The organism is Sphingosinicella terrae (assembly GCF_003347635.1).
GTDB lineage: Bacteria > Pseudomonadota > Alphaproteobacteria > Sphingomonadales > Sphingomonadaceae > Allosphingosinicella > Allosphingosinicella terrae.
The window spans coordinates 1-40,859 of sequence record NZ_QDFY01000023.1; the positions used below are offsets into that span (position 1 = coordinate 1).

38 protein-coding genes are annotated in these 40,859 nt (G+C 67.7%); 20 read left to right on the top strand and 18 right to left on the bottom strand.

Going from position 1 to position 40,859, the window contains the following annotated elements:
* Positions 1-286: 286 nt before the first annotated feature.
* From DDE10_RS22435 to DDE10_RS22445, 3 genes are all read right to left on the bottom strand, one after another.
* Positions 287-1,348 (bottom strand): SDR family oxidoreductase, encoded by a 1,062-nt coding sequence (locus DDE10_RS22435; protein WP_114955045.1) that lies wholly within the window; start codon positions 1,346-1,348, stop codon positions 287-289.
* 609 nt (positions 1,349-1,957) lie between these two features.
* Positions 1,958-2,275, bottom strand: a complete 318-nt coding sequence (locus tag DDE10_RS22440) for a 2Fe-2S iron-sulfur cluster-binding protein (protein ID WP_114955046.1) — start codon at positions 2,273-2,275, stop codon at positions 1,958-1,960.
* Positions 2,276-2,286: 11 nt separating this feature from the next.
* The gene (locus DDE10_RS22445; RefSeq protein WP_114955047.1) at positions 2,287-3,399 is read right to left on the bottom strand and encodes an S-(hydroxymethyl)glutathione dehydrogenase/class III alcohol dehydrogenase; all 1,113 of its coding nucleotides are present in this window, start codon (positions 3,397-3,399) and stop codon (positions 2,287-2,289) included.
* A gap of 237 nt (positions 3,400-3,636) precedes the next feature.
* On the opposite strand from DDE10_RS22445, the gene DDE10_RS22450 reads away from it, so the two are divergent.
* The 6 genes from DDE10_RS22450 to DDE10_RS22475 all read left to right on the top strand — a co-directional run bounded on the left by DDE10_RS22450 (position 3,637) and on the right by DDE10_RS22475 (position 9,808).
* The gene (locus DDE10_RS22450) at positions 3,637-4,329 is read left to right on the top strand and encodes a glutathione S-transferase family protein (RefSeq protein ID WP_114955048.1); all 693 of its coding nucleotides are present in this window, start codon (positions 3,637-3,639) and stop codon (positions 4,327-4,329) included.
* Complete coding sequence (gene pobA, locus DDE10_RS22455) at positions 4,326-5,495, top strand: 4-hydroxybenzoate 3-monooxygenase (RefSeq protein ID WP_114955049.1); 1,170 nt, start codon at positions 4,326-4,328, stop codon at positions 5,493-5,495. Before DDE10_RS22450 ends, pobA begins: the two co-directional genes overlap by 4 nt.
* Before the next feature lie 109 nt (positions 5,496-5,604).
* A complete protein-coding gene (locus DDE10_RS22460) occupies positions 5,605-6,831 on the top strand; it encodes a cytochrome P450 (protein WP_114955050.1) in 1,227 nt (408 codons plus the stop codon).
* Between the two features lie 11 nt (positions 6,832-6,842).
* Positions 6,843-7,622, top strand: coding sequence for a cyclase family protein (locus DDE10_RS22465; RefSeq protein ID WP_114955051.1), 780 nt, complete (start codon positions 6,843-6,845; stop codon positions 7,620-7,622).
* A 3-nt stretch (positions 7,623-7,625) separates the two neighbouring features.
* Complete coding sequence (locus tag DDE10_RS22470; protein WP_114955052.1) at positions 7,626-8,753, top strand: FAD-dependent monooxygenase; 1,128 nt, start codon at positions 7,626-7,628, stop codon at positions 8,751-8,753.
* A complete protein-coding gene (locus tag DDE10_RS22475; RefSeq protein WP_114955053.1) occupies positions 8,753-9,808 on the top strand; it encodes an amidohydrolase family protein in 1,056 nt (351 codons plus the stop codon). The genes DDE10_RS22470 and DDE10_RS22475 overlap by 1 nt, the downstream gene beginning before the upstream one ends.
* A 4-nt stretch (positions 9,809-9,812) precedes the next feature.
* Here DDE10_RS22475 and DDE10_RS22480 read toward each other — a convergent pair whose 3' ends face one another.
* From DDE10_RS22480 to DDE10_RS22490, 3 genes are read right to left on the bottom strand one after another with little or no spacing between them, the layout of a single operon-like run.
* Complete coding sequence (locus DDE10_RS22480) at positions 9,813-11,057, bottom strand: amidohydrolase family protein (RefSeq protein ID WP_114955054.1); 1,245 nt, start codon at positions 11,055-11,057, stop codon at positions 9,813-9,815.
* A gap of 10 nt (positions 11,058-11,067) precedes the next feature.
* A complete protein-coding gene (locus DDE10_RS22485; RefSeq protein WP_114955055.1) occupies positions 11,068-11,496 on the bottom strand; it encodes a GlcG/HbpS family heme-binding protein in 429 nt (142 codons plus the stop codon).
* Entirely contained in the window at positions 11,496-12,569 is a 1,074-nt protein-coding gene (locus DDE10_RS22490) for an aromatic ring-hydroxylating dioxygenase subunit alpha (protein WP_114955056.1), read from the bottom strand. The genes DDE10_RS22485 and DDE10_RS22490 overlap by 1 nt, the downstream gene beginning before the upstream one ends.
* 56 nt (positions 12,570-12,625) lie before the next feature.
* Between DDE10_RS22490 and DDE10_RS22495 the strand changes: the two genes are divergently transcribed.
* Positions 12,626-13,312, top strand: a complete 687-nt coding sequence (locus tag DDE10_RS22495; RefSeq protein WP_114955057.1) for a GntR family transcriptional regulator — start codon at positions 12,626-12,628, stop codon at positions 13,310-13,312.
* A gap of 1 nt (position 13,313) precedes the next feature.
* On the opposite strand, the gene DDE10_RS22500 is transcribed toward DDE10_RS22495, so the two are convergent.
* The 7 genes from DDE10_RS22500 to DDE10_RS22530 form a co-directional block, all read right to left on the bottom strand.
* On the bottom strand, positions 13,314-14,303 hold the full coding sequence (locus DDE10_RS22500) for a phosphotransferase (RefSeq protein WP_114955058.1): 990 nt from the start codon (positions 14,301-14,303) through the stop codon (positions 13,314-13,316).
* Positions 14,300-15,580, bottom strand: coding sequence for a phosphopyruvate hydratase (gene eno / locus DDE10_RS22505; protein WP_114955059.1), 1,281 nt, complete (start codon positions 15,578-15,580; stop codon positions 14,300-14,302). Before eno ends, DDE10_RS22500 begins: the two co-directional genes overlap by 4 nt.
* Complete coding sequence (locus DDE10_RS22510; RefSeq protein ID WP_284734838.1) at positions 15,577-16,566, bottom strand: C-terminal binding protein; 990 nt, start codon at positions 16,564-16,566, stop codon at positions 15,577-15,579. The genes eno and DDE10_RS22510 overlap by 4 nt, the downstream gene beginning before the upstream one ends.
* On the bottom strand, positions 16,539-17,174 hold the full coding sequence (locus DDE10_RS22515; protein WP_162806794.1) for an O-methyltransferase: 636 nt from the start codon (positions 17,172-17,174) through the stop codon (positions 16,539-16,541). The genes DDE10_RS22510 and DDE10_RS22515 overlap by 28 nt, the downstream gene beginning before the upstream one ends.
* Positions 17,175-17,224: 50 nt before the next feature.
* Positions 17,225-18,277, bottom strand: a complete 1,053-nt coding sequence (locus tag DDE10_RS22520; protein WP_284734839.1) for an aromatic ring-hydroxylating oxygenase subunit alpha — start codon at positions 18,275-18,277, stop codon at positions 17,225-17,227.
* Between the two features lie 10 nt (positions 18,278-18,287).
* A complete protein-coding gene (locus DDE10_RS22525; protein WP_114955062.1) occupies positions 18,288-19,394 on the bottom strand; it encodes a VOC family protein in 1,107 nt (368 codons plus the stop codon).
* A 99-nt stretch (positions 19,395-19,493) separates the two neighbouring features.
* Complete coding sequence (locus DDE10_RS22530; RefSeq protein ID WP_114955063.1) at positions 19,494-20,414, bottom strand: LysR family transcriptional regulator; 921 nt, start codon at positions 20,412-20,414, stop codon at positions 19,494-19,496.
* Positions 20,415-20,637: 223 nt separating this feature from the next.
* Between DDE10_RS22530 and DDE10_RS22535 the strand changes: the two genes are divergently transcribed.
* The 7 genes from DDE10_RS22535 (at position 20,638) to DDE10_RS22565 (ending at position 26,830) form a co-directional block, all read left to right on the top strand.
* Complete coding sequence (locus tag DDE10_RS22535) at positions 20,638-21,105, top strand: nuclear transport factor 2 family protein (RefSeq protein WP_162806795.1); 468 nt, start codon at positions 20,638-20,640, stop codon at positions 21,103-21,105.
* On the top strand, positions 21,105-22,103 hold the full coding sequence (locus tag DDE10_RS22540) for a fumarylacetoacetate hydrolase family protein (protein WP_114955082.1): 999 nt from the start codon (positions 21,105-21,107) through the stop codon (positions 22,101-22,103). The genes DDE10_RS22535 and DDE10_RS22540 overlap by 1 nt, the downstream gene beginning before the upstream one ends.
* Before the next feature lie 4 nt (positions 22,104-22,107).
* Positions 22,108-23,037, top strand: coding sequence for an NAD-dependent epimerase/dehydratase family protein (locus DDE10_RS22545; protein ID WP_114955065.1), 930 nt, complete (start codon positions 22,108-22,110; stop codon positions 23,035-23,037).
* Positions 23,034-23,537 carry a cupin domain-containing protein gene (locus DDE10_RS22550; RefSeq protein ID WP_114955066.1) on the top strand — a complete coding sequence of 168 codons (504 nt, stop codon included), beginning with the start codon at positions 23,034-23,036 and terminating at the stop codon, positions 23,535-23,537. The genes DDE10_RS22545 and DDE10_RS22550 overlap by 4 nt, the downstream gene beginning before the upstream one ends.
* A 118-nt stretch (positions 23,538-23,655) precedes the next feature.
* Positions 23,656-24,366 carry a dienelactone hydrolase family protein gene (locus DDE10_RS22555; RefSeq protein WP_162806796.1) on the top strand — a complete coding sequence of 237 codons (711 nt, stop codon included), beginning with the start codon at positions 23,656-23,658 and terminating at the stop codon, positions 24,364-24,366.
* Positions 24,363-25,481, top strand: coding sequence for an FAD-dependent monooxygenase (locus DDE10_RS22560; protein WP_162806797.1), 1,119 nt, complete (start codon positions 24,363-24,365; stop codon positions 25,479-25,481). Before DDE10_RS22555 ends, DDE10_RS22560 begins: the two co-directional genes overlap by 4 nt.
* Before the next feature lie 119 nt (positions 25,482-25,600).
* Positions 25,601-26,830 carry an NAD(P)/FAD-dependent oxidoreductase gene (locus tag DDE10_RS22565; RefSeq protein WP_114955069.1) on the top strand — a complete coding sequence of 410 codons (1,230 nt, stop codon included), beginning with the start codon at positions 25,601-25,603 and terminating at the stop codon, positions 26,828-26,830.
* A gap of 127 nt (positions 26,831-26,957) precedes the next feature.
* Here DDE10_RS22565 and DDE10_RS22570 read toward each other — a convergent pair whose 3' ends face one another.
* Genes DDE10_RS22570 through DDE10_RS22580 form a run of 3 tightly spaced genes read right to left on the bottom strand, consistent with a single transcriptional unit; the run spans position 26,958 to position 29,790 of the window.
* On the bottom strand, positions 26,958-27,929 hold the full coding sequence (locus DDE10_RS22570) for a fumarylacetoacetate hydrolase family protein (protein WP_114955070.1): 972 nt from the start codon (positions 27,927-27,929) through the stop codon (positions 26,958-26,960).
* A 13-nt stretch (positions 27,930-27,942) separates the two neighbouring features.
* Positions 27,943-28,716, bottom strand: coding sequence for an SDR family NAD(P)-dependent oxidoreductase (locus DDE10_RS22575; RefSeq protein ID WP_114955071.1), 774 nt, complete (start codon positions 28,714-28,716; stop codon positions 27,943-27,945).
* 9 nt (positions 28,717-28,725) lie between these two features.
* Positions 28,726-29,790: an amidohydrolase family protein gene (locus DDE10_RS22580; protein ID WP_162806798.1), complete on the bottom strand. Its 1,065-nt coding sequence runs from the start codon at positions 29,788-29,790 to the stop codon at positions 28,726-28,728.
* 393 nt (positions 29,791-30,183) lie between these two features.
* Between DDE10_RS22580 and DDE10_RS22585 the strand changes: the two genes are divergently transcribed.
* From DDE10_RS22585 to DDE10_RS22610, 6 genes are all read left to right on the top strand, one after another.
* On the top strand, positions 30,184-32,658 hold the full coding sequence (locus tag DDE10_RS22585) for a TonB-dependent receptor (RefSeq protein WP_114955073.1): 2,475 nt from the start codon (positions 30,184-30,186) through the stop codon (positions 32,656-32,658).
* 4 nt (positions 32,659-32,662) lie between these two features.
* A complete protein-coding gene (locus DDE10_RS22590) occupies positions 32,663-33,631 on the top strand; it encodes an MBL fold metallo-hydrolase (RefSeq protein ID WP_114955074.1) in 969 nt (322 codons plus the stop codon).
* Positions 33,632-33,733: 102 nt separating this feature from the next.
* Positions 33,734-34,849: an amidohydrolase family protein gene (locus tag DDE10_RS22595; RefSeq protein WP_162806799.1), complete on the top strand. Its 1,116-nt coding sequence runs from the start codon at positions 33,734-33,736 to the stop codon at positions 34,847-34,849.
* 40 nt (positions 34,850-34,889) lie between these two features.
* Positions 34,890-35,318, top strand: a complete 429-nt coding sequence (locus DDE10_RS22600) for a DoxX family protein (protein ID WP_114955076.1) — start codon at positions 34,890-34,892, stop codon at positions 35,316-35,318.
* A gap of 420 nt (positions 35,319-35,738) precedes the next feature.
* The gene (locus DDE10_RS22605) at positions 35,739-36,785 is read left to right on the top strand and encodes an aromatic ring-hydroxylating oxygenase subunit alpha (RefSeq protein WP_114955077.1); all 1,047 of its coding nucleotides are present in this window, start codon (positions 35,739-35,741) and stop codon (positions 36,783-36,785) included.
* Positions 36,782-37,270, top strand: a complete 489-nt coding sequence (locus tag DDE10_RS22610) for a hypothetical protein (RefSeq protein WP_114955078.1) — start codon at positions 36,782-36,784, stop codon at positions 37,268-37,270. The genes DDE10_RS22605 and DDE10_RS22610 overlap by 4 nt, the downstream gene beginning before the upstream one ends.
* 210 nt (positions 37,271-37,480) lie before the next feature.
* Here DDE10_RS22610 and DDE10_RS22615 read toward each other — a convergent pair whose 3' ends face one another.
* Positions 37,481-38,632 carry an MFS transporter gene (locus tag DDE10_RS22615; protein WP_162806800.1) on the bottom strand — a complete coding sequence of 384 codons (1,152 nt, stop codon included), beginning with the start codon at positions 38,630-38,632 and terminating at the stop codon, positions 37,481-37,483.
* Positions 38,633-38,721: 89 nt separating this feature from the next.
* Positions 38,722-39,753, bottom strand: a complete 1,032-nt coding sequence (locus DDE10_RS22620) for a hypothetical protein (protein WP_114955080.1) — start codon at positions 39,751-39,753, stop codon at positions 38,722-38,724.
* Between the last annotated feature and the right edge of the window lie 1,106 nt (positions 39,754-40,859).

The following is a 40,859-nucleotide window of genomic DNA, read 5'->3' on the forward strand; positions in this document are numbered from 1 at the left end:
CTGATGACAAGCAGCGCCCAGCGATCTCCAATCAGTTCGAGCGCCCCTGCAATCGAGCAGCGCATACCGGCGAAGGATTTCGGCTTCATTCTCTCCCAACCCTAGCGACTTCAATCATTGAAGTATGAGCTCGGAGCGCAATGTGCAAGAGGCTTCATTTCTCATCGAGCTGGCGCCGGCGTGGGTGCTAAGCGGGATCGACCTCGGGTCCGGACTTCCGCCTTTACCTTCATGGCGAGGACGACAGCCAGTATGGGATCGGCCAATCCGGCGATTCTGCTGAAGTCTACGGGATGAGGCGCTCTGCCCGCAGCCGCGCAAACAGGTCGAAGAATGCATCGTCCGTGGATCGGTAAACGGTGAAGCCAAGCTTACGGCTCTTGCTCATGTCGGTGACCACTTCGATTGGACGACCAAGGTCGGCGTCCGTGTGCCACGGAGAAGAAAGCCGCTCCAGGTCCGGCTCGACCAACCCATCGCGCTCGGCGATGCTGCGCCACACCGGACTGTCATCTGCCATCTGCACTTCCAGCGGTAGGACCGAGCCGTCGAACTCGGCAGGCTCGAGGCCGAACCATTCCGCGAGGCGTCCCCACATCCAGCTCCAGCGGAAGACGTCGCCATTAACCACATTAAACGCCTCATTCTGCGCCTCGGGCGTAGTCGCAGCCCAGAGCAGATGACGGGAGAGCAGCCGGGCGTCGGTCATGTCGGTAAGCCCGTTCCACTGAGCGGCAGAGCCGGGGAAGCGGAACGGACGGCCCGTCTCGCGGCACAACGTGGCGTAGACGGCTAGGGTGGTGCCCATATTCATCGCATTGCCAACCGCTACGCCGATCACGGTGTGCGGCCGGTGGACGCTCCACGAGAAGTCATCGCGCTCGGCAGCGGCGAACACCTCGTCCTCCTGCGCATAATAGAAATTCTCGACGTCGAGACGCCCCTGATCCTCCCGGAAGGGCGTCTGCGGCAGCGCGCCGTTTCCATACGCCTCGAACGGCCCGAGATAATGTTTGAGGCCCGTCACCAGCGCGACGTGCCGGGTGCTGCCACCCGCGCGCAGCCCGCCCAGAAGGTTGCGCACCATCTCTGCGTTGACCCGGATATTCTCCGCTTCGCTGTCCTGCCGCAGCCAAGTCGTGATGAACACCGCGTCTGGGCGGAGATTGGCCAGCGCGGCGGCGGTTGCGGCCCCGTCCTGTAGGTCGGCTGCGACCGGCATAATGCCCGATTGCCGGCCCGGACGGCGGGAAAGGCCGTGCACCGTCCAGCCTTCGCTCAGGAGAAGATCCGCCGTCGCGCTGCCGATGATCCCGCTTGCGCCCACCACCAGTGCCGTACGTGCCATTATCGAGTCCCGTCTTCTGGAGGGCGCAACTCAACGGTCGCGCTAACAATCGCACACCAACGTCTCGGAGGCGGACCAGGGCGCAAGACCCCCCTAATTGGCTCCGCTGGCTCTGCGTTTGTCACGCGTAGCGCCGGAGCGTCCGAGTTCGCTAGGGAAGTGTCTCAAAGCAGACCGACCGCTCACGGCCAGGTCCAGCCGAAAAGCGCCTAGGCGGGAGCGCGCCCTTCCCAGCCGCCCAGGAGGCTTTACAACACTTCCGAATGCGGACGTTTGGAGAGATTCTCAGTACACGCTCCATCAATCGGACTCCAACCCGATCAGGCGAACGGCGGGCCGCGAGCGGCTCGAGCTTCCCAATTACCTCAAGGAGGTCTCAGCTCGTCCCATACCGCTCGCTACCTAGCCTGCTACCTTTTGAATTTCGGCAGGAGGAGGGGGCTGCTAAGTGCTTGAAAAGGTGGTGGACGCACTAGGGCTCGAACCTAGGACCCGCTGATTAAGAGTGAGGTGCTCCCACCGCTTTATGCGGGCTTTGCGCCCGTTGCGGAAACTGATGGAGAGGTCGTGGAAAGCGGCCTTCCGTCCTAGCCTTATCGGGCGTGACGATCAGTCTTCCGGCGCGATCTGCACGCATAGTCCGTCGGGAGCGTCTTCGACCCGGATCTGGCAGGAAAGCCGCGAGTAGCGCGTCCGGTGATCGGAGGAGTCCAGCAGGTCGTTCTCGTCCGCCGACATCTCCGGCAGGCTGTCGATGAATTCCGGATCCACATGAACGTGACAGGTCGCGCAGGAGCAGCATCCGCCGCAGAAGGCGAGCAGCTCGTCGAAGCCGTTCTCGCGTATGACCTCCATGACCGATAGGCCGGCCTCGGCCTCGACCTGCGCCTCGGTGCCGTCGCGGGTCCTGATCCTGATCGTCGGCATGCCTGTCCCCTTCAATAGACCACGACGCTGCGGATGCTCTCGCCGGCATGCATCAGGTCGAACGCCTTGTTGATGTCGTCGAGCTTCATGGTGTGGGTGATGAGCGGGTCGATCTCGATCTTGCCGTCCATGTACCAGTCGACGATGCGCGGCACGTCGGTGCGGCCGCGGGCGCCGCCGAAGGCCGAGCCCTTCCAGACGCGGCCGGTGACCAGCTGGAACGGCCGAGTCGAGATTTCGCGGCCGGCCTCGGCGACGCCGATGATCGTCGAGACGCCCCAGCCGCGGTGGCAGCATTCCAGCGCCGCGCGCATGACGTCGGTATTGCCGGTGCAGTCGAAGCTGTAATCGGCGCCGCCGTCGGTGACGTCGAGGATCGCCTGGACGAGCTTGTCCTGCCCGACTTCGTTGGGATTGATGAAGTGAGTCATGCCGAACTGCTCGGCCATCGCCCGCTTGGCCGGATTGACGTCGATGCCGACGATCCGGTCGGCCCCGACCAGCTTCGCGCCCTGGATGACGTTGAGGCCGATTCCGCCCAGGCCGAAGACGACCACGTTGGAACCGGGCTCGACCCCCGCGGTCCAGATCACCGCGCCGACCCCGGTGGTGACGCCGCAGCCGATATAGCAGATCTTGTCGAACGGGGCGTCGGAGCGGACCTTGGCGACCGCGATCTCCGGCATCACCGTGAAGTTGGAGAAGGTCGAACAGCCCATATAATGGTAGATGGTCTCCCCGCCGAGGCGGAAGCGGCTGGTGCCGTCCGGCATCACGCCCTTGCCCTGGGTGCCGCGGATGGCGGTGCACAGGTTGGTCTTGCGCGACAGGCAGCTTTTGCACTGCCGGCATTCGGGCGTGTAGAGCGGGATGACATGGTCGCCGACGGCCACGGACGTGACGCCGGGGCCGACCTCGCGGACGATGCCGGCGCCTTCATGGCCGAGGATCGAGGGGAAGATGCCCTCGCTGTCCTTGCCCTCGAGCGTGTAGGCGTCGGTGTGGCACACGCCCGTCGCCATGATCTCGACCAGCACCTCGCCGGCCTTTGGTCCTTCGAGATCGACCTCGTGAACCTCCAGCGGCTGGTTCGGCGCGACGGCGATGGCGGCTCTGGTCTTCATGGCATCTCCTGCGCGGCTGGCGCTTCCCGCATAAGCGCCGCTTTTGGAGCAGGTCCAATCGGATCGGCCGCTCCGATTCATAAGCAGGGCCGATAGCCACGGCGGCAGGAGAGCCACTTCGAGCCGCGGCGATCCGGCATCACCTCCATCTATGGCAGCTATCCGTGCGACCGTTTTCTCAGCTGGTCCGCTCGCGGCTAGGCATGGGCGAGTGCGCTGACCGGCGGGAGAATGAGAATGCACCTGAAGCTGTTCTTTGCCCCGGGCGCCTGCTCGCGCGTCTCCCTGATCGCGCTGGAGGAGCTCGGCGTCGATTACGAGACGCATCTGGTCGCCTTCATGAAGGGCGAGCACCGGTCGCCGGACTATCTGGCGATGAACCCCGCCGGAAAGGTGCCGCTGCTGGTCGCCGACGGGCGGCCGGTTGCGCAGAATGCAGCCATCCTCACCTTCCTGGCCCGCGCCTTTCCCGAGGCCGGCTTGCTGCCTTTCGGCGGCAATCCGTTCGAGGAGGCGCGGATATTGAGCCAGCTGGTCTGGTGCGCCTCGGACCTCCACCCGATCGTCACGCGGATCAGGCTGCCCTTCTTCTTCTGCGACCTGCCCGGCGGCCCTGAACAGGTGCGTGCCAAGGCGGAGGAGGCCATGCGCGCCCAGCTTGCGCCCGCCGAGGCGCTGCTCGGCCGGCAGCCCTGGCTGCTCGGCGAGAATTTCTCGGCCGTCGACGCCTATTTCTACTGGGTGTGGTTCCGCATCACCGGAGCGGGGTTCGATAGCGCGGCCTATCCGAATATCGGTGCCCATTATCGACGGATGGAGTCGCGGACCAGCGTCCAGCGGGTGATTGCCCGCGAGGCGGAGGCCGAGGCCGAGCTCGACTCCAGGGGGCTCGCCTTCAAGATCCCGGTTCCGCCCGCTCCCACCGCGTGAACACCGCGGTCGCGATCATCGGCGCCGGACCGGCCGGGCTGCTGCTCGGCCACGCCCTGCATGCGGCCGGCGTCGAAGCGGTCATCCTCGAGCGTCAGACCCGCGCCCATGTCGAAGGCCGCATCCGCGCCGGCGTGCTCGAGCGCACCACCACCGACCTGGTCGAAAGGCTCGGTCTCGGGGACCGGCTGCGCCGCGAGGGCATGATCGAGACCGGCTTCAGCCTGGCCGACGGGCAGCGGCTGATCCGCATCGACGTCGAGGCGCTGACGGGCAGGCAGCTGACCGTCTACGGCCAGACGGAGCTGACCAAGGACCTGATAGAGGCGGCGGGCGTCAGGGGCCTCGAGATCGTCTGGGAGGCCGCGGATGTCGCCCTCCACGGCCTCGATTCCGAGGCGCCGGAAGTCAGCTTCGCGCGCGACGGGCGCCCCGAGCGGCTGCGATGCGCGTTCGTCGCTGGCTGCGACGGCTATCACGGCGTCTCCCGGCGCGCCGTTCCCGCCGCCGCCGGCCGGGAATATGAACGCGCCTATCCGTTCGGATGGCTCGGCATCCTTGCCGACGTGCCGCCCTGCCATCACGAGCTCATCTATTCGAACCATGAGCGCGGCTTTGCTTTGGCCTCGATGCGCTCGCCGACGCGCAGCCGCTACTATGTCCAGGTTCCCCTCGACGAGAAGCTTGAGGACTGGCCCGACGAGCGTCTCTGGGACGAGCTCGCCGTCAGGCTCGGACCGGAGGCGGCGGCGGCGATGACGCGAGGCCCTGCGCTCGAGAAGTCGATCGCGCCCTTGAGATCGTTCGTGTTCGAGCCGATGCGCTTCGGCCGGCTGTGCCTTGCCGGCGATGCCGCCCACATCGTACCGCCGACCGGCGCCAAGGGGCTCAATCTCGCCGCGTCCGACGTGGCTTATCTGTCGGAGGCCCTGATCGCCTGGTTCCGTCGCGGGGAGGGCGCGCTGGTCGAGGGCTATTCCGAGCGGGCCCTCGCCCGGGTCTGGAAGGCGGCGCGGTTCAGCTGGTACCTGACCAACCTCATGCACCGCTTCCCCGGCGCGGGAGCCTTCGATCGGGCGATGCAGGTGGCGGAGCTCGATTATGTGGCGGGCTCGGCGGCGATGCGCACCGCGATCGCCGAGAATTATGTCGGCCTGCCGCTCTGAACGAGGGACCGGATAGTCCAGCCTTATAGCTGGCATCGGGCGAAGCGTTTTCCCTCTTCCGGGCACGCCCGCTATCAAGAATCCGGCCCATCGGCCGGGGAGGATCGAGATGGAGCGCGCATCGACGCAGGCCGAGCCGCAGGCGCTCGCGCGCGGCTGTCCCACGCTGCCCGTCGATCCGTTCGACGAGGCCTTTCTGGCCGACCCTTATGCGCATCATGAATCGATCCGCGATGCCGGACCGGTCGTCTGGCTCGAGCGGATCGGCGCCTTTGGCATGGCCCGCTACGCGCAGGTGCAGGCGGCCCTGCGCGATCATGAGACCTATTGCTCGGGCCGCGGCGTCGGGCTGGCCGACTTCGCCAAGGAGGAGCCGTGGCGGCCGCCGTCGCTGCTGCTGGAGGCCGATCCGCCGCTCCACGACCGCACGCGCGGCCTGATGAACCGGATCGTCTCGCTCAAGGCGCTGAAGGCGCTGCGCCCGACCTGGGCGGCGCACGCCGAGGCGCTGGCCGACGAGCTGCTGGAGAAGAGGCGTTTCGACGCGGTTGCCGATCTGGGGGAGGCCTATCCGATGCGGGTCTTTCCCGACGCGATCGGGGTTCCCGCGGAAGGGCGCGAGCAGCTGCTCGTCTATGCGGCCGCGACGTTCAACGCCTTCGGCCCTCGGAACGCCGTGTTCGAGCGCGGCAACGCAATTGCGGGCGACGCCGTCGCCTGGGTCGCGCAGGCCTGCAAGCGCGAGAATCTCGCGCCCGGAGGATGGGGGAGGGCGGTGTACGAGGCCGCCGACACGGGCGAATGCACGTCCGAGGAAGCGGAGCGCCTGGTCCGCTCCTTCCTTTCGGCCGGGGTCGACACGACGGTCAACGGCATCAGCCACATGATCCTCGCGCTCGCGACCCACCCCGACCAGTGGGAGCGGCTTCGCGCCGAGCCCGGGCTGGCGAAGAGGGCGTTCGAGGAGAGCCTGCGCTGGGACTCGACGGTGCAGACCTTCTTCCGCACGACGGCGCGGGACGTGACGGTGGAGGGAACCTCGATCCCTGAGGGATCCAAGGTCCTGCTCTTCCTCGCCGCGGCCAATCGCGACCCGCGCAGATGGGAGGCGCCGGACCGCTACGACCTCTCGCGCGCGACCAGCGGCCATGTCGGGTTCGGGTTCGGGATCCATCAATGCCTCGGGCAGATGGTGGCCCGGTTCGAGGGCGAGCTGGTGCTGGAGGCCTTGATCCCCCGGGTGCGCGAGATCAGGCTGGCGGGCGAGCCGGAGCGCCGGCTCAACAACACGCTCCACGCGATCGCCAGCCTGCCGGTCGAGATCGAGCCCGCCTGAGGGACAGGATCATGCAGCACCGCTTTGTCGATCTATCCATCTATCTGGAAAATGACGTCATCACCGATCCGCCTTTCATGCGTCCGAAGATCACCTACCAGACGCATGCCGAGACGGTCGCGGAGCTGCAGCATTTCTTCCCGGGCGTGACGGCGCAGGACACGCCCGATGCCGCGGGCTTCGCCGCCGCCGAGTGGGTTACGTTGACAACCCACAACGGGACGCATCTCGATGCCCCCTACCATTATCATCCGACGATGGACCGGGGCGAGCGGGCGATCACGATCGACGAGGTTCCGCTCGACTGGTGCTTCCGCCCGGGCGTGAAGCTGGACTTCCGTCATCTTGAGAACGGCTATGTCGTCACCGCCGCGGACGTGGAGGCGGAGCTCGAGCGCATCGGCCACGAGCTGCAGCCCTTCGACATCGTCCTCGTCAACACCGCCGCCGGGAAGGCGGTGGGCAACCCGAACTTCGTCAATATCGGCTGCGGCATGGGCTACGAGGCGACCATGTACCTGCTCGAGCGCGGCGTGCGGGTGACCGGGACCGACGCCTGGTCCTGGGACGCACCGTTCAGCTACACCGCGCAGCGGGTGGCCGAGACCGGCGACACGTCGCTGATCTGGGAGGGGCACAAGGCCGGCCGCGACATCGGCTATTGCCACCTCGAGAAGCTCCACAATCTCGAGGCGTTGCCGCCGTTCGGTTTCACCGTGTCCTGCTTCCCGCACAAGGTGAAGGGCGCCTCAGCGGGCTGGACGCGTGCCGTCGCGATTTTCGAGGAGTGAAGGATGAGCAAGGGGGCGACTCGCGCGCTGATCGTCGGTGGCGGCATCGGGGGAATGGCCGCCGCCATCGCGCTGCGCAGGCAGGGGGCGGAGGTCGAGCTCGTCGACATCGACCCCGAATGGAAGGTCTATGGGGCGGGCATCACGATCACCGGCCCGACGCTGAGGGCATTCCGCGACCTTGGCCTGTTCGAGGCGATCCAGCGCGAGGGCTTCTTCTCGGTCGGCGGGCACATGTTCCTCTACGACGGAACCCTGCTGTCGAAGACGGTGACGCCGCCGATCGAGCCGGGGCTCCCCGCGTCCGGCGGGATCATGCGGCCGAAACTGCATCAGATCATGTCGAGCGCCGTTCGGAATGCCGGGGCGAAGGTGAGGCTCGGCGTCACGGTCGGGCGGCTGGAGCAGGACGAGGACGGCGCCGAGGTCGAGCTCAGCGACGGCTCCGCCGGCCGCTTCGATCTGATCGTCGGGGCAGACGGGATCTATTCGGACCTGCGCGCGAAGCTGTTCGAAAGCCCGGTCGCCCCGGTCTATACCGGGCAGATGAGCTGGCGCGTCGTCGCGCCGCGGCCGCCGGAGATGGATGTCGCCCATTTCTTCTTCGGCCACAAATATGTCGGCGGCATCAATCCCTGCTCGCAAGGCGAGGTGTACGCGTTCATCCTCCATCGCGAACCCGAGCCCCGCCGGATTCCGGACGGGGAGAAGGCGGCGTTTCTGCGCGACCTCATGGCCGATTTCGGAGGCTCGATGGCGGTCGTTCGCGACGGGCTGGGGCCGCATTCGTCGATCGTCCAGCGCCCTTTCGAATATGCGATCCAGCCGCGGCCGTGGCACAAGGGCAGGGTCGTGCTGATCGGCGATGCCGCTCATGCGACCACGCCCCACCTCGCCAGTGGTGCCGGCATGGCGGTCGAGGACGCCCTGGTGCTTGCCGAGGAGCTGGACCGGGCCGGCGGCGACGTTCCGGCAGCGCTGGAGGCGTTCACCGGTCGCCGGTACGATCGATGCAAGTTCATCGTCGACAGCAGCGTCGGCATCGCCGCGCGCCAGCTCGAAGGCGCGCCGGCGGAGGAGATCGGCATGCGCATGGGGCAGGCGATGGGGAAGCTGGCGGAGCCGATCTGATGAACGACGTGATTGCGGCCTGCGGGCATGGACGACGACCGATCCCGGTCAGGCAACGCGGCACGCATCTGGTGGTCGACATGCATTGCCACCTGAACATCGGCGCGGCGGACGCGCTGATCCGCGCCGAGATTCCCGACCCGCCCAATCCGCTTCCCTTTTCCTCGTCCGCTTCCAATGCGGTGAACGCCAGACTGTTCGCCGCGATCGGCCCCAAGCTCAATGGAGTCGAACAGCGTATCGCCGACATGGATGCGCTCGGCGTGGACGTGCAGGCGATCAGCCCTTCGCCGGGGCAATATTACTATTTCGCGCCGCCCGAGCTCGGCCGCGACGCCGCCCGCATCGTCAATGACGGCATCGCCGCCGCCGTGGCGAAGCATCCGGGCCGGCTCGTCGGCATGGGGACGGTGCCGTTCCAGAATGTCGGGATGGCCGTGGAGGAGATGCGCCGCTGCGTGGGCGAGCTCGACCTGCGCGGCATCGAGATCAGCTCCAACGTGAACGGCAGGGAACTCGCCGACCCCGAGTTCAGGGCCTTCTTCGCCGAGGCCGAGGCGCTCGGGGTCCTCATCTTCATGCACCCGCTCGGCTTCACCCATGGGGAGCGGCTGTCGGAGCATTATCTCAACAACATCATCGGCAATCCGATCGAGTCGACGATCGCGCTCAGCCACCTGATCTTCGGCGGCGTGCTCGACGCGCATCCCGGGCTGAAGCTCTGCGTGGCCCATGGCGGCGGCTACCTTCCCGGTTATTGGGGGCGGATGGACCATGCCTATCGGGCGCGGGAGGATTGCCGTCAGCACATCCAGCGCGAGCCCTCCGCCTATCTGCGCCAGGTCTGGCTCGACACATTGGTGTTCGATCAGGACGAGCTCGACTGGCTGGTCGCGACCCATGGCGCCGACAGGCTCTGCCTGGGAACCGACTATCCGTTCGACATGGCCGAACCCGATCCGGTCGGCTTCCACGCGCGGCTCGACGACGGTGCCAAGGCCAGGATCCTTGGGCTCAACGCCGCCGGGCTGCTTGGCCTGGTGGTCGAGGACTAGGGCCTCAGGCGGCGAGGGGCAGCCCCCTGACCGGCGTCCGGTGGAACCTGCCATCCTTCATCACGGCGGGAATGCGTGCCTTGTCCTGGAGGATGGCGACATCCTTCGTGGGATCGCCGTCGACCAGCAGGAGGTCGGCGAACATCCCTTCCTTCACCTCGCCGACGGGCAGGTCCATCAGCGCGCCGCCGTGGCGGGTCGCCGCGACCAGCGCCTCGCTCGGCGAGAAGCCGAGCAGTTCGACGAACAGCTGCAGGTCGCGCGCATTGCGGCCGACCGGATTGTAGGGAAAGCCGTAATCGCCGCCGGGAAGGACCCGGATGCCGCGCTTCTTCATCTTCGGATAGACCTCGGCCATCAGCTCAAGGCCGGAGACGGCGCCCAGCCGCTCGGCTTCGGGCCGGCCGATGCCGAATTCCTGCGCCTCATGGACCCGGGCGTAGAGCAGGCCCGGGGCGGGCGCGGTGAACAGCGCGTCCTTGCGCGCCTCGAGCATGTCGAGCGCTTCCTCGTCGGCATAGGTGCAATGATAGATGGCGCGGAATCCGGCGCGACAGGCGCGCTTCACCGCCTCGGCCGCCTGGGCGTGGCAGGCGAGCCAGATCCCGGCCTCGCGCGCGGCCTCGCCGATCGCCTGCGCTTCCTCCTCCGAATACATCAGCAGCTGGGCCCCGCCGGGGGCGAAGCCCTCGTCGCTCGACATCAGGAACTTGATCGTGTCGCAGCCGAGCGCCTTCATCCGGAAGACATATTCGCGCAGGCCGGCAATGTCCCGGTCGTGGGTGGGATCATGGCCTTCCGGAACGCCCAACACGCCTTCCGCGCCCTTCTCGAGCGCGGAGGCGCGCAGGCGCGGCCCCGGCAGGCCGCCGCTGTCGATCATGTCGCGCAGCGCCACCTCGAACCGCTCGCCGAGCGATCCGGCGGAATAGGCGCTGGTGAAGCCGTGATCGAGCGTGATGCGTGCATTGCGGGCGGTGACCAGGAGATGCTCCTCGAGCGGGAGCTTCATCGTGTTGACCACGCGTTCCACCGATGAGGGCCAGGTGAGATGGGCGTGCCCCTCGACCAGGCCGGGCATCAGGGTCATTCCGCCGCCGTCGACGAGGGTGGCGCCCGTGCCGTCCAGCTGCGCCTCGCCCCGCGCCACCGCAGCGATGTAGTTGCCGCGCACGAGCACCTCGCCCGGGAAGAGGGGATCGCCTGATCCGTCGAAGATCATCACGTTGGTGAAGAGCGTGTCCGTCATTGCCCGTCCCTCAGGCGCCCGTGTCGGCGACGAGTCCGGCCGCCTCGATGCCGGCAACGGCGCAGATTTCATCATTGTGCGACGAGTCGCCGCTGATACCGACGGCGCCGACCAGCGCTCCATCGGAATTGCGGATCAGCACGCCGCCGGGCACCGGCAGAATGCCCTTCGGGAAGATCCCGTTCAGCGCCGCGATGAAGGCCGGCACGGCCTGCGCCCGCCTTGCAATCTCCCGCCCGCCAAATCCCATGCCGAGGCAACCGGCTGCCTTGGCCGTCGCGATTTCAGGGCGGGAGATCGAAGCCCGCTCGTCGCGCTTCAGCGCCAGCGCGTGGCCGCCGGCGTCGAGCACCACGATGCAGAGAGGATGAAACCCTCTGGCGCGGCCTGCATCCAAGGCCGCATCGATGATCCGGCTCGCTTGCTCGAGGCTCAGCATCAGGCGGTTTCCCGCGTCATCCAGCGCTGGACGATGCGGCGGGCCTGGATGCCGGCCGTATCCATCTTGACGCTGACCTCGGGCGCGGCGGCGCCGCGAGGATCCTTCCGGCGCAACGCCTCGATCGCCTCGATCATGGTCTCGTCCTCGGCGAAGCCGCGCTCGGTCAGCGCCTTGAGTGCCGCCAGCTCCGCCTCGGACGTGCCGTGATCCCGGCCCGCCACCCAGAAATAATACATGCTTCGCTCGTCGATGGGCGTCGTCGCATGGCTCACGCGGAAGCGGCCGGCCACCTCACCGGAGTCCGGGTCCTTGAGGTCGACCGCCGCGACCTGGAGCGCCGGCGAAACGAACGATCCGTAATTGTCACGATCGTAGAGCGTGCCCGGAGCAAGGCCGAGCGGCTCCGCGAAGACGGGCGGGAGCGGCGTGCGGGTGAAGGTCTGGTGGTAGGAGGTCGTCTCGCCTTTCGTGCTGAACGCGGGCGGGTCGACCCAATCGGTGATCTGGAAGGTGGAGGCGTGGACGTAGCCGAAATGGGTGAGGTCCAGCACATTCTCCTTGAGGAGCATGTAATTGGCTTCGACGTCGAGGCGACCGGATACGATCGCGAAACGGCCATCCTCCGCCCAATCCAGCTTCGGCGGCGCGGGAACGGAGTCGATCGCCGACGGATCGCCGAGATAGATCCAGATGAAGGGATGCTGCTCGACAACCGGGAAGGCGCGAATCTGCGCAGCGGGGAGGGGCGCCCGCATCGAGGGAACGTTGATGCACTTTCCCGCCTCGTCGAACGTGAAGCCATGATAGCCGCACTGGACGGTGTCGCCGTTGAGGCAGCCCAGCGACAGCGGGGCTCCCCGGTGTGGGCAGCGGTTCTCGATCGCCGCAATCTCTCCGTTCTCCTTTCGGAACAGCAGGACCGGCGTCTCCAGCAGCCAGCGTCCGAGTAGCGCGCGCCCGACCTCGTCCGAGAAAGCGGCGACCCACCAGCAATTGTAGGGGTAGTTGCGCTCTCCGGCCGCGCGCGGCGGCTGCCAGCGCGGCGCGACGCTTTGAATATTCGTCGCCATGATTCGATCTCCTCGTATCTGTCTTGCAATTTTATCGATAAAATGGCAAGTTGCCGATGATGGAGCTGCGAGAACCTGACGAGACCCTGGTCGACGCCGTGCAGGCGCGGCTTCGCTCGGACATCATCAACTCGGTGCTGCCAGCCGGGACGCGTCTGCGCATCGACCTGCTGCGCAAGCGCTATGCGACCGGCGCGACACCGTTACGCGAGGCGCTGTCGCGCCTCCTCGTGGAAGGGCTCGTCGAGCTCAGCAACGGCCGCGGCTTTCGCGTTCCGCCGCTGAGCTATGAGGACCTTTGGGACATCTCGCGCACTCGCGCCCTGGTCGAAGGCGCCGCGGCGCGCGAGGCGGCGGAGCGCGCCGACGAGGCGTGGGAGGCGAGCCTCGTCTCCGCCTTTCACCTGCTCAGGCGGCGTGCCGAGCGCAACCTCGCCGACAGGGCGCACCGCCAGGCTTATTATGATGCGCATCACCGCTTCCATGAGGCGCTGCTCGCCGGTTGCGAGTCGCCTCGGCTGATGGAGATGCAGGTGCGGCTCGAGCGCCAGCACAGCCGCTATTACCGGCAGCTGCCGTTCGAGCGGATCACCGGCGACGACCTGATCGGCGAGCACCAGCGCCTGCTCGACCTCGCCCTCGGCCATGACGGTGCCGCGCTCGAGCAGACCATCCGGAGCCACGTCATGCTGACGGTCGGTGCCCTCGGGCCGGAACGATTCAGCGCCGCCTTTGCCGCCTGAATCAGCCGAGCAGCTGCCGGGAAGCGTCGACGAGGCTGCGTGGATCTCGCAGAAGGGCAGCGCGGGCGGCGCTTCGCAACGCCCCTTGCTGGCCGGAGTCCAGATATTCGAGCGGGGACTTTCCGTCGACGCGGGCGAGGGCCAGCGCCGGCAGCAAGGCTGCCGCGCGCTGCTCGAGCGACTCGACCGGCTCCCAGTCGACCCGCGCCAGATAGGTGCGGCGAAGCGCATCGGCGCTCGCGATCAGGTCGCGCCGCGCACCAGCGACCTTGCGGGCCTTGATGACGAGGTGGTTCAGGCAAAAGGCGAGATCGAAGGCGGGATCGCCAAACCAGGCGACCTCCGCATCGAGCAGCACGGGACCCGTCGGCCCGATCATGATGTTCTTCGGGCTGACGTCGCCGTGGACCAGCGCCCGCCGCGTCGAGGCCGTCCTGTGCACGAGCGCCTCCATCCGCGGCGCCAGGTCCGGGTGCCGCCTTGCGGTCTCGAGCAGATAGGCGTCGAGCCGAAGGGCGTGAAAACTGGCGTCAGTCGCGAAGCGGGCCGGTATCGACGGATCGCGCGCGGTGGCCGCATGGATCCGGCCGACCAGGTCGCCGACCGCCGCGGCGAAGCCCGCGTCGGCGCGGCCGGCGAGCAGCTCGCCCTTCCAGAGTCGATGCCGGTCGGGGGCCAGCCAGGCCATGGCCAGCACGCCCCGCTTCGGATCGTGGGCGAGCGGCGCCGGCACGGACCCGGGTGCGACCGCGCTGGCGACCTGCATATAGTCCCACTCGTAGCGGTTGCGCTCGATCGGCGCCTCCCAGGGCACCGCGACCTTCAGCCGCGCCAGCGCCCGCTTGACGCAGCAGGCGCCCCGGCTCGTCTCGACCTTCCAGATGTCGGACGAGACGCCGCCGGCAAGGGGGGTCCAGACGCCCTCCTCGTCGGCCCCGGCGAGCGCCTGTTCCCGAAGGAAGAAGGCGAGGTCCGGCTCGGGCGCGGTCACAGCGGTGCGAGACGGGATCGGCCGGCCCAGGCGAGCCCGGTTTCCTCGATCCGCAGCAGCTGGTTGTACTTGGCTAGACGCTCCGAGTTGCGCACCGAGCCGATCTTGATCTGACCACCGGCGACGCCGACGGCGAGGTCGGCGAGGAAATCGTCCTCCGTCTCCCCCGAGCGTGCCGAGATCACCGTCGCATAGCCGCCGCCGCGGGCCGTCCGGATCGCTTCGAGCGTGCCGCTCACCGTTCCGTTCTGGTTGACCTTGATGAGGGCGGCATTGGCGATCCCGCCGTCGATCGCCCGGCGGATCCGGTCCGGCTGCGTCGCGAACAGATCGTCTCCGACGAGCTGCACATGCCTCAGCCTTTCGGTCATCGCCGGCCAATTGTCCCAGTCGTCCTCGCCAAGGCCGTCCTCGATCGACAGGATCGGATAGCGTTCGACCCAGCCGGCCTGGAGTTCGATCATCTCGGCAGCGCTGTAGGTCCGCCGCTGCCGCGGAAACGGATAATGGCCCCGGGCGTCGACGAGCGACGACGAGGCGATGTCGAGCACGATCGCGACTTGTTGGCCCGGCCTGAGCCCGGCCCTTTCGAAGGCTTGAACCATCAGGTCAAGCGCTTCCTCAGAAGTGGCGAAGCCCGGCGACAGGCCGCCCTCGTCGGCGAGCAGGGTGGGCAGCCCGCGCTCGGCACACAGCGCCGCCGCGGCCGACCGCACGCGGCAGGTCCATTCGAGCGCCTGCGAATAGGACGAAGCGCCGACCGGCATCGCCAGGAAATCCTGGACGTCCATTCCGCGCCCCGCATGGAGGCCTCCCGAAAGGATGTTCACCATCGGCAGGGGCATGGTTGGCTCGACCTCCGCCAGGTCCGCGAGGCGGCGGAAGAGCGGCTGCTTCAGCGAAAGCGCCGACGCGCGCAGCGCGGCGAGGCTGACGGCGAGCACCGCGTTCCCGCCGAGGCGCGCCAGGTTCGGCGTGCCGTCCTGTTCGCGCATCCGCAGGTCCAGCGCCTGCTGGTCGAGCGCATCCCGGCCCCGGAGCAAGGTGGCGATCTCGCCGAGGATGTTCTCGACGGCCCGGCCGACGCCGCGCCCCTCCCAGGCCTCGCCGCCGTCGCGCAGCTCGACCGCTTCGGCTTTTCCGGTCGACGCACCGGAAGGTGCCGAGGCCCGTCCGACCGTCCCGTCGGCAAGGCCGACCTCCGCCTCCACGGTGGGACGTCCGCGGCTGTCGAGGATCTGACGCGCGTGGACGGAGACGATTGTGGTGGCAGTCACGAGCGGCTCTCCGGTCGGTTGCAGGGATGATGCGGCGGCTCGCCCGCCAGGACCCGCACCACCTCTTCCGCGGCACGGCGTCGCAGCTCGGCCAGGGACGCGTCCGACGAGAAGGCCACGTGCGGCGTGACGATCACGTCCGCACGATCGACGAGCGCGCGCGGCGGATCGGGCTCGCCTTCGACCACATCGAGCCCGGCTCCGGAGATGTGCCCGTCCTCCAGCGCCTCGATCAGGGCATCGGCGTCGACGATGGGCCCCCGGCTCACATTGATCAGGAAGGAGCCTCGCCGCATCCGCCGCAGCCGGGCGCCGTCGATCAGATGGTGCGTCTCGTTCGTCAGGGGCGCGTGGATGACGACCACGTCGGCATCGGCGAGCAGCGAATCGAGCGAGCGCGCTTCCACAGGCGGGTCCGCGAAGGCGCTGCGGCTGTGCGCCAGTATCCGGCAGCCGAAGGCCCGGAGCTTGGCGGCGGTGCTTCGGCCGATCCGGCCGTAGCCGACGATGCCGACGACCAGATCGGACACGCGGCGAAGCCTTGCTGCGGCGGGATCCCAGCGGCCTGCCTTGACGTCGCGGTCGAAAGCCGCGATGCCCCTGGCCCAGTCGAGCAGCAGCGCGATGGCGTGGTCGGAGACCTCGGGGACGCAATAATCGGGCACGTTGGCGACCCAGGCGCCCCGCCCGGTCGCGACCGCCACGTCGATATTGTCGAGCCCGACGCCGATCCGCTGCACGATGCGCAGGGCGGACGGCGCCGCGATCGCAGCCGCGCCGACCTCGGCCCAGCAGGTCATGATCGCCTGTGGGTCATGCTGCGCGACCAGCCGCGCGACGGCGTCGGCCGGCATGGGGGTCGAGTCACCGGCGATCAGCTGATGCCCGGCGCCCTCGATGACCGCCCGTTCGATCCCGACGTCGGGCCAGGCGAAGTCAGTCTGGACGACGACGGCCATCAGGCGGTGGGGCTGCGCCAGAGGCATGAAAGCTCGATGCCGCTGCCGATAGGCAGCAACATCGACTGGAAATCGCCCTTGTCGCGGACGGCCTGGCGATAGGCTTCGGCGTCGGGCCTCGACATTTCGGGATAGAGCATGTTGTCGGCGGCGATGATCGCCTGCGTGGCGAGCTTCGGGTGGAGCTTGTCGAGGCAGGGCACGTAGAGGTCCTTCCAAAGGTCGATCAGGACGAAGTCGATTTCGCCCGCCAGCTCGTCGAGCAGAGCCACGGCATCGCCGAGCTTCCAGTCGACATGATCGGCCAGATCCGCTTCGGCGAGCTGCGCCCGGGCATAGGCCTGCTTGTTCTCGTCGAGCTCGAACGTGGTGAGCTTGCCGCCGGTGCGGCGCGCCGCCTCGGCCAGGAAAAGGGTGGAATAGCCGTAGGACGTGCCGAGCTCGACCAGATGCCTGGCGCCGCGCGCCACCGCGAGCGCGCGGAGGAACTCCGCCGCCTCGGCGCCGACATGGAGGAGCATCTCGTCGCGGCGGGCGAACATCTCTCCAGGCGGGGTCGAGCGCCAGAGCTCGGCTTCCTGCGCGGCACGTTCCTCATAGCGCGCCAGCACCTTGGCAAAAGCTTGGTCAGCCATCCCTTCCTCCCTCGTTCGGTCGCAGCCCAATGACATTGCTTGAAGCGGCCTCAGCCTTCGGCATCGAGCATCGCCTGGATCTTCTGGCGCACCTTGACCGCGGGGGCGTCGGACCTGGCGAGGAGCTCTCGCTGCACCTTCGCCGCTTCCTCGACGCGACGCTCGACGATTTCGATCGCCGTCACATCCTGGCCGCGAACCTCGACGTCCATCCGGAGAAGGGCAGCGTCGAGCGCGTTGTCCTCGAGCCGGAAATTGCGGGTCATGAAACCCCAATAATGGGTCGTCGTCTCGGTCTCGGGGGTGATGCCGTGCAGGAAATAGAGCTCGCCAATCTCCGGGGGGACCGAGTCCAGGCCCGCCACGGCGGTGATCACCGGCCCGCTCGTCCTGATGAGCTCCGGGCCATAGAAATCGGTGACCGACTCCATCTCGCACAGCCCGTCGAAGCGATGCTCGGCGCCATAGAGCAGATCGAAGAACCCGGTCCACGGCGTCTGCACCAGCCGCCGCAGCCGGAACGAGCGGTTGCGCTCCTCGGCGATCATCGGCGTCTTCTTGAACACGTCCCCGCCCGGGATATGGTGGTGGATGTAGGGCAGGTGGGTGAGGTCCATCAGATTGTCCACCAGCAGCTGCGAACGCCCGCGCAGGGGCAGCAGCGTCGCCCCGCAGAACCGCCAGCCGGGCCGGTCGAGGCCGAAATCGTCATAAGGCGGGATCAGCTCGGGATCGCAGCGTTCGGGATCTCCCATCCAGATCCAGCACAAGGGTCCCCGCTCCTCGATGCGGTAGGTGGGCTGGCAGAAGCCCGCGCCGGTCTCCTGGGCAGGGATGCGCACGCATTTGCCGTCCGCGGCGAAGGCGAAGCCATGATAGCCGCAGACGATCGCGTCGCCTTCGAGCCGGCCGAGGGCGAGCGGGTAGTAGCGATGCGGGCAGAGTCCGTACATCGCCACGGCGGCGCCGGCCTGCGTCCGGTACATGACGACCGGCTTGCCCAGCAACGTGCGCTCGATCGGATCTCGCGTGATCTCGTGGGCAAAGGCGGCGATATACCAGCGGTTTCTGACGAAGATCTCGTCCGCACGGAACGGGTACACGGCGTGCTCCCTACTCGGCGGCAGGAGGCTCCTCGCCCGCGTGATGGCCCTCCTTGTGGGTCGGGTTCGGCAGCGCACCCTGGCTGTCCCCCTCGGAGACCTCCGCCACCTCCGGCGGCTGGGCGGGGTGCGGCCGCACATTCTTTCCCGGCGTGCTCCCTTCGACATAGCCCATCTCCCACGGCGCTTCGTCGAATATCCACGGCTGGAGATTGTGCATGAAGCTCATCGTGCCGAACCGCGAGTTCCAGGTGCGGGGGATCCAGCTGTCGTCGAGAACGTCGCTGTCGGTGCCATATTCGGCGTCGCCGCCCGCGGGGCAGGGCAGGTACATGAAGACCGAGCTGGCGATGCGATGTCGGCCCAGGCCCCAGACCGATTTCTGCCAGCCGCGCCGCTCCATGTAGTTGGCGCCGACCATGACCTCGTCAATGTCCTCGACGCCGTAGTTGACGTGGTTGAAGCGCGTCTTCCCGTCCAGGCCGGGAAAGGGCAGGTCGGCCTTGAGCCAGTAGATGTTGTGATGGTCGTTCGTGCCGGGTGCGCGCGCGAAGACGCCGAAACCCTGCTGGATGTCCGACAGCCGGAAATCGAGGTTGTCCCGATACCAGGCCCAGCTGGCTTCGGGATCGGGAACCTGGAAGACGACGTGCTGGATGGTCTTGGGGTTCGCCTTCAGGCGCCATTTTCGATGCGTGTTGATCCGGTTGATGTTGCTGTAGCTGTTGACCGGATCGGGCGCTCCCCAGACCAGCTGCTTCGGGTAAAGGCGAAGGCCGCACGCGATGCCGTCGCCGTCGAGGAAGCGCGCAGTCCCGTCGGCATCGATCGACACCTCGGTGCTCTGGCGGAGCTTTTCGACGACACGATCGAAATGCTTCTGGTTGGCGACTCCCCAGATGACCTGCTGGACGCCGTAGCCGACAAGCTTCTGCCCCTCGACCCGTGCGGCCTCGAGCGGGCGAATGATCACGGACGAGCCTTCCTCGAGCTCGAACAAGGCCTCGTCGCGGCTCTTGGCGACGAGCGGCAGGCCGAAGTCGACGAAATAACGGACGCATTCATCGAGATCCTCGACTCCGTACACGACTGTCTCGACGCCATTGATGCCGGCCATGTGCCTCTCCGCTCTGGTTCTTCGCGTTAGTAGGTCGGCGCAAACCATGGCGGAAATCGATTGGCGCAATGCGACCTATAAGCACTCGCCCTGCGTTTCCTACTCCACCGGATTTCGCGGAAGCGCGGCGGCCCTCGCCTTGAAGAGGCCGACGAGCCATTGCACCCCATGGTCGTTCGTCCTCAGGCTGTGCCACTGCATCTCCTCGACGACTGCAGGCATCGGCAGCGGCGGCGCGTGGATCGTTATCGGAAGCCGCTTGGCAAAATATTCCGCGTGCCGGCGATACATCGTCGCGAGCCGATCGGTCCCCACGACCGCCGGAGGCAGCGCCGCGAAGCTGGGCATGCTGACTTCGACCCGCCGGTTGAGCCCCTGCTGGGCGAAGAATAGCTCGGTGAAGGCGGGATGACGCTCGGGACCGAAGACGGCGATGACGTGACCGGCCTCGATAAAGGATTCCCGGGTCAGGCCATCCTTGTGCCGGCCTTCGGACCAGCAGATCACGGCATGCTCATCCGAATAGAGAGGTTGCTTCGGATGGGCATCGCTGAGGTGAGTGTTGATCGTGATCATCAGGTCGATCTCCCCGCGCTCGAGGCGTTCTCCGCCAAGCCGGTCCGGTGAAGACAACTCGAACGTGACGCCCGGGGCCTGGTTGTACGCGTCGAGGAGCACGTCGCCGACGAGGACATGATAGGCATAATCCGAAGCGACGATGCTGAACTTGCGCTCGGCCGTCGCCGGGTCGAATTCGAGCGGCGTGGTGATCCGGGAGCGGATGAACAAAAGCGCCTCGCGAACCGGCCCGCGCAGTTCCTCGGCTTTCGGGGTGAGGATCATCTGCCGTCCCGACTGTACCAGCAGGTCGTCCGCGAAATAGTCGCGCAACCGGTTGAGCGCGCCGCTCAGCGCTGGCTGGCTGAGATAGAGGCGCTTGGCGGCCGAGGAAACGCTGCGATCCTCGATCAGCGCGTCGAGCGCCACCAGCAGGTTGAGGTCGAGCCTGTCGAAGCGCATCGCTCCATCCCCTCCTTGCGCCCGCGGAATTCCGCTGAGCCTGACTCACCTGACGTATCAGCAGATGATGCAGTTTGCCAGCCGATCCATTCGCCGCGCCGATTGGCATCGAGCTATCGCGCCGGATGATGGCTGCAACCGCGCCTTCCGATTGGACCGTGGGCAGAAGGCGAACCTATCAAGGAAGACCCGGGGCAGAGGCGCCGGCGGGAGGAGGGGATCGATGGCGTCCATCGCCGAATTCGGGAGCGGCAACGGGCCCTCGGGAAACGGTCTGGAGGCCGAGCTGATCGGCCTCGAGGCGTCGCGTCGGGACGCGCTCGTGAACGACGATATGAACCGGCTGGGGGAGCTCGTCTCGGAGGACCTGGTGCACGTGCACGCGACCGGCATGGTTCATGGCAAGGCCGATCTACTCGACCATGCCGGACGGTTTCTGCAGTTCCTGGACGTGAGACGCGGTCCCCTTCTGGTGCGGCCGCTTGGAGCGGATGCGGCCGTCATGACCGGGCCGATGACGAACGTGGTGAGGCGCCGCGGCCAGGATGAAGAAGTCGAGGTGAAGGCGTTCGTGACGCAGGTCTGGGCGCGCCGGGACGGACGCTGGCAAATCGTCAGCTTCCATGCGGTGCGCCTTTCCGTGCCCGGTCCAGGTCCAGGTCCAGGTCCAGGTCCAGAGGAGTCCCAATGATGAGCGATATCTATGCGCTCGGCACCTTCTCGGAAGGCGCCGGCGGCCACTGGCCCGGCGTCATCCGGGGTGGACGCGTGGCCGCGCTGGCGAAGCTGATTCCCGTGGCGCCGGCCGACCTACTGTCGGTGTTCCGGCAATGGGAGGTCTGGGGCGCCCGGATCGATGCTGCCGTCGCTTCCGCGCAGGAGGGATGGTGGCGGCCGGAGGGGGAGCTGGTCGCCCATCTACCCTGCATGCCCGACAACCTGTTCGGGGCGGGCGCCAATTACCGCAAGCATGTCATCGAGCTCATCGTCGACAGCGGCGCCGGCGGCACGGGGCATCTCAGCCCCGAGGAACGGCGCGCTTATGGCGAGCGGGAAATGGACCAGCGCGCCGCAAGCGGCAAGCCGTTCGTCTGGGTGGCCGCCCGGAGCAGCATCGCAGGCCCGGAGCGGGCGCTCGTCCTCCCGCACGACATCCAGCAGCCGGACTGGGAGCTCGAGCTGGCCGTCCTGATCGGCAGGAGGGCGCGACGCGTGCCCGCGGCGCGGGCGCTGGACCATGTCGCCGGATATATGATCGCCAACGACATCACAGCGCGCGAGCTGGTGACGCGGTCGGACCTCAAGAATCTGGGCATGGACTGGATGGCCTGCAAGGGCTCGCCCGGCTTCAAGATCCTGGGTCCCTATGTCACGCCGGCCCGCTTCGTCGCCGATCCGCAGAAGCTCCACATCCGGCTGAGCCTCAACGGCGAGGTGATGCAGGATGAAGGCACGGACGACATGATCTTCGGGGTGGCCCAGATCATTGAATTCGTCTCGGCGCATTGCGAGCTGCAGCCTGGCGACGTGATCATGACCGGATCCCCTTCGGGCAACGGCACGCATTATGGTCGCTTCCTCCGCGACGGCGACGAGATGCGCGGAGAGATTGACGGCCTGGTCGGGGCGCAGGTGGTGCGCTGCGTCGGCGAGCCGGTAGGGAGCGGCAAGGCCTTCGAGGCGGCTTGACCCGATGCGCGTCCTGATCACCGGTGCCGGCGGCTTCTTGGGACGCGCCCTGGTCCGCATCCTTGCCGGCGCGCATCAGGTCGTGGCGCTCGACCGCGACTGCGGGAGCGTCCCGCGCGGCGGCAATGTCGCCTGCGTGACCGGCGATATCGCCGATCCCGAAGTGCAGGCCCGGGCCGTCGGCAACGGCTGCGATGCATTGATTCATCTTGCCACGATCCCCGGCGGGGCCGCGGAGCAGGATCCGGAGGCGGCCCGGCGCGTCAACCTCGATGCCGGCATCTCCCTCGTCGAAGCCGCGGCCCGCGCCGGCACGCGCCCCCGGCTGCTGTTCGCGAGCAGCATCGCGGTGCTCGGCGATCAGCTTCCGGAATCGGTCGACGATTCCACGCCGCTGCGGCCCAGCCTCGTTTACGGGGCGCACAAGGCGATGATGGAGCAATGGCTCGCCACGCTCACCCGCCGCGGTGCGATCAGCGGGTTGTCGCTTCGCTTGCCCGGAATCGTCGCGCGGCCTCCGGGAACATCCGGCTTGAAATCGGCCTTCGTCAGCGAAGTCTTTCATGCCGCTCTCTCAGCGCGGGCCTTCATCTGCCCCGTGTCGGCCGAAGCGACGATGTGGCTGATGTCGGCCGACAGGGCCGCGGCCAATTTCCGCCACGCGCTGGAGAACGGGACGCAAGGCGGCGAGCCATTCGCCCTGACGCTCCCGGCGGTCCGCACCTCGATGGGCGCGCTCGTCGAGGAAATCGCCCGGCAGGCCGGCAGCGACCCGGATCTCGTCAGTTACGAGCCTGATCCCGCGCTCGAGGCACGATTCGGCCGCTATCCCCCGCTCGATGCGCCGGCCGCGCGGGCGGCCGGCTTTTCGGACGACGGCTCTCTCGAAGATCTCGTCGCGGCGGCCATTGCCCATGTCGGGGACGAAGGATGACCATCGGCCGCAGCCGCCTTCCGCCGGTCCGGCGCGTCGTCACCGGCCATGACCGCGAGGGGCATGCCGTTTTCCGTTCCGATGAGCGGTTCCCGACCGAGGCCATTCCGGGGGGCGATGCGTCCTTCGCATTGATATGGACCACCGCAACGGTGCCCGCAGACAATAATGACGAGACGGAAGGGCGCGAGCGCGAGGCCGGGCTCACCATCCGCCAGGGCTCGGTGATCCGGGTCGTCGACATGGCCCCCGGCGGCGTGTCGCCGATGCACCGTACCGACAGCATCGACTATGGCATCGTGCTCAGTGGCCGCGTCCAGCTCGAGCTCGACCATGGCGCGAGCATGCTGCTGGGTCCCGGCGACATCATCGTGCAGCGCGGCACGATTCATCTCTGGCGCAATCCCAGCGCATCGGAGCCGTGCCGGATCGTCTTCGTCCTTATCGAAGCGGAACCCTACGTCCACGACGGCAGGCTGCTGGGCGAGGTGCAGCCGTGACCCATGTCGGGTCCAGCCAGGCATCACAGCGGCTTTGGCACGGTCGCTCGAAGGAGCGAGCAGGCGGCGTGGGCGGGAGTCCCCGCCAGGCTGAAACCTGAGCAGGATGGAGCTGGTCATGGAGCACCGATACGCCGAGGGTGCGACCGAGCTGGTCGGCTATGTCGCGCGGCCGGAGGGAAGCACGCGGCGCCCCGGCATCCTCGTGGCTCACGAAGCGCCGGGTCTGGGCGAGCATCCGAAGATGCGCGCGCGCATGCTTGCCGAGCTCGGCTATGTCGCGCTTGCCGCCGACCTTTACGGGGGTGGGGCGCTGCACCAGGGGCCGGCAGCCTTTCAGCAGCTGAGCGGGATGCGGAGCGACCCCGGGCTGCTCCGCCGCCGGGTGACCGCCGGGTTCGAATCGCTCGCCGCCCTAGAAGGCGTGGACCCCGGCCGCATCGCCGCGATCGGCTTCTGCCTGGGGGGAATGGCGGTCCTCGAGCTCGCCCGAACCGGCGCGGACCTTCGCGCCGCGGTGAGCTTCCACGGCCTGCTGGAGACTCGGCAACCCGCTGCCGCGGGCGCCGTCAGGGCCCCCATCCTGGCCTGCACGGGAAGCGAGGATCCGCTCGTTCCGCCCGAGCAGGTCGCCGCTTTCGAGCAGGAGATGTCGGCGGCGCAGGCGGACTGGCAGCTCGTCACCTTCGGCGGCGCACGTCACGCCTTCACCAATCGTCACGCCGCCATGGCGGGCAATGCCGCGCTCGAATGGAAGCCGCAGGCGGACCGCCGCGCCTGGGCGTTCATGGTCGCCTTCCTTGCGGACTGCCTGGGAGAGGAAGGATGATGATCAAGTCCGCTTTGATCGTGGGCGGCGGCATCGCCGGTCTGGTAAGCGCGCGCGCATTGGCGCTGCGCGGCGTCGGCGTGACGCTGCTCGAGCGCAAGCCGGTGGTCGAGGACGATGGCGGAATTGGAATCGGGCTTCAGAACAATGCGATGAACGCGCTCGCCGAGATAGGCGTGGCGCAGATGGTGGTCGACCAGGGCGTTGCCGTGGACTCGATCGGCGTCTACGCGCCCGACGGACGGATGCTGCATGAGCGGCCCACCGACCGCTGGTGCGGATCGCCCTGGCCCGGCTACACCGGAATCACGCGTTCAGCCTTTCATGCCCTCCTGCTCGCCGCCGCCATCGAGGCAGGGGTGGAGCTGCGTACGGGAATGGACGTCGTCGAGGTCGAGCCCGAACGCGCTGAACTGCGTACCCGGACAGGCGAGCGGCTCTCAGCCGACCTGGTGGTCGGTGCCGACGGAATCTATTCAAGGCTGCGCAGGGCGATGTTCCCGGAGCACGGTCGCGCCGTGCCGACCGGCGAGAGCGTTTGGCGCGCCCGGGTTCCGAACGTGCGCAAGCAACGGATCTCGATGATGTTCGGCGCCGGCGTCGGCACGATCGGACTGACGCCGCTGCGCGACGACACCTACTTTTACGTCGTCGACCGCAGCGAACGCGCGCCGCCGCGCGGTGCGCCCGACATGGCCGAGCGGCTACATGCCTTGATCGGCCATGTCCCGGGTTTTCCCGCCGAGCTGGCCGGCCAGCTATCGCGGCTTCCCGGCGACGTCACTTACCGGCCGCTCGAGACCGTGCGCCTCGCGCCGCCTTGGCACAAGGGCCGGGTGCTGCTCATCGGCGATGCGGCCCATGCCGGTCCGCCGACCTTGGCCCAGGGCGCAGCAATGGGCATCGAGGATGGCGTCGTCCTTGCGCAGACGCTTGCGAGCGAGCTCGACCTCGATACGGCTCTCGCCGCCTTCATGAGACGGCGCTGGCCGAGGGTAAGCACGATCGTCGACGCCAGCCTCACCATCGCGCGAGCGCAGATGGAGCCGAATGGACAGGCCGCGATGGCGGAAGCAGGCAAGGCGGCCGCCGCGGCGCTGGCGAAGCCCTTTTGACCGGGCGTGGGCTGATCTCGGCGAGCGCCGGGCGCCGATGGCCCAGCGCGAGGGCGCGCCGTAGTCGGCCCCAATGATTGTCGACGCCCGCCGGGGTGCTAGGGGGAAAGGTGCTTGGATTGAGTGAGCATTGCGACGTCCTGATCGTCGGCGCTGGCCAGGGCGGCGCGCAGGCGGCACTGATGCTTCGCCAGCACGGCTTCCAAGGGAGCATCGCGGTCGCGGGCGAGGAGCCCGAGCTGCCCTACGACCGGCCGCCGCTGTCCAAGGAATATCTCGCCGGCGAGAAGGCCTGGGAGAGGCTGCTGCTCCGGCCAGCCGAGGTCTGGAATGAGCGCGAGGTCCGCATCCTGACCAGTACGCGCGTGAATGCGGTCGACCCTGCAGCGCACGAGGCGAGGACGGCGGACGGGCGCACGCTGCGTTATGGTCGGCTGATCTGGGCGGCGGGCGGCACGCCTCGGCGGCTGACCTGCTCCGGGAACGATCTCGCCGGCGTTCACACCGTCCGCAGCCGCGCCGACGTCGACCGGATGATCGCCGAGCTCCCGGCCGTCGAGCGAGCGGTGGTGATCGGCGGCGGCTATATCGGGCTCGAGGCCGCCGCCGTGCTGCGCAAGCTCGGCAGGAAGGTGACGATCCTGGAGGCGCTCGACCGGGTGCTCGCGCGCGTCGCCGGCGAGCCCCTGTCGCGCTTTTTCGAGGCGGAGCACCGCGCCAGGGGCGCGGCGGTCCGGCTGAACGTTCGGGTCGAGGGCATTGCCGGGAAGGATGGCCGAGCCTGCGGCGTGGTTATGGCCGACGGGGAGGTGCTGGCTGCCGAGATGGTGATCGTCGGCGTCGGCGTCGCGCCGGCGGTCGAGCCCCTTGTCGCCGCCGGCGCGCAATCCGGGAATGGCGTCCGGGTCGATCGCCAATGCCGGACCAGCCTGTCGGACATCTTCGCGATCGGCGACTGCGCAGAGCATCGCAACCGCTTTGCGGACGACGAATGGATCCGGCTCGAATCGGTCCAGAACGCCAATGACCAGGCGGCCGTGGCGGCCCAGATCATCGTCGGCAAGGAAGCAGAATATTCGAGCCTCCCCTGGTTCTGGTCGAACCAGTACGACCTCAAGCTGCAGACGGTCGGTCTTTCGCACGGCCATGACGACATCGTCACCCGCGGCGACCCTGCCGCCCGCGCCTTCTCTCTGATTTACCTCAGGCAAGGCAGGGTGATCGCGCTGGACTGCGTCAATTCGGTGAAGGATTATGTGCAGGGCCGCGCGCTGGTGACCGCCGGTTCGGTGATCGATCGCGACAAGCTTGCCGACGCGTCGGTTCCCCTCAAGGCGATGCTGGGCTGAGCGCCGCCACGCGATTGCCGGCACGCCTTCCGGCACGGGCGGAGATCCCGACTTGCCCGGCCTGATGGCCGCCGCCAAGGCCGAAGAGGTTGTCGAGAGCCAGGCTCGGAATGCCTCGGATGCCGTGTTATCCCTTCACGACCGTCTGGTCGATCGCCCCGAACAGGGGCGCCCCGTCGGGCAGCCTGGCCTCCATGCGCACCCGATCGCCGAATTTCATGAACGGCGTCCGCACCTCGCCCTGGTCCAGCAGCTCGATGCCCCGGCGTTCGGCGATGCAGGAGGACCCGACCTCGCGATAATTGTCGTTCGAAACGGTGCCGGAGCCGATGATGGTGCCCGCCACCAAGCGGCGCGTGCGTGCGGCGTGGGCAATGAGCTCCGGGAAGCCGAAGCTCATCGCCTCGCCATTCGCGGCGCCGAATCGCTCGCCATTCCAGTCGACGAGCAGCGGCAAGGCGACGCGGCCATTCCGCCACGCACCGCCGAGCTCGTCGGGTGTCACCGCGACCGGGGCGACGCTGCAGGGCGGCTTGGCCTGTATCCAGCCGAAGCCTGTCCTCATCTCCACCGGAGCGATGGCACGCAGCGACCAGTCGTTGATCTGAACGATGAGGCGGATGTGCCGGGCGGCTTCTTGCGGGGAAGCACCCATCGGCACCGCGTCGACAATGACGCCGAACTCACCTTCGAAGTCGATGCCGTCCTTCTCGTCGGGCAGCGGGACGTCGTCGTCCCATGCAAGGAACTGGTCGGAGACGCCCTGATACATGAGCGGCCGCTCGCGGGAGATGGGGTCGAGCCCGAACACCTTCTGCATCAGCTCGCCATGGCTCTCATAAGCCGAGCCGTCGAGCCACTGCCACGCGCGCGGCAGCGGTGCGAGGGCCTCCGCCGGATCGAACGGCTCCGCCGCAATCTCGCGACGCTCGAGCTGCGCGGCGCGCGCTCGTAGAAGCGGCTCGACCGCAGGCCATTGCTCCAGCGCTGCCTGGAGGGTACGTGCGATATCGGCGACAAGGCAGCGCCGCCCGTGGTCGCGCGAAACCAGGGCCAGCGCGCCATCGGGGGAACCGTCATCGATCGTGGTGAGCATCATCCCGGTCTCTCCTTCAATTTCCGTCGGTAATCATCGTCCCGCCGTCGACGACCAGCGTCTGACCGGTGACGAAGGCGCCGGCGGGCGAGGCGAGAAAGAGGGCGGCGCCCGCCACCTCGCGCACCTCGCCGGGGCGGCGCAGCGGCGTGTTCTGCATGCGCCGGGCCATGAACGCTTCGTCCGCGAGCAGGGCGGCGGCCAGGTCGGTGCGGATGAAGCCGGGGGCGAGGGCGTTCGCGCGGACATTGTCCGGACCGTGCTCGACCGCGAGGTTGCGCGCGAGCTGCGCGAGCGCCGCCTTGGAAATGGCGTAGGGACCCAGCGCCTTGTTGCCGCGCAGCCCGGCGATGCTCGACATAAGGATGATGCTGCCGCCGCCGCGTGCCTTCAGGTGCGGAAGCGCGAAGCCGCAAAGCTGCACGACGCTGTCGAGATTGATGCTCATTACATGACGATAGGCAGGGGGATCGGGACAAGTGCTTCCCTTCATCGGCCCGCTAATCCCTGCATTGCAGACGAGTATGTCAAGGCCGCCGAAGATGGCCACCGTCGCCTCGACCAGCGCGCGCTGGTCCGTCTCCGACGTCACCTCGCACCTGCGCCACGCTGCCTTCAGTCCCTCGCGCGCGAGGGACGCCTGCGCCGCCTCGCACGCCTGCGCATCTTCGCTGGCGATCATCACCGATCCCCCGGCCTCACCGAATGCGCGGGCGATCGCGAGGCCGATCCCGCGTGAGCCACCGGTGACGATCGCTGTCCTGCCGCCAAGGTCGAAGAGCCCGCTCATTCAGCAGGTTTAGCTGTCGCGGCTGCCGCGGGTGCCGGCCAGCAGGCGCAGGGCATTCGACCGGCGGATGGCGGAGAGAAGATCAGGTGGAAGCCCCAGCCGCGCGAGCGACGCGAGCGAACGCTCGGGCGAGCCCCAGGGATAGTCGGTGCCGAACAGGATGCGCTCTGGGGGAAGCCAGGCCCGCAGGGCCGCCATGGCCGGATGGTTGGTGACGCTGGCGGTGTCGACATGAAGGCGCGCCAACGCCGCGACCGGTTCTTCCGGGACTCGAGCCCTGAGATCCGGACGGATGAAGCCCATGGCGGCAACCCGCTCGGCCACCATCGGGAAAATCCCGCCGCCATGCGAGAAGATCCAGCGGATGCGCGGATATCGGCTCAAGGCGCCGGACCAGAGGAGGCTGGAGATGGTCCGGCCGGTGTCCACCGGGAATTCGATCAGCGGATCGGCGACGTCGGCGACGAGGCCCGCGCAGCAGCGCGCCATCGTCGGATGGACGTAGACCAGCGCTTCCAGGCGATCGAGCTCGGCGAGCAGCGGCGAGAAGGCGGGATCACCGAGATAGCGCCCGTCATAGCTGCTCAGCAGGCCGATTCCGGCCGCCCCCGCCTCGTCGAGGGTTCGGCGTGCCTCCGCGATCGCCCCGTTCGGGTCCGAGACGGAAAGGGCGGCGAAGAAGCGGAAGCGGCCCGGATGATCGCGCGCGAGGGCGGCCGCATAATCGTTGCACCGTCTCGCCATGTCCGCCGTCGCCGCCCCGAAATCCACGCCCGGTGCGGAGATCGAGAGGATCGCACTTTCGACGCCCGCCGCATCCATCGCCGCGAGCGAATGCTCGGGCGTCCAGGCGAGCACTTCATCGAGGTTGGTTGCGAAGCGAGCCAGCCACGGCTCGGCATGCGGCTTGTAGAAAGGGGGAAGGAGGTGATGGTGCACGTCGATCGCCCCCGCGGCGCGGGTGGTGGCGGCTCCGCTGCCGCCGGCGAGCAGCGCCGCGGCGGCGCCGGCCGTCAGGCGGCCGAAGTCTCGCCGGCTGTAGCCGCAGGCCTTTCGCTCCGGCTCCACCGCCATTGCCCCCGATCTGTCGTGCCTCGCCCTTCCATAGGACAGGCGGCTGCGCCGGAACGAATCGGATTGTCGGCTAGCTCGCATCGGCCGTGATGATGGGAGGGGGTGCTATAATCGGGGCCAATGGCAGACAGCCATCCTATCGATTGGACCGAGGCAAGGCCCTCCGATACCCCACAAGCCAGATGAATTCCGTGTCATCGCCGGCTCTGTCAGCGGTGCAACGAAACGGAACGTCGAGGGGAGAGATAGCCATCGCCAGAGTCTCGGCCAGTCATTCGCATTGCAGCGCGCTTGCGCTGCAGGCCTGCTTGGCGTGCCTAGGGCCCGTCATCTCCATCTGACCATGTTTCACATGACGGCGCAGCCGATCGGCTGCTCACGGGAGGGGTTTCGATGAAGACGATTCTGCTGGCGACCACCTGCATCGCGAGCGCCTTGCTCGCCGTCCAGCCGGCCTTCGCCCAGGACCAGCTCGCGTTGGTCCAGACCGGTGATGGCGAGGCCGCCGACACCGGCCAGGATCCCGGGGAATCCGGCCCCGTCGCCCAGGAGGGCATCGAGGAAATCACCATCACCGCCCAGCGCCGGGCCGAGAGCCTGCAGCGCGCGGCGATCGCCGTTTCAGTGGCGGATTCCGGCGACCTGATCAATGCCGGGGTGACCAACCCGCAGGCGCTGACCAGCCTCGTGCCTGCGCTTCAGGTGGCGAATGCCGCCGGTCCCTATGCCCTCTTCTATCTGCGCGGCGTCGGCAACTTCAACGGCAATTCGCTGTCCGACTCCGCCGTCGCCGTCAACCTGGACGGTGTCTTCCTGTCGCGGCCGTCCTCGACCAGCGGCCTCCTCTTCGATGTCGACCGGGTCGAGGTGCTCAAGGGTCCGCAAGGGACCCTCTACGGACGCAATGCCACCGGCGGCGCCATCAATATCGTCACTCGGCGTCCCCAGCTGGGCGAGTTTGGCGGCGAGTTCATGGCCTCGTACGGCAATTATGACGCTATCCAGCTCAACGGCGCGCTCAACGTGCCGATCGGCGAGAGCATGGCGGTCCGCGTCGCCGGCCAATATGTCGAGCATGACGCCTACATGACCGACGGCACCGGCGACCAGGACGACCTTGCCGGCCGTATTCACTTCCGCTGGGAGCCGTCCTCGACGGTGACGATCCAGTTCGGCGCCGATTATTTCCGGCAGCGCGGCGCCGGCATCGGCGCGACCGTCCTCACCGACGACGTCGCGGACCGGCAGGTCGGACTCGGTGATCCACGTTCCGATGCAGCTTTCCGGTCCATCTATTTCTTCCCGGCCGGAAACACGTTGGCCCCGATCGCCGATGACACCTACCTCAACAACGAGTTCTGGGGCGGCTACGCCTCGGTCGACGTCGATACCGAGATCGGCACGATCACCGGAATTGCCGGCTATCGTGGCGCCTCGCTCGATTTCCGTTCGAACACGCCGAGCTTCCTGATCAACCAGCGCGAGGAGGACGAGCAGTATAGCGTCGAGCTACGCTTTGCGAGCCGCACCGATGTGCCGCTCCAGTGGCTGCTCGGCGCCTACTATTTCTACGAGGACATCGACGTCCCGGACGTGTCGTTCAACCAGCAGGTCTCGGCCTCCTATCAGCAATTCTTTCCGACGACGGAGAGCCTCGCCGCTTTCGGCCGGCTGACCTACAACGTCACCGACCGTTTCCGCCTGAACCTCGGCGCCCGCTACACGGTCGAGGACAAGGATTTCGTCGGCAATTTCTACCAGCTTTCCGTGCTGTGCGGCGGCACCGTGCTCCGTCCCGATCCGACGCTGCCGGTCACCAACTGCTTCGGCGCGCCGCTACTGCCGAACACGATCGTTCCCGGGCCGATCTTCGCGCCCAACGGCGCCGTCATCCCGTTCCAGCCCTTCGGCTTCGGCTCGGCCTTCCCCGGCGGCCCGGCGACCACGCCCCAGTTCCTGTCGATTGCCGCCTTCTCGCTGGATCGTTCAGCCGCCTTCGATCGATTTACCTGGCGCGCCGGGTTTGAATATGACGTGCTCGACGCCTCGCTGCTCTACGGTTCCTTCGAGACCGGCTTCAAATCCGGCGGCTTCTTCTTCACCCGCGACAATCCGGTCTACAGGCCGGAGCGGATCGAGGCCTGGACCTTGGGGCTGAAGAACCGGTTCCTGCGCAATCGCCTGCAGCTGAACCTGGAAGCCTTCTGGTGGGAATATCGCGACCAGCAGGTCAGCTCGACGTCGCGCGACAGCCAGGGCGCCGTCATCTTCGCGACGCGCAATGTCGGCCAGTCGCGCAACCGCGGCTTCGAGATCGAAGGCATCGCGCTGGTCACCCCCAACACCCAGCTCAGCGCCAACCTCCAATATCTCGACGCCGAATATACCAGCTTCATCTATCTGACGCCGAACCAGTCTCCGCAGGTCCCGGGCCTGAACACCTCGGTGCCGCCGGTGGCGAACTGCCCGTTCACGCTCGCTGATCCGCCGACCCTCTACCGGCAGGATTGTTCGGGGCGGCGCCCGCCGAATGCGCCCGAATGGGTGTTCTCGCTCGGTGTCGAGCAGACGGTCCCGCTGGGCGGCTGGAACCTCGTCCTGAACGCGCGCACGCGCTATCAGTCGAAGATCTTCACCGGTCTCGAATATCTCGAAGTGCAGGAGCAGGAGGGCTACTGGCAGTCCGATGCCTCGATCACGCTGGCCGAAGCGTCGGACCGCTATTTCGTGACGGCGTTCATCAACAACATCGAGAATAACGACATCATCGGCAACTCCTTCCCCCATCCGTTCGGCGGGGCCAATCTTGTCGTGGGCTCGGTCCGTCCGCCACGAACCTACGGCCTGCGCGCGGGCGTGCGGTTCTGACCGGATGCGGACCGCGCATCGCCTTCTCGTCGCCGCGGCGCTGTGTTTCGGTGCCACGGCTTCGGCCGAGCCGCAGGAGGGGCAGCCGGTCTTCGTGACGCTCGGCACGGCCGGCGGACCGGTGCCCAGCCCGGGCCGTTCCCAGCCTGCCAATGCCGTCGTCGTCGGCGACGATGTGATCCTGATGGACACAGGCGACGGCGCCGCGGGGCGGCTTGCGGCCGCCGGCCTGCGGCTGGACCAGGTCCGCGCCGTGTTCCTCACCCACCTCCATCTGGATCATACGGCTGGCCTTGCCGGAATCATCGGCCTGCACTGGATGAACCAGATGCCGGGGCCGCTCCGAATCTACGGCCCCCCGGGCACTCAGGCGCTTGTCGACGGCATCGTCGCCTCGATGGCGCCGGCGCGACGGGCCGGCTTCGGCTTTCACCACGGCTACGGAAGCCACGACATCCGGGTGGACGTGACGGAGATCGGCACGTCGGGACCGATCGACGTGCTGCCGGGCGTCATCGTCGCCTCGGTCGAGAACAGCCATTACAGCTACCGTCCGGGATCGCCCGAAGCCGAGGCAAGCAAGGCGCTCTCCTTTCGTATCGAGGCCGGCGGCCGGAGCATCGTCTACACGGGTGACACCGGACCCAGCGAGGCGGTCACGCGCCTCGCGCGCGGCGCCGACCTGCTGGTGAGCGAGGTGCAGGACCTGCCGGCGCTCGAAGAGATCATTCGGCGACTGGCGCCCGGCATGCCCGCGCAAGCGCATGCTCGGCTGATGGAGCATTTGCGGCTCCATCACGTGTCGCCGGAGGAAGTCGGCGCGATGGCCGCATCGGCGGGCGTCGGAAGCCTGGTGCTCACCCATCTCGGTCCAGCGCCGCCCCCCGATCGCGCCGACGCCCTGTTCATCCCCGGCGTGCGGGCGCGCTACCAGGGGCCGGTGACCGTCGCCGTCGACCTTGGCCGCTACTGAGTCCCCGCCGCCTGGTCGGTTCGAGGGCAGGACGGCTCGAACCGCGGTCGATGGCGTCGCATGCGCAAGGCTCGACGCGGGTGGGCAGGCGACGATGGCCCCATGATCGATCGGCGCAGCCTTCTCGCCCATCTTCCGGTCCTCGCCGGGGCCGTCGGATTGACCAGGGCAGCGCATAGCGAAGACGCGCAGGCCGCGGAGCCGCCGCCGCGTCGGCTCATCGCCTGCGAGGAGGGATTCGCGCTGCCTGAGACGCAGGCGGCGACGCGCGCCTGGCTCGCGGCGAATCTCGGGGAAGAGCCGGGCCTTCGTGCGCTCGGCGCCGGCTTCGGTGCGGAGCAGGGGAGGCGGTGGTTCGCCGATCTGGTCGATCTCGGCCAGGTGCGCGAACAGGCGATGGACGCGGCCGGAATTACGACCCAGTTGCTGCTCCACGGCTCCCCGGGCGTGCAGATCTTCGGCCCGTCGGAAGGCACCCGCCTTGCCGCTTTGGTGAATGACCGGATGGCCGGCCTGGCGCGCGGCAACCCGCGTCGCTACGCGCCGCTGGCGACGATCGCGCCTCAGGATCCGAGCGCGGCCGCTCGCGAGCTCGAGCGTGCGATGGGCGAGCTGCGGCTGCACGGCGCGCTGATTAACTCGCACACCAAGGGCGAATTTCTCGATGATGAGAAGTTCTGGCCGATCTTCGAGGCCGCCGAGGCGCTGAACGCGCCCATCTACCTTCATCCGCGAGAGCCCGCGCCGGCAATGCTGGAGCCCTTCCTCGCCCATGCGGCGATGGGCCCGATCTGGGGCTTCGCGGCCGACACGGGGCTGCACGCGCTGAGACTGATCCTCGCCGGCCTGTTCGACCGGTACCCACGGCTCCAGATCGTGCTCGGCCACCTGGGAGAGGGGCTGCCCTTCTTCATCGATCGTATCGACCTGCGCTACCGCACAGACGGCTCGCCGGCCCGCATTCCGCTCAGGCGCCTGCCGAGCGACTATCTTCGTTCCAACTTCCACCTCACGACGAGCGGCATGAACTGGCAGCCGGCGGTGGACCAGGCGCTCGCCGTCATGGGTTCGGAGCGCCTTCTGTTTGCCGCCGACTGGCCCTTCGAGGACGCCACCGATGCCGCGCAGCGCTTTCGCGCGATGCGCTTCGCGCCGGGGGTTCGAGACCGCCTCGCATATCGCAACGCGGAGGCCTTGTTCGCGATCGCCCCAGCCTGAGAATGCTTTGCATCGAAGCGAATGAGCGGAGACTATGAAAATGAGCAGATTGCAAGCCTACGCGCCGCAGGCGCTGGCGGTGCTGAGGATCGTCACGGCGCTCCTGTTCATCCAGCACGGCCTCCAGAAGCTCTTCATGTGGCCTCCCAGCCCGCATCACCCGGACCCGGTGCCGCTGCTTAGCCTGGCCGGGATCGGCGGGCTGCTCGAGCTCGTGGGGGGGCTGCTTATCCTGGCCGGACTTTTCACCCGGCCAGTGGCTTTCGTGCTTTCAGGCGAGATGGCCGTCGCTTATTGGATGTTCCATTTCGTCGGCGGCATGAACATGCCCAACGGCTGGATGCCGGTGGTCAACGGCGGCGATTCCGCGATCCAGTTCTGCTTCACCTTCCTCTATCTTGTGTTCGCGGGCGCCGGCTCCTGGAGCGTCGATGCGGCGCGCGCTCCTAGAGCCGCAGAGGCGGCTTGAGCAATTGCGGGCTCATGTGCCGATCGGGCCGGCGGATTCCATGTTCACCGGATCCTGGATGCGACTGCGGCCCGGACCGCCGCTTTTGAGCTCCCATGGACCGATACCCGGCGGGACTCTTGGCGCCGGCGGGCTTGCGCATGGGCGGCCCTACGGCTCGCCACGACCGGCCGATCGGCGCCGGGGACTGCGGCGGACGCGGGTTATGCCAGCGACCATTCTTCACCCGAAATTCCGTGCCCAGGACGGATACACGCTCGCCCTTGCCGGCGGCATGTCGATTCGGTCGTTCCGATGGTCTTGGCGCTCGGATCCTGCATCGGGGGCGTCCATCACCCGAGACGATGATAGCTATCGCCGATAGGAGTTTGCTCGGGTCCGCGAGGTGACGCACTGTGCCTGCTTGGAGAGGAGTCCGCGATGCCCTATCTTCGCAATGCCTGGTATGCCGCCGGCTGGAGCCACGATCTTGCCGACCAGCCCCTCGGCCGGACGATTCACGATCAGCCGATTGTCTTCTACCGCGGCGAGCGAGGGCAGGCCCTTGCCCTGCACGATGCCTGCCCCCATCGCTTCGCCCCGTTGAGCCGCGGCACGGTCAAGGGCGACCGCATCGCCTGCGGCTATCATGGGCTCGAGTTCGATGGGGTAGGCGGCCGCTGCGTTCGCAACCCGCATGGCAAGGGCGTCATTCCCGCTGCTTTGTCGGTGCGGTCCTATCCCGTCACCGAGCGTTACGGGATGCTGTGGGTGTGGATGGGGGAGGCGGATCGCGCCGATCCGGCGCTGCTCCCCGAGCTACCGATCCTCGAGGATCCGGATTTCTCGTGGGTCCATGGCGGCCTCCACGTCAGCGCCCATTACGAGCTGGTGATCGACAACCTGCTCGACCTCACCCACGTCGAATTCCTCCACCCCTTCCTCGCCTCTCCCGGCAACTCGCAGCGCACGAGATTCCGCGCCGAGCAGAATGGCAACCAGGTGAGCTCCTATTACGACATCGAGGGCGAGCCGATCAGCGGACTTTTCCGGCTCTTGTGGGCCGGTCCCGAGGAAAGGGGCGACATGCGCGCCTACATGCACTGGACGGCGCCTTCGAGCCTCTTTCTCGAGACGTCCATCCAGCTGCCTGCCGGTCCCGGTCCGCGGGTGCCGACCGTGCATCTGCTCACGCCCGAGACGGAGGACACGACCCATTATTTCTGGGCGGCTGGGCGCAACTGTCGTCATGGCGACGAGCAAATCTCCGGCATGCTCCATTTCGGCATCCAGAGCGCCTTCGAGAACGAGGATGAGCCGATGATCCGTGCGGCGCGCAGCCGGATGACGTCGAACGACCTGTTCGCGCACCGCCCCGCCTTGCTGCCTATCGACGAGGGTGCGGTGCGCGCCCGTCGCATCCTCAAGAATCTAATCAACGCCGAGCAGCAGGGTAATGGCGAGGCGGAGGCTGTCCGGGCGGCATGAGCGCAGCGATCCAGCCCCTCGACGATGGCCATTCCGCCTCACGCGCCTATGTCGCGCGCGAGACCCTGGTCAGCGTCGTCATCACCATGGCGATCAGCGCCCTGATGACCTGGGTTGTCTTCGGCGGCGGCGTGGCGGCCGAACGACGTGAGGTCCTGCTCGATTTCCTTCCGCAGACTTTCATGATCGCCCTGATGGGCTCGCTCGTTCCCGGAGTGATGGCGCGAAGGCAGGTGCGTCGCCGCGCGCTGGCTCGGCGCGCGGGGCCGCCGCCGAAGCTGCGCAGTCTGACCTTGCGCTCGTTCGGGGCCGCCATGGCATCGACCCTGCTGTTCGGGGCGATCGGCGCTGCGCTGGTCGTCGCCCTGTTCGCGGAGGCTGTGCCGATCGCGAGCCTGTTCGGTTTCAAATGCGCCTATGGCGGATCCGTCGCCTTGGTGGTGACGCCGGTTGCCATTCGGGCGGCGCTACGGGATCGGCCTTGAGCAGGAGGGGTGCCTGGAACGGTCAGGCCGCGTCTCGGATCCGCTCCTCCGCCTACACCCGCACCAGGCTTTCCGGCGCGATCGGCTTCGTCGTCGTTGTCGGCGTCCGCTTGCAACCTCGTGGGAAGGCAAAGTTGCGTCCTGCGGCTTCGCGATTATCGAACACAACGCCCTCGCGCGTTCGAATGCGGGTGCGGGAGCCGGCCGCTCTCAGATGGCAGCCTGGGCGCGTTCCCCCTTAGGCAGCATCAGGAAGAGCAGGGCGGCGGCGGCGAGAAGAGCGATGCAGGCAACCAGGGCGCCTGCATAGCTGCCCTGCCGGTCATAGAGCGCGCCCATCCAGAGCGGGCTGATACCGGCGGCGAGGATGAAGGCGGCATATTGAAGGCCGTAGATGCGACCGAACGAGCCAAGGCGGAAATGTCGCGCGACGAGGAAGCCGATCAGGTCGATCTCGCCGCCCATCGCCGCGCCGAGGGCGATCGCGGCGACATAGGCGCCCGGCGCCCCCGCGAGGAGCAAGGTCAGGCATCCGGAAGCGCAGAGGGCGCACACGCCGACCGCGACGAAGGGCGCGGGAACGCGGTCGACAAGCCAGCCGACGATCAGCCGGCTCACCATCACCGCCACGCCGATGAGGCCTGCCAGTGCGCCGGCAGCGAGGGGATCGAGCCCGAGGTCCCGCAGCATCGGAACGAAGTGAGGGATGAGTCCGGCGAAGGCGAGCGCCATCAGCGCAAAGGCCGCCATCATCACCGCGAAGGTGCGGCGGTCGAAGGCGGCTGCGTCGACCGCCATGATGTTTGCGGCGCGCGCGGCGGAAGGGGGCAGGCGCAGCAGCAGCAGGAGCGGCAGGAGGCCGACCAGGGCAAGCAGTCCGAGCAGGCGGTAACCATCCTCCCAGCCGCGCGCCTCGATCACCCGGGCTACGATCGGCGGCGCGAGTGCGGCGGAGAGACCGATTCCCGTCATCGTGATTCCGAGGGCGAGGCCGCGATTCCGGCTGAACCAGGCGCTCACCGCCTTGGTGTAGGCGACCGGCCCGGAGGCGGCCGCGAAAAAGGCGGTGATCGCCTGGAGCGCGAGATAGGCCTCGACCGACCGGCCGAGCTGCGCCAGGGCGAAGAAGCCCAGAGCGAGAGCAACGAGGCCCGCTGCGGCAGGAGCCCGGACGCCGAAGCGGTCTATGGCCCAGCCCACGATAGGATTGGCGAGTGCCAGCGCGACCGCGATCAGGAACACGCCCATTCCGAACTCGGTGCGGGTGAGGCCGATCTCGCGCTCGAGATCAGCGACGAATAGCCCCGCTGTGTACATCAGCAGGGCGGACACGCCGGTGGCGATGCCGAGGACGGCGCCCACGAGCACGGTCCAGCCGGCAGCGAATTCGCCGCGCGCGAGACTTGCGCCGGGAGAGGCCGGCGCCGCCGCGTCCTCGGGCGCCCCGCGGATCAGGCGGGTTCCGCCGTCGCTTGCGCGTGGGCGCTGATCAGCCGCCTAACCATCTCGGGAGTCCGCTTGCGAGCGATCCCGCATTCGGTGGCGACGCCGAACGCGTCCAGTGACGTTCGGGCGGCGGCGATCCGCCGCGCCGCCCCTTCGGCGCCGTCGTCATGGATCAGGCCGAGATAGACCTCTGTGCCGGGATCGAGCGCCAGCTCGCGCAGGGGACCGAAGAATGTCTCGTCGTCCCGCGCAATCGGCACCGGCATGTGGACGTAGGCGAGCGGGTGTTCGGCGGTCGCCGCGATGGCGTTGGCGAGGCTCACCATGGCGCCCATATCGGCCGGCTCGACAAAATGCTTGGCGTCCATGTCGCCGTAGCACAGGTGGATGCCGACCTCGACATCGGTGGGGATGGCGTCGCACAGCCGCGCCAGGGCCGGCGGGAGGACCTGCTGCTTGTCCGGCAGTGGCGGCACGATCGAGGGCTGTCCATCCCAGATGAGCATCTCGATGCACACGTCCCACTGGATACACAGATCCTCGTGGGGGATGGCGGCGCAGATCGCTTGTGCCTCGCGGATCATCGCCTGCTCGTAGGCAGCGGCCACGGCGAGCATGCCCTCGCCGCGCACGAAGGTCGAGATCACTGCAAACGGCGTCGGCAGGCTGACCTGGAAGCGCGTGTCCGCCGCGATCTCGCCCCGTCCGCGGGCGGCGGCGAAATCCTGGTAGGAGATGCGGGCCTCGCGGCAATAGCCGAGCTCGCCGAAGCCGATCTCCCCGGGCTGCACGCCCTCCGCCAGGCGGAGCGGTGCCAGCGCTTCGAGCGGCACGCCCGGCAGCGGCTCGAGATACGGGCTCGCGCGAAGGAGCGGCAGCTGCCAGCTCACCCACAGCCGTCGTCCGCCCGGCTCGCCGTCGGGCAGCCGCTTCAGTCGGCGGCCGAGCGTCTTGCCGCAGGTCCGGAAAACTTCTTCGACGCTGTCGAGCGCGATGCTGCCGACGAAATGGACGTGCGTCGGTCGGACTTCGGCCATGGCTTTCCTCTCTCCAGGAGCACGTTCAGCGCTGCGCTCCTTCGGATTAGTCGCGCGGTGGCGCGAAGGTCCAATTCTTACCGGCGAAGCCTGCTATTCGTGCCAGCGATCCGGGTGCGGGTCACCTCGACGGCGCCTGGCGCGGCCAATATTCGGGTGCAAGGGATGGAGGGCCGCCATACCCAGTTACTGGCTGACGAGTTGCCGCTCTATGATGGTCAGTCCTCCTCGCTGGGTGTCACGCAGATCGCGCCACGGATTTCGGCCAATTGGAGACCATCAAGGGCAAGTCCGTGATAGGAGCGGCGCTATTGAGCCGTGGGCATGATCGCGCGTCGGCGTGCGGCGCCGGCCGTGCAACGAACTATGTGCGCGGGGGCTCGCACTGATCCTACCGCGTACAAGGCTAGCGACGCTCGAGACGCAGATATGCGGGCGGCGGCACTCCGCGCGTGGTAGGGCTGAGAATTTGGCGCCGGTGCGGGTGATGGTGGCCGTTCTAAAGGCAGACATTGTCCCAACCTGACGTTCGCACGGCGCTCACCTGATGGCGGCCGCTGATCGTCAGCTGCCGCAATCGCATTCGCGCGACAATGACTGCTATTGCTCCCCGTCTCCCTCGAAGGGACCAGGCAGCTCACGGCCAGACGTGGACACCCGGCTGAGCCTCTCGTTTGCCCGAGGGGCTGCATGGTTCGAAGCACCGGCGGCCCACGGGTCCCAAGATGGCCAACTCAGACCCATTCAATCCGATGCTGCGCGGGGGGGACGAATGTGGGGTCGCGTTGATAGCGGTCTTGTTTTTTTCCGCCAGTATCATGTGCTTGGCCTCCTGATGTCCGGCGACCTCCCGCGTAGCCAAGTTCAGGCGCGCGCGAGCCGGTGACGAGCCGCGGCAGGCGGCCGCGACGGTGGCTGCGTTGCGCCAAACCCGGCCGTTTAAGTCGGCTCGCGCTTTCCCCAAAAGCGGCCGTGCACATCAAAGTCGTCACCGCGACCGTTGAATCCGCTTTAATTCGCCTTCGCTTTAGCAATGGTCACGCGGGCGAAAGATCCCGCCGCGAGTGCGGCGCTGACGGCGGTAATCCAGGCGAACGATCCGGCAG

Excerpts from the sequence above, each read along its gene's own strand:
- DDE10_RS22570 (WP_114955070.1), bottom strand. The coding sequence starts at position 27,929 with ATGATGCTCACCACGATCGATGACGGTTCCCCCGATGGCGCGCTGGCC.
- DDE10_RS22495 (WP_114955057.1), top strand. The coding sequence starts at position 12,626 with ATGATGGAGCTGCGAGAACCTGACGAGACCCTGGTCGACGCCGTGCAG.
- DDE10_RS22605 (WP_114955077.1), top strand. The coding sequence starts at position 35,739 with ATGCCCTATCTTCGCAATGCCTGGTATGCCGCCGGCTGGAGCCACGAT.
- DDE10_RS22620 (WP_114955080.1), bottom strand. The coding sequence starts at position 39,753 with ATGGCCGAAGTCCGACCGACGCACGTCCATTTCGTCGGCAGCATCGCG.
- DDE10_RS22585 (WP_114955073.1), top strand. The coding sequence starts at position 30,184 with ATGAAGACGATTCTGCTGGCGACCACCTGCATCGCGAGCGCCTTGCTC.
- DDE10_RS22590 (WP_114955074.1), top strand. The coding sequence starts at position 32,663 with ATGCGGACCGCGCATCGCCTTCTCGTCGCCGCGGCGCTGTGTTTCGGT.
- DDE10_RS22600 (WP_114955076.1), top strand. The coding sequence starts at position 34,890 with ATGAGCAGATTGCAAGCCTACGCGCCGCAGGCGCTGGCGGTGCTGAGG.
- DDE10_RS22555 (WP_162806796.1), top strand. The coding sequence starts at position 23,656 with ATGGAGCACCGATACGCCGAGGGTGCGACCGAGCTGGTCGGCTATGTC.
- DDE10_RS22475 (WP_114955053.1), top strand. The coding sequence starts at position 8,753 with ATGAACGACGTGATTGCGGCCTGCGGGCATGGACGACGACCGATCCCG.
- DDE10_RS22450 (WP_114955048.1), top strand. The coding sequence starts at position 3,637 with ATGCACCTGAAGCTGTTCTTTGCCCCGGGCGCCTGCTCGCGCGTCTCC.
- DDE10_RS22525 (WP_114955062.1), bottom strand. The coding sequence starts at position 19,394 with ATGGCCGGCATCAATGGCGTCGAGACAGTCGTGTACGGAGTCGAGGAT.
- DDE10_RS22610 (WP_114955078.1), top strand. The coding sequence starts at position 36,782 with ATGAGCGCAGCGATCCAGCCCCTCGACGATGGCCATTCCGCCTCACGC.
- DDE10_RS22540 (WP_114955082.1), top strand. The coding sequence starts at position 21,105 with ATGAGCGATATCTATGCGCTCGGCACCTTCTCGGAAGGCGCCGGCGGC.
- DDE10_RS22460 (WP_114955050.1), top strand. The coding sequence starts at position 5,605 with ATGGAGCGCGCATCGACGCAGGCCGAGCCGCAGGCGCTCGCGCGCGGC.
- DDE10_RS22535 (WP_162806795.1), top strand. The coding sequence starts at position 20,638 with ATGGCGTCCATCGCCGAATTCGGGAGCGGCAACGGGCCCTCGGGAAAC.
- DDE10_RS22545 (WP_114955065.1), top strand. The coding sequence starts at position 22,108 with ATGCGCGTCCTGATCACCGGTGCCGGCGGCTTCTTGGGACGCGCCCTG.
- DDE10_RS22445 (WP_114955047.1), bottom strand. The coding sequence starts at position 3,399 with ATGAAGACCAGAGCCGCCATCGCCGTCGCGCCGAACCAGCCGCTGGAG.
- DDE10_RS22515 (WP_162806794.1), bottom strand. The coding sequence starts at position 17,174 with ATGGCTGACCAAGCTTTTGCCAAGGTGCTGGCGCGCTATGAGGAACGT.
- DDE10_RS22560 (WP_162806797.1), top strand. The coding sequence starts at position 24,363 with ATGATGATCAAGTCCGCTTTGATCGTGGGCGGCGGCATCGCCGGTCTG.
- DDE10_RS22480 (WP_114955054.1), bottom strand. The coding sequence starts at position 11,057 with ATGACGGACACGCTCTTCACCAACGTGATGATCTTCGACGGATCAGGC.
- DDE10_RS22510 (WP_284734838.1), bottom strand. The coding sequence starts at position 16,566 with ATGCCTCTGGCGCAGCCCCACCGCCTGATGGCCGTCGTCGTCCAGACT.
- DDE10_RS22550 (WP_114955066.1), top strand. The coding sequence starts at position 23,034 with ATGACCATCGGCCGCAGCCGCCTTCCGCCGGTCCGGCGCGTCGTCACC.
- DDE10_RS22470 (WP_114955052.1), top strand. The coding sequence starts at position 7,626 with ATGAGCAAGGGGGCGACTCGCGCGCTGATCGTCGGTGGCGGCATCGGG.
- DDE10_RS22485 (WP_114955055.1), bottom strand. The coding sequence starts at position 11,496 with ATGCTGAGCCTCGAGCAAGCGAGCCGGATCATCGATGCGGCCTTGGAT.
- DDE10_RS22465 (WP_114955051.1), top strand. The coding sequence starts at position 6,843 with ATGCAGCACCGCTTTGTCGATCTATCCATCTATCTGGAAAATGACGTC.
- DDE10_RS22530 (WP_114955063.1), bottom strand. The coding sequence starts at position 20,414 with ATGCGCTTCGACAGGCTCGACCTCAACCTGCTGGTGGCGCTCGACGCG.
- DDE10_RS22435 (WP_114955045.1), bottom strand. The coding sequence starts at position 1,348 with ATGGCACGTACGGCACTGGTGGTGGGCGCAAGCGGGATCATCGGCAGC.
- DDE10_RS22490 (WP_114955056.1), bottom strand. The coding sequence starts at position 12,569 with ATGGCGACGAATATTCAAAGCGTCGCGCCGCGCTGGCAGCCGCCGCGC.
- DDE10_RS22575 (WP_114955071.1), bottom strand. The coding sequence starts at position 28,716 with ATGAGCGGGCTCTTCGACCTTGGCGGCAGGACAGCGATCGTCACCGGT.
- DDE10_RS22440 (WP_114955046.1), bottom strand. The coding sequence starts at position 2,275 with ATGCCGACGATCAGGATCAGGACCCGCGACGGCACCGAGGCGCAGGTC.
- DDE10_RS22595 (WP_162806799.1), top strand. The coding sequence starts at position 33,734 with ATGATCGATCGGCGCAGCCTTCTCGCCCATCTTCCGGTCCTCGCCGGG.
- DDE10_RS22580 (WP_162806798.1), bottom strand. The coding sequence starts at position 29,790 with ATGGCGGTGGAGCCGGAGCGAAAGGCCTGCGGCTACAGCCGGCGAGAC.